General features: G+C 71.2%; 47 protein-coding genes, 1 rRNA gene and 2 riboswitches (1 of these 50 only partly in view). Of the genes, 22 read left to right on the top strand and 26 right to left on the bottom strand.

The window, feature by feature from the left end; translation table 11 throughout:
- The 4 genes from dnaK to ACTOQ2_RS35980 form a co-directional block, all read right to left on the bottom strand.
- Positions 1-1465, bottom strand: partial view of a molecular chaperone DnaK gene (gene dnaK / locus ACTOQ2_RS35995; protein ID WP_440105272.1) — the 5' portion only. Its footprint begins 452 nt before the window's first position; 1465 of the gene's 1917 nt are visible here — the first part of the coding sequence; the start codon lies at positions 1463-1465; its stop codon lies beyond the left edge, outside the window.
- A 296-nt stretch (positions 1466-1761) separates the two neighbouring features.
- Positions 1762-2244, bottom strand: coding sequence for a general stress protein (locus ACTOQ2_RS35990; RefSeq protein WP_440071448.1), 483 nt, complete (start codon positions 2242-2244; stop codon positions 1762-1764).
- A gap of 150 nt (positions 2245-2394) precedes the next feature.
- Positions 2395-3210, bottom strand: coding sequence for a response regulator (locus ACTOQ2_RS35985; RefSeq protein WP_440105271.1), 816 nt, complete (start codon positions 3208-3210; stop codon positions 2395-2397).
- A complete protein-coding gene (locus tag ACTOQ2_RS35980; protein WP_440105270.1) occupies positions 3207-4307 on the bottom strand; it encodes a histidine kinase in 1101 nt (366 codons plus the stop codon). The genes ACTOQ2_RS35985 and ACTOQ2_RS35980 overlap by 4 nt, the downstream gene beginning before the upstream one ends.
- 156 nt (positions 4308-4463) lie before the next feature.
- Between ACTOQ2_RS35980 and ACTOQ2_RS35975 the strand changes: the two genes are divergently transcribed.
- Together ACTOQ2_RS35975 and ACTOQ2_RS35970 are read left to right on the top strand one after the other, a co-directional pair.
- Positions 4464-5150, top strand: coding sequence for an ABC transporter ATP-binding protein (locus ACTOQ2_RS35975; RefSeq protein ID WP_440105269.1), 687 nt, complete (start codon positions 4464-4466; stop codon positions 5148-5150).
- Positions 5147-5881: an ABC transporter permease gene (locus tag ACTOQ2_RS35970; protein WP_440105268.1), complete on the top strand. Its 735-nt coding sequence runs from the start codon at positions 5147-5149 to the stop codon at positions 5879-5881. The genes ACTOQ2_RS35975 and ACTOQ2_RS35970 overlap by 4 nt, the downstream gene beginning before the upstream one ends.
- Before the next feature lie 140 nt (positions 5882-6021).
- On the opposite strand, the gene menD is transcribed toward ACTOQ2_RS35970, so the two are convergent.
- Both menD and menB read right to left on the bottom strand, forming a co-directional pair.
- Positions 6022-7680, bottom strand: coding sequence for a 2-succinyl-5-enolpyruvyl-6-hydroxy-3-cyclohexene-1-carboxylic-acid synthase (gene menD / locus ACTOQ2_RS35965; protein WP_440105267.1), 1659 nt, complete (start codon positions 7678-7680; stop codon positions 6022-6024).
- A 206-nt stretch (positions 7681-7886) separates the two neighbouring features.
- The gene (menB, locus tag ACTOQ2_RS35960) at positions 7887-8738 is read right to left on the bottom strand and encodes a 1,4-dihydroxy-2-naphthoyl-CoA synthase (RefSeq protein WP_440105311.1); all 852 of its coding nucleotides are present in this window, start codon (positions 8736-8738) and stop codon (positions 7887-7889) included.
- A gap of 151 nt (positions 8739-8889) precedes the next feature.
- Here menB and ACTOQ2_RS35955 point away from each other — a divergent pair, with 151 nt between their 5' ends.
- The 3 genes from ACTOQ2_RS35955 to ACTOQ2_RS35945 all read left to right on the top strand — a co-directional run bounded on the left by ACTOQ2_RS35955 (position 8890) and on the right by ACTOQ2_RS35945 (position 12074).
- Entirely contained in the window at positions 8890-10050 is a 1161-nt protein-coding gene (locus ACTOQ2_RS35955) for an AMP-binding protein (protein ID WP_440105266.1), read from the top strand.
- Between the two features lie 50 nt (positions 10051-10100).
- The gene (locus ACTOQ2_RS35950) at positions 10101-10475 is read left to right on the top strand and encodes a hypothetical protein (RefSeq protein WP_440105265.1); all 375 of its coding nucleotides are present in this window, start codon (positions 10101-10103) and stop codon (positions 10473-10475) included.
- Positions 10476-10670: 195 nt separating this feature from the next.
- On the top strand, positions 10671-12074 hold the full coding sequence (locus ACTOQ2_RS35945) for an RNA polymerase sigma factor (RefSeq protein ID WP_440105264.1): 1404 nt from the start codon (positions 10671-10673) through the stop codon (positions 12072-12074).
- 204 nt (positions 12075-12278) lie between these two features.
- On the opposite strand, the gene ACTOQ2_RS35940 is transcribed toward ACTOQ2_RS35945, so the two are convergent.
- Positions 12279-12488: an MbtH family protein gene (locus ACTOQ2_RS35940; protein WP_440071439.1), complete on the bottom strand. Its 210-nt coding sequence runs from the start codon at positions 12486-12488 to the stop codon at positions 12279-12281.
- Positions 12489-13034: 546 nt separating this feature from the next.
- On the bottom strand, positions 13035-13436 hold the full coding sequence (locus ACTOQ2_RS35935) for a hypothetical protein (protein ID WP_362695838.1): 402 nt from the start codon (positions 13434-13436) through the stop codon (positions 13035-13037).
- Positions 13437-13701: 265 nt separating this feature from the next.
- Between ACTOQ2_RS35935 and ACTOQ2_RS35930 the strand changes: the two genes are divergently transcribed.
- Positions 13702-14289, top strand: coding sequence for a TetR/AcrR family transcriptional regulator C-terminal domain-containing protein (locus tag ACTOQ2_RS35930; RefSeq protein WP_440105263.1), 588 nt, complete (start codon positions 13702-13704; stop codon positions 14287-14289).
- A 425-nt stretch (positions 14290-14714) separates the two neighbouring features.
- Positions 14715-14906 carry a DUF5999 family protein gene (locus ACTOQ2_RS35925; RefSeq protein WP_329094021.1) on the top strand — a complete coding sequence of 64 codons (192 nt, stop codon included), beginning with the start codon at positions 14715-14717 and terminating at the stop codon, positions 14904-14906.
- Positions 14907-14912: 6 nt separating this feature from the next.
- Here ACTOQ2_RS35925 and ACTOQ2_RS35920 read toward each other — a convergent pair whose 3' ends face one another.
- Entirely contained in the window at positions 14913-15545 is a 633-nt protein-coding gene (locus tag ACTOQ2_RS35920) for an alpha/beta hydrolase family protein (protein WP_440105309.1), read from the bottom strand.
- 133 nt (positions 15546-15678) lie between these two features.
- Here ACTOQ2_RS35920 and ACTOQ2_RS35915 point away from each other — a divergent pair, with 133 nt between their 5' ends.
- Entirely contained in the window at positions 15679-16029 is a 351-nt protein-coding gene (locus ACTOQ2_RS35915; RefSeq protein ID WP_440105262.1) for a hypothetical protein, read from the top strand.
- A gap of 174 nt (positions 16030-16203) precedes the next feature.
- Here the strand turns inward: ACTOQ2_RS35915 and ACTOQ2_RS35910 are convergent, their stop codons facing one another.
- From ACTOQ2_RS35910 to ACTOQ2_RS35875, 8 genes are all read right to left on the bottom strand, one after another.
- Positions 16204-16986 carry a tetratricopeptide repeat protein gene (locus ACTOQ2_RS35910; protein ID WP_440105261.1) on the bottom strand — a complete coding sequence of 261 codons (783 nt, stop codon included), beginning with the start codon at positions 16984-16986 and terminating at the stop codon, positions 16204-16206.
- Positions 16987-17112: 126 nt separating this feature from the next.
- Entirely contained in the window at positions 17113-19977 is a 2865-nt protein-coding gene (gene gcvP, locus ACTOQ2_RS35905) for an aminomethyl-transferring glycine dehydrogenase (protein ID WP_440105260.1), read from the bottom strand.
- A gap of 182 nt (positions 19978-20159) precedes the next feature.
- Positions 20160-20252, bottom strand: a riboswitch (glycine riboswitch).
- 15 nt (positions 20253-20267) lie between these two features.
- The gene (locus ACTOQ2_RS35900) at positions 20268-20888 is read right to left on the bottom strand and encodes a MerR family transcriptional regulator (protein ID WP_440087401.1); all 621 of its coding nucleotides are present in this window, start codon (positions 20886-20888) and stop codon (positions 20268-20270) included.
- A gap of 144 nt (positions 20889-21032) precedes the next feature.
- Entirely contained in the window at positions 21033-21503 is a 471-nt protein-coding gene (locus ACTOQ2_RS35895; protein WP_326639501.1) for a bifunctional nuclease family protein, read from the bottom strand.
- 79 nt (positions 21504-21582) lie between these two features.
- The gene (gene ftsR / locus ACTOQ2_RS35890; RefSeq protein ID WP_440071433.1) at positions 21583-22233 is read right to left on the bottom strand and encodes a transcriptional regulator FtsR; all 651 of its coding nucleotides are present in this window, start codon (positions 22231-22233) and stop codon (positions 21583-21585) included.
- A gap of 26 nt (positions 22234-22259) precedes the next feature.
- A complete protein-coding gene (locus tag ACTOQ2_RS35885) occupies positions 22260-22772 on the bottom strand; it encodes an FHA domain-containing protein (RefSeq protein ID WP_329079681.1) in 513 nt (170 codons plus the stop codon).
- Between the two features lie 290 nt (positions 22773-23062).
- Positions 23063-25564 (bottom strand): sugar phosphate nucleotidyltransferase, encoded by a 2502-nt coding sequence (locus ACTOQ2_RS35880; RefSeq protein ID WP_440105259.1) that lies wholly within the window; start codon positions 25562-25564, stop codon positions 23063-23065.
- Between the two features lie 3 nt (positions 25565-25567).
- Positions 25568-26164 (bottom strand): CDP-alcohol phosphatidyltransferase family protein, encoded by a 597-nt coding sequence (locus ACTOQ2_RS35875; RefSeq protein WP_440071431.1) that lies wholly within the window; start codon positions 26162-26164, stop codon positions 25568-25570.
- A gap of 94 nt (positions 26165-26258) precedes the next feature.
- A riboswitch (TPP riboswitch) is annotated at positions 26259-26371 on the top strand.
- Here ACTOQ2_RS35875 and thiC point away from each other — a divergent pair.
- The 4 genes from thiC to ACTOQ2_RS35855 all read left to right on the top strand — a co-directional run bounded on the left by thiC (position 26364) and on the right by ACTOQ2_RS35855 (position 30532).
- Positions 26364-28097 carry a phosphomethylpyrimidine synthase ThiC gene (gene thiC / locus ACTOQ2_RS35870; RefSeq protein WP_440105258.1) on the top strand — a complete coding sequence of 578 codons (1734 nt, stop codon included), beginning with the start codon at positions 26364-26366 and terminating at the stop codon, positions 28095-28097. Its footprint overlaps the riboswitch before it by 8 nt.
- Positions 28098-28158: 61 nt before the next feature.
- Positions 28159-28767, top strand: a complete 609-nt coding sequence (locus tag ACTOQ2_RS35865; RefSeq protein ID WP_440105257.1) for a class I SAM-dependent methyltransferase — start codon at positions 28159-28161, stop codon at positions 28765-28767.
- Positions 28768-28852: 85 nt separating this feature from the next.
- On the top strand, positions 28853-30034 hold the full coding sequence (locus ACTOQ2_RS35860; protein ID WP_440105256.1) for an acyl-CoA dehydrogenase family protein: 1182 nt from the start codon (positions 28853-28855) through the stop codon (positions 30032-30034).
- Between the two features lie 81 nt (positions 30035-30115).
- Positions 30116-30532 (top strand): SRPBCC family protein, encoded by a 417-nt coding sequence (locus ACTOQ2_RS35855; RefSeq protein WP_440105255.1) that lies wholly within the window; start codon positions 30116-30118, stop codon positions 30530-30532.
- Positions 30533-30692: 160 nt separating this feature from the next.
- Here ACTOQ2_RS35855 and ACTOQ2_RS35850 read toward each other — a convergent pair whose 3' ends face one another.
- Both ACTOQ2_RS35850 and ACTOQ2_RS35845 read right to left on the bottom strand, forming a co-directional pair.
- A complete protein-coding gene (locus ACTOQ2_RS35850; RefSeq protein WP_440105254.1) occupies positions 30693-31607 on the bottom strand; it encodes an alpha/beta hydrolase in 915 nt (304 codons plus the stop codon).
- A 24-nt stretch (positions 31608-31631) separates the two neighbouring features.
- The gene (locus ACTOQ2_RS35845; RefSeq protein WP_440105253.1) at positions 31632-32318 is read right to left on the bottom strand and encodes a gamma-glutamyl-gamma-aminobutyrate hydrolase family protein; all 687 of its coding nucleotides are present in this window, start codon (positions 32316-32318) and stop codon (positions 31632-31634) included.
- Positions 32319-32808: 490 nt separating this feature from the next.
- Here ACTOQ2_RS35845 and ACTOQ2_RS35840 point away from each other — a divergent pair, with 490 nt between their 5' ends.
- Positions 32809-33924: a globin domain-containing protein gene (locus ACTOQ2_RS35840; protein WP_440087410.1), complete on the top strand. Its 1116-nt coding sequence runs from the start codon at positions 32809-32811 to the stop codon at positions 33922-33924.
- Positions 33925-34271: 347 nt separating this feature from the next.
- Entirely contained in the window at positions 34272-34601 is a 330-nt protein-coding gene (locus tag ACTOQ2_RS35835; RefSeq protein WP_350977370.1) for a hypothetical protein, read from the top strand.
- A 100-nt stretch (positions 34602-34701) separates the two neighbouring features.
- On the opposite strand, the gene thyX is transcribed toward ACTOQ2_RS35835, so the two are convergent.
- The 3 genes from thyX to ACTOQ2_RS35820 all read right to left on the bottom strand — a co-directional run bounded on the left by thyX (position 34702) and on the right by ACTOQ2_RS35820 (position 40083).
- A complete protein-coding gene (gene thyX / locus ACTOQ2_RS35830) occupies positions 34702-36303 on the bottom strand; it encodes an FAD-dependent thymidylate synthase (RefSeq protein ID WP_440105252.1) in 1602 nt (533 codons plus the stop codon).
- 114 nt (positions 36304-36417) lie between these two features.
- Positions 36418-37818 carry an amidohydrolase gene (locus ACTOQ2_RS35825; protein ID WP_440105251.1) on the bottom strand — a complete coding sequence of 467 codons (1401 nt, stop codon included), beginning with the start codon at positions 37816-37818 and terminating at the stop codon, positions 36418-36420.
- Between the two features lie 123 nt (positions 37819-37941).
- The gene (locus ACTOQ2_RS35820; protein WP_440105250.1) at positions 37942-40083 is read right to left on the bottom strand and encodes an anthranilate synthase component I; all 2142 of its coding nucleotides are present in this window, start codon (positions 40081-40083) and stop codon (positions 37942-37944) included.
- Positions 40084-40446: 363 nt separating this feature from the next.
- On the opposite strand from ACTOQ2_RS35820, the gene ACTOQ2_RS35815 reads away from it, so the two are divergent.
- Both ACTOQ2_RS35815 and ACTOQ2_RS35810 read left to right on the top strand, forming a co-directional pair.
- The gene (locus ACTOQ2_RS35815; RefSeq protein ID WP_440105249.1) at positions 40447-42105 is read left to right on the top strand and encodes a CocE/NonD family hydrolase; all 1659 of its coding nucleotides are present in this window, start codon (positions 40447-40449) and stop codon (positions 42103-42105) included.
- Between the two features lie 138 nt (positions 42106-42243).
- Positions 42244-43455: a helix-turn-helix transcriptional regulator gene (locus ACTOQ2_RS35810; RefSeq protein ID WP_440105248.1), complete on the top strand. Its 1212-nt coding sequence runs from the start codon at positions 42244-42246 to the stop codon at positions 43453-43455.
- A gap of 99 nt (positions 43456-43554) precedes the next feature.
- On the opposite strand, the gene ACTOQ2_RS35805 is transcribed toward ACTOQ2_RS35810, so the two are convergent.
- Positions 43555-44469: an SDR family oxidoreductase gene (locus ACTOQ2_RS35805; RefSeq protein WP_440105247.1), complete on the bottom strand. Its 915-nt coding sequence runs from the start codon at positions 44467-44469 to the stop codon at positions 43555-43557.
- Positions 44470-44815: 346 nt separating this feature from the next.
- Between ACTOQ2_RS35805 and ACTOQ2_RS35800 the strand changes: the two genes are divergently transcribed.
- From ACTOQ2_RS35800 to mctP, 5 genes are all read left to right on the top strand, one after another.
- Positions 44816-46006, top strand: a complete 1191-nt coding sequence (locus tag ACTOQ2_RS35800) for a cytochrome P450 (protein WP_440105246.1) — start codon at positions 44816-44818, stop codon at positions 46004-46006.
- 155 nt (positions 46007-46161) lie between these two features.
- Positions 46162-46983 carry an MBL fold metallo-hydrolase gene (locus tag ACTOQ2_RS35795; RefSeq protein ID WP_440105245.1) on the top strand — a complete coding sequence of 274 codons (822 nt, stop codon included), beginning with the start codon at positions 46162-46164 and terminating at the stop codon, positions 46981-46983.
- Between the two features lie 101 nt (positions 46984-47084).
- Positions 47085-47639, top strand: a complete 555-nt coding sequence (locus ACTOQ2_RS35790) for a VOC family protein (protein ID WP_440105244.1) — start codon at positions 47085-47087, stop codon at positions 47637-47639.
- A 417-nt stretch (positions 47640-48056) separates the two neighbouring features.
- Positions 48057-48269, top strand: coding sequence for a DUF3311 domain-containing protein (locus ACTOQ2_RS35785; RefSeq protein ID WP_440071415.1), 213 nt, complete (start codon positions 48057-48059; stop codon positions 48267-48269).
- Between the two features lie 4 nt (positions 48270-48273).
- Positions 48274-49869, top strand: a complete 1596-nt coding sequence (gene mctP / locus ACTOQ2_RS35780; protein WP_440105243.1) for a monocarboxylate uptake permease MctP — start codon at positions 48274-48276, stop codon at positions 49867-49869.
- A gap of 137 nt (positions 49870-50006) precedes the next feature.
- Here the strand turns inward: mctP and ACTOQ2_RS35775 are convergent, their stop codons facing one another.
- A complete protein-coding gene (locus ACTOQ2_RS35775) occupies positions 50007-53333 on the bottom strand; it encodes a PQQ-dependent sugar dehydrogenase (RefSeq protein ID WP_440105242.1) in 3327 nt (1108 codons plus the stop codon).
- A 167-nt stretch (positions 53334-53500) separates the two neighbouring features.
- A complete protein-coding gene (locus ACTOQ2_RS35770; protein ID WP_440105241.1) occupies positions 53501-54694 on the bottom strand; it encodes a sugar phosphate isomerase/epimerase family protein in 1194 nt (397 codons plus the stop codon).
- A gap of 893 nt (positions 54695-55587) precedes the next feature.
- On the opposite strand from ACTOQ2_RS35770, the gene ACTOQ2_RS35765 reads away from it, so the two are divergent.
- Positions 55588-56757: a serine hydrolase domain-containing protein gene (locus tag ACTOQ2_RS35765; protein WP_440105240.1), complete on the top strand. Its 1170-nt coding sequence runs from the start codon at positions 55588-55590 to the stop codon at positions 56755-56757.
- A 298-nt stretch (positions 56758-57055) separates the two neighbouring features.
- Here the strand turns inward: ACTOQ2_RS35765 and rrf are convergent.
- Positions 57056-57172: ribosomal RNA gene (gene rrf / locus ACTOQ2_RS35760) — 5S ribosomal RNA — on the bottom strand.
- Positions 57173-57195 lie beyond the last annotated feature (23 nt).

Genomic DNA, 57195 nt, shown 5'->3' with positions numbered 1-57195 from the left:
CGCCGGTGTCCTTGTCCTTGGCCGAGACGTTCAGGATCCCGTTGGCGTCGACGTCGAAGGTCACGTCGACCTGCGGCACGCCGCGCGGGGCGGGCCGGATGTTCTCCAGCCGGAACCGGCCCAGGGGGCGGTTGTCGGCGGCGCGCTCGCGCTCGCCCTGCAGCACGACGACGTCCACGGCGCTCTGGTTGTCCTCGGCGGTGCTGAACGTCTCGGAACGGCGGGCCGGGATGGTCGTGTTCCGCTCGATGACCTTCGTCATCACCCCGCCGAGCGTCTCGATGCCGAGGGAGAGCGGTGTCACGTCGAGCAGTACGACGTCCCTCAGCTCGCCCTTGATGACGGCTGCCTGGACCGCGGCGCCCAGCGCCACGACCTCGTCCGGGTTGACCGTCATGTTCGGTTCCTTGCCGCCCGTCATCCGGCGTACCAGGTTCTGCACGGCGGGCATCCTGGTCGAGCCGCCCACCAGGATCACCTCGTCGATGTCGTCGGCGGTGAGCTTGGCGTCGGCCATGGCCTGCTGGACGGGCCCCTTGCACCGTTCGAGCAGGTCGGCGGTGATCTCCTCGAAGGTCGAGCGCCTGAGCGTGGTGTTCAGGTGCTTGGGGCCCGAGGCGTCCGCGGTGATGAAGGGCAGGCTGATCTGCGTCTGGGTGACCGCCGACAGCTCGACCTTGGCCTTCTCCGCGGCCTCGAACAGCCGCTGCAGGGCCTGCGGGTCCTGGCGCAGGTCGATGCCGTTGTCCCGCTGGAACTCGTCGGCGAGGTGGTCGACGACGCGCCGGTCGAAGTCGTCGCCGCCCAGGTGGGAGTCGCCCGCGGTCGCCCGTACCTCCACGACGCCGTCCCCGATGGCGAGGACGCTGACGTCGAAGGTGCCGCCGCCCAGGTCGAAGACGAGCACGGTCTCGCTCTCCTGGCGGTCGAGGCCGTAGGCGAGGGCCGCCGCGGTCGGCTCGTTGATGATCCGCAGGACCTCCAGGCCGGCGATCTTCCCCGCGTCCTTGGTGGCCTGGCGCTGGGAGTCGTTGAAGTACGCGGGCACGGTGATGACCGCCTCGGTGACCTTCTCCCCCAGGAACTTCGAGGCGTCGTCCACGAGCTTGCGCAGGACGGCCGCGGCGATCTCCTCGGGCGCGTAGAGCCTCTCGTTGATCTTGAAGCGGACGGCTCCGTCGGGCCCGGGGACGACGTCGAACGACACGGCGGTCAGCTCGCTGGCGACCTCGTCGTGACGGCGGCCGATGAAGCGCTTGGCCGAGTAGATCGTCCCCTTGGGGTTGAGGATCGCCTGGCGGCGGGCCAGTTGCCCGACCAGGCGCTCACCGTTGTCGGTGAACGCCACGACCGAGGGCGTCGTCCGCGCCCCCTCGGCGTTGGGGATCACCGTGGGCTTGTCGCCCTCCATCGTGGCGATCACCGAGTTGGTGGTGCCCAGATCGATTCCGACTGCTTTAGGCATGCTGCCCTCCTGTGCGCTGTGGCCCCCGGCGCTCGCCGGACGGCACCACCGCCTCGCCCGCGACATCCCGGCGTCCCCGGGCCCGGTGGTTGCGCGCCTCGATCGGACCCGCCGAAGACCCGGCCCGATGAAGATCGGGGCCCGGTGAAAACCAGGACCCGGTGAATCCGGCCGGCCGGGCGGCCCGGCGGCGGGCACGGGACGGCGGCGCGGGCGATGCCGTCCGCGCCGTCCGCGCCGTCCGCGCCCCGTTCGTGCGGGCCCGGCCCGGGAAGCGCCGGGAAGCGCCGGTCCGGTCAGATCTGCTGGTGCATCTGCTGGGACGTGCCCACGTCGAGCAGCCTGCGCGCCTCGGCGGCGTGCGGGGCCGCGACCAGCACCTCGTAGCGGTCGGCGACGATCGCGCTCGACGAGAGGAAGTCGCGCTTGCCCCCGGTGAGCGCGTGGCCGACCAGTCCGAAGATCGCTCCGGCGATGGCGCCCCAGATCAGGCCCCACAGGACCAGGATGAAGGGGAACCGCCCGGGAGTGAAGATCGCGAAGAACAGGCCGATCAGCAGTCCGAACCAGGCTCCGGTCGCCGCGCCCATCCCCGCGGCGCGAAGATAGGTCAGCCGCCCGAGCACCTGCTCGACGAGCCGGAGACCGACTCCGACGATCATCGTGTGCTCGACCGGGAACTTCTGGTCCGACAGCCGGTCCACGGCACGTTGTGCCTCGGCGTAGTCGCCGAAACCCGCCACCGTCTCGTGGCCGGTCAAACTGACGTCAGGTCGCATGGCACTTCCCTTCGACGGGCACCCGCGAGGTGAATCCGTACGCGATCCACCCTGACCCCGTGACGGCGTCCCCACATCCCCAGACCTGACAGTCATCACCCGACGGTCATCGCCGTCCCCGTCGTCCCCGGCGCCGGTGTCCGGTCCCGGTCAGCCGGGGCCCAGGCCGTGCCGGAAGGCGTAGGTCACCGCCTGGGCCCGGTCGCGCAGTCCCGCCTTGGCGAAGAGGTTGTTGATGTGCGTCTTGACCGTCGCCTCGGAGATGAACAGCTCCTCTGCGATCTCCGTGTTCGAGCGGCCCGCCGCTATCAGCCCCAGCACCTCGCTCTCCCGGCGGGTCAGCCCGTCCGGCAGGCCCGGCGCGCGGCGGCTCCCGGCCACCGCCTCGGCCAGCCGCCGCTGGACGGCGGGGTCGAACTGGGCCTCGCCCTCGACCACGGTGGCGATGGCCGAGGCCAGGGACTCGGCGTCGGTGTCCTTGGTCAGGTAGCCCCGCGCCCCCGCGCCCAGCGCGGCGAAGATCGACTCGTCGTCGGAGTACGTCGTCAGGACCACCACGTGGACGTCCGGGTGGGCCGCCCTGATCCTGCGGGTCGCCTCCACCCCGTCCATGCGGGGCATCCGCAGGTCCATCAGGACCACGTCGGGCCCGAGCGAGCCGGCCAGCTCGACCGCCTCCCGCCCGTCGGCCGCGGCCCCCACGACCTCGACGCCGGGCAGCAGTCCCAGCAGCAGCACCAGACCCTCGCGTACCACCGTCTGGTCGTCGGCCACCAGCACCCGCACGACCACCTCGACCACCTCGTCCCTCGGACCCGCCCGCCCGTCCCCGCGCCGCTCCCGCGCCGGGACGGCCTCGCGGTCGCGCGGCACCGGCGCGTCGGGGCGTACCGTACCGGCACCGGCGTGAACCGTCCACGGCGCGGCACCCGCCCCCGTGGCGGCGCCGCGCCGTGGGCGGCTCACGCCGGGACCCGCAGCAGGACCTCGAAGCCCTCCGCGCCCGGCCGCGCGGCCAGCGAACCGCCGATCAGCTCGGCCCGCTCGCGCATCCCCACCAGCCCGTACCCCCCTTCCCGCGACGCCGGCGGGCCCGGCGGGCCGCCCGTGTCGCGCACCTCCAGCTCGCACCACGCGCCGGCGCGGCGCAGCGCCACCGACACCGCGGCGCCCGGCGCGTGCTTGCGCGCGTTCGTCAGCGCCTCCTGCGCGGTCCTGGCCACCGCCAGCCTGGCCCCCGCCTCCAGCGAGCCGAGGTCCCCGGTGACCGAGACCGCGCAGGGCGCCCCCGTCACCGACCGGAACTCCACGGCCAGCCGCTCCAGCCGCTCGGCCAGCGGAAGCTCCTGCCCGCGCAGCGCGTCGAGCGCCCGGCGGGTCTCCTCCAGTCCGGCGCGCGCCAGCCGCACGGCGCGGTTGACCCGGTCGAGGGCCGCCGCGGGGTCCCCGCCCTGCTCCAGCAGCAGCCGCGCGCCCTCCAGGTGGACGATCTGCGCCGACTGCGAGTGCGCCAGGATGTCGTGGACCTCCCTGGCCAGCCGCGCCCGCTCGGCCAGCACGGCCTCGCCCGCCCGCGCCTCGGCGAGCACCGTGGCGTGCTCCCTGGTCGTCTTCACGTACCGAATCAGGAAGACGAGAATGACGCCGTAGGTGAGGCCCAGGACGTTGCCCATCAACTCCCAGCCCTGCAGCCCGATCAGGAAGGACACGGCCGCCGTTCCGGCGATGTCGGCCGCGACCAGGAGCACCGCCGGCCAGAAGCGGGTCTTGAACGGCGCGGCGTAGAGGACGAAGTACGCGAAACCCAGACCGCTGTAGCGACTGATCGCGTGCAGGGCGAGCCCGCCGGCCAGGGTGGCCGCGAGCAGCCAGGCGCTGCGCCGCGCGTCCTGGCTCAGCAGAGCCCACCCGCAGCAGCCGGAGGTGGCGGCACAGACGAGGAGCACCGTGAGCAGGCCCGGCCAGCCCGTCTCGACCGCGGCGGCCACCGGCCAGTAGAGCAGGTATCCCGCCAGCACGACGGCGAGGAAACAGCGCACCGAGGGGCGGCGGAAAAACGTCACGACGCCACGTTATCCACGGCCCCGGCGGCGGACCATGGGCCCCGGGGTGGAGATCGTCTCCACCCCCGGCCGCCGCGCCCTCCCCCCGGGTGGACGTCGCGGGTTCCACCCCCGGGACCGTGCGTCCCCACCCGCCCCGGGGCCATCGTCGAGGGCATGTCAGCAATCAGCGTCACCCACCTCGGCAAGTCGTTCGGCGGGGTACGAGCCGTCGACGACCTGTCGTTCACGGTGGAACGGGGAACACTCACGGCCTTCATCGGCCCCAACGGGGCGGGCAAGACCACCACCCTGCGCATGATCCTCGGCCTGGTCACGCCCACCGAGGGCACCGCGACCATCGGCGGCGGACCTTACCGCGACCTGGAGCGTCCCGTCGCCACGGTCGGCGCGGTACTGGAGGCCGCGGCCTTCCACCCGGGGCTGAGCGCCCGCACGCACCTGGAGGCGCTCCGCCTCGCCGCGGGACTGGACGCGGAGCGCGTGGAGCACGTGCTGGAACAGGTCGACCTCACCGCCTCGGCCGGCCGCAGGGTGGGGGGCTTCTCCCTGGGCATGCGCCAGCGCCTCGCCCTGGCCTCCGCCCTGCTGGGGGACCCGGAGATCCTCATCCTCGACGAGCCCGCCAACGGCCTGGACCCGACGGGCATGCGCTGGCTGCGGGGCTTCCTGCGGGCCTACGCCCACCAGGGGTGCACGGTCCTGGTCTCCACGCACGTGCTCGCCGAGATCCAGCAGATCGCCGACCACGTGATCGTCGTACGGGCGGGGCGCCTCGCCTGGCAGGGCCCGCTCACCCCGGAGACCGACCTGGAGGAGCTCTACATGGAGGTGACCGCGTGAACGGCCTGATCCGCGCCGAACTGCTCAAGGCGCGCGCGAGCCGCACCACCTGGATCCTGGCCGCCCTGGCACCCCCGCTGTGCGTGGCCTGGGCGGGACTGATGGTCTTCTTCATGGGGCAGGGCAGCGGGACGCCGCTCGACGCGCAGATCGAGAACGTCTACAGCATGACCCAGCAGGCCTACGTCTTCACCCTGCTGCTCGGCGTTCTCGGCATGGCCGGGGAGAACCGCCACCAGACGATCACCTGGCAGTTCCTGGTCAGCCCCGGGCGGGACCGGGTGGTGACGGCGAAACTGGCCGCGTACGCGATCATCGGCCTGGTGATCGCCACGGTCTCGGCGCTGGTCACGCTGGCCGCGGGCCTGGTCATGCTCGGCCTGGCCGGTTACCCCTCCTGGACCCCCCAGGTGCCCGCGGTCCTGCTCGGCTCGGCGCTCGCGGTCGTCCTGTACGGCTTGCTCGGGGTGGGCCTGGGAGCCCTGATCGGCAACCAGGTGGCGGCGGTGACGGTGGCGCTGCTCTGGTTCATGTACGCCGACTACGCGCTCGTCAGCCTCCTGCCCGATCTGGGCAGGTGGCTGCCGACCGGGGCGGCCCGCGCCCTGAGCGGCATGCCCCTGGGCGGCGAACTGCTGCCCGTCTGGGCCGGCGGGCTGCTGTTCGCGGGCTACGTCGCGGTGACCGTGCTCGCCGCCCGCGCGCTGACGCTCCGCCGCGACGTCACGTGACCTCGCCGTACGACGGCACGGACCCCGGCGCGGACGGCGACACAGACGGCGACACAGACGGCGACACGGCGTGCCGTCACGGCCGGCCGTACCGGGTGATCCCGGGGGCACGCGTCACGGCGTGTCCCCGGGAACGCGCGTCACGCCATGGCGTCGCGGACGGCGGCGTGGGCCGCGTCGCGCATCACGGCGTGCAGCCTCGCGTTGGACTCCCGGTCACTGCGCACCTCGACCATGCGCAGCCCCTCGCCGCGCAGCGCCTTGACCAGCTGGCCCGGCTCGTCCACGAAGGTGTACGGCGTGCCGGTGGCGGCGGCCACGTAGCCCAGGTCCACCCCGTGCGAGGTGCCGAAGACCCGCTCGAAGGGGTCGCGCAGCGCGGCCTGGGGCAGCAGCGAGAAGATCCCGCCGCCGTCGTTGTTCACCACGACCAGGCAGAGGTCGGGGCGCGGCTCGCGGGATCCGAGGAGCAGCCCGTTCTGGTCGTGCAGGAAGGTCAGGTCGCCCATCAGGGCGTAGGAGGGGCCGTTGTGGGCGAGGGCGGCGCCCATCGCCGACGACACCACGCCGTCGATCCCGGCCGCCCCCCGGTTGGCCATGATCCGCAGGCCCCGCCGGGGACGCATCGCCTGGTCGAGGTCGCGGATCGGCATGGAGGAACCGGAAAACAGCAGCGCCCCGTTGGGCAGCGCCTCCGCCAGGTCGCGGGCCAGGCGCGGCTCGCTGAGCCCCGACCCGTCCAGCACCTCGTCGATCGCGGCCCTGGCCGCCGTCTCGGCGCGGCGCCAGGAGTGCAGCCACGTGTCGTCGCCCGCTGCGACCGGGATCTCCACCACCTGGGCCACCTGGGTGGCCGAGCGGGTCGGGTCGGGCCAGCGGGTCATGTCGGCCGCGACCACGATGTGCTCGCCCGCGTGCCTCAGCCAGTTGAGCAGCGGCCGGGACAGGCCCGGGCGGCCCAGGGTGACCACGACGTCGGGGCGGTGCCGGTCGGCGAACTCCGGGGTGCCCAGGAGGAAGTGGTAGGCCGACATCGCGTGGTCGCCGTAGCGGGCGCCGCCGTTGGGCTCCGACAGGATCGGCCACCCGGCCATGCCCGCCGCCGCCACGTACCTGCGGGTGTTGGTCGCGCCGTCGCCGACGACCAGCACGCCCCGCCGGGTCGGCGGCAGGTGCAGCGCCACCGGCGGGGAGCCCACCCTGGCGCGCACCCACGGACCCGCGGCGTCGCCCTCCAGGGACTCGGACCAGGACGGGTCGCCGTCCGGGATCAGCGGCTCGCGGAAGGCCACGTTGAGGTGGACGGGCCCCGGGTCGTACGGGCCCATCGCGCGCTGGTAGGCGCGGCAGGCCGTCGACCGCCAGTAGGCGACCTGGCCGGGACGGTCCTCGGGCACGCCGATCTCGCTGAACCAGCGGACGGCCGTGCCGTACAGCTTGATCTGGTCGACGGTCTGGCTGGCACCGGTGTCGCGCAGCTCGGGCGGGCGGTCGGCGGTGAGCACCAGCAGCGGCACCCCCGACTCGTGCGCCTCGATGACGGCCGGGTGGAAGTTGGCCGCCGCGGTGCCGGAGGTGCAGATCAGGACGACCGGACGATCGCTGCGGCGGGCCAGGCCCACCGCCAGGTGGGAGGCCGAGCGCTCGTCCACCCGCACGTGCAGCCGGAGGCGGCTGTCGGCGTGCACGGCCAGGGCGAGCGGCGCCGAACGCGAACCCGGTGCGAGCACCACGTCCGTCAGACCGCAGCGGGCCAGCTCGTCGACCAGCACCGTCGCGAGCGCGGTCGCGGGATTCACCGCACCGCCTCCTTATCTCCGTACATCTCCGCACCCGGGGGTGAGTCCGTCCTGAGGCGCGCGAAAGCGCCCTCGCCTGCGCGGGGCGGCGCGCCCGGGGACCGAGTCCGTTCGGATCCCCGCTGCCCCCGGGAGCGGCGGGGCACTGTGCCCTCGCCTGTGCCCTCGCCGCCCGCGGCCGCGCCGGAACCTGTCGTCGGCCGCCCCTAGGGACGGCGCGGGAACCTGCCGAAGTCGGGGGAGCGCTTCTCCTTGAACGCGTTGCGCCCCTCCTGCGCCTCCTCGCTCATGTAGTAGAGCAGGGTGGCGTCACCGGCGAACTGCTGCATCCCCGCGGCGCCGTCGGTGACCGCGTTCAGCGCGCCCTTGAGCATGCGCAGGGCCAGCGGCGACTTGTCCAGCATCTCCCTGGCCCACTTGACCGTCTCGGTCTCGAGCTCGGCGAGCGGCACGACCGCGTTGACCAGACCCCAGTCGAGGGCCTTCTGCGCGTCGTACTGGCGGCAGAGGTACCAGATCTCGCGGGCCCGCTTCAGGCCGACGGTCTCGGCCAGCAGCCAGGAGCCGTAGCCGCCGTCGAAGGAGCCGACCTTGGGGCCGGTCTGGCCGAAGACCGCGTTGTCGGCTGCGATGGACAGGTCGCAGCACACGTGCAGCACGTGGCCGCCACCGATGGCGTAACCGGCGATCATGGCGATGACCGGCTTGGGACAGCGGCGGATCTGGACCTGCAGGTCGAGCACGTTGAGCCGGCCGACGTGCGGGGTGGACTTGTCGACGTAGCCGTCGTCGCCGCGGATCTTCTGGTCGCCCCCGGAGCAGAAGGCCCTGTCGCCCGCGCCGGTGAAGATGATCACACCGACCTCGGAGTCCTCCTGGGCGACGTTGAAGGCGTCCTTGAGCTCGAAGAGCGTCGTCGGGCGGAACGCGTTGTGCCGCTCCGGACGGTTGATCGTGATCTTGGCGATGCCCTCGCCGGTCTCGTAGACGATGTCCTCGTACTGCCCGGACCTCTTCCAGTCGACAGCGCCTTCGCGCTCGGAGGCCGTCTCCGCCACCACCTGCTCGTCCACGCCCGGCTCGACCCGCTCCGTGCTCACGATGGCTTCACCCTCTCCGCTTTACCGGGACCACCCCGGCTGTTGTCCGGCATTCGGCACTAACCTTACGACCGTGATGACCATTCCTGTGCAAGAGGAGTGGCTTTCCGTGCAACGGGAATTGCACGCCGTGGTGTCGGCGCCGGGCCCGGAGCTGTTCCGGGCCGTCGGCGCGGCACTGGACGGCCACGGTCCCGCCGTACTGCCCCTCTCCCCCGCCCTGCCCGCCCCCGCGCTGCGGGCGACGCTCGACGCGCTGCGTCCGACCCACGTCGACGGGGTCCGCCGCGAGGGCGGCGTCGGCGTGCCCGCCGAGGTCGCGGTGGTCATCGCCACCAGCGGCTCGACCGGCGCCCCCAAGGGCGCGCAGCTGTCCGCCGAGGCCCTGCTCGCCTCCGCGTCGGCCTCGCTGCGGCGTCTGGAGGCCGGGGCGGGCGAGCGCTGGCTGTGCTGCCTGCCCCCCTCCCACGTGTCCGGCCTGCAGGTCCTGGTGAGGTCGCTGCTGGGCGGGACCGAGCCGATCGTGCACGACGGGTTCTCCCCCGAGGCCGTCCTCTCCAGCGGCGCGGACCACGTCTCGCTGGTGCCGACCCAGCTGCGCCGGCTGCTCCAGGTGAGTTCGGCGCGTCTCCAGCGTCTGTCGGCGTTCAGGACGATCCTGCTCGGCGGCGCCGCCGCTCCCCCCGGCCTGCTCGCCGAGGCCCGCGCGGCCGGGGCCAGGGTGATCACCACGTACGGCATGAGCGAGACCTGCGGCGGGTGCGTCTACGACGGCGAGCCCCTCGACGGGGTGGGGGTCGACATCGGCGACGACGGCCGGATCCGCCTGGGCGGGCCCGTGCTGTTCTCCGGCTACCGGCTGCGCCCCGACCTCACCGAGGCCGCCCGCGACGGCGAGTGGTTCCTCACCTCGGACCTGGGCGTCCTGGAGGGCGGGCGGCTGCGCGTGCTGGGGCGGGCCGACGACGTCATCAACACCGGGGGCGAGAAGGTCGTCGCCGCGGCGGTGGCCGCCGTGGTGGCCGAGCATCCCGCGATCGTCGACGCCGTGGTGGTAGGCCGTCCCGACCCCGAGTGGGGCGAGCGGGTGGTGGCCGTCGTCGTCTCGCCCTCCCCGCCGTCCCTGGCCGAGGTGCGCGCCTTCGCCAAGGAGCGGCTGCCCGCCTACGCGGCCCCCGCCGACCTGATCGTTGTGACCGAAATACCACTTTTGGCCAATGGCAAGCCGGATCTCGAAACTCTCCGTTATGGTCGTGATCGGGAACCGTGAAGGTGCCGTGACACGTCCAACAGGTAGCCGAAGCAGGAAGGACAAGCCCGATGAACGTCACCCGCAAGACATGGGTCTCGGCTGGAATCGTGAGCCTGGTCCTCGCCGGCGGCATTTCCGTGACGGCGGCCGCCGCGTCGGGCGGGATCGGGAAGGCGGAGAAACCGTCGGCCGAGCCGGTGCCGGTCGCCCCGAACGAGCCGGGAACGCCCTCCCCGGAGCCGTCCCCGACCACGCCCGTCCCTCCCGCTGAGGACTTCGTGGTGTCCAGGGAGGTCAATCCCGACCCCCGGAAGGTCGTCGAGTACTGGAGCGAGAACCGCCTCGAGGAGGCGGAGCCCTTCCCGATGCCCATGGTCGACGGCCCCGTACTCGAAGGCTCCGCGGACCCGGCTCAAGAGGGCCCCGTGGAAGTGATCGAATAGGCCCTCTCGGGCGCCCACGTGCGGGTGGATCGCCGGGAAGGCGGTCCGCCCCTCATATTTTCCGGGCCGGGTCGGGAACAGAAAGTTCTTGCCTGGGGTTATTGGTACTGGTGCGCCGAGCGGCCCCCAGACCGCCCCACCCCAAGACCAGCAGACCGTAAATTCAGACGACTCCGTGATGGAGGAGGTGTCCTCATGCCCCCAACCGCCGTGGCGACCTCATCTGAGGCCCCGACGACCCTCGACCAGCTCCTTGACCGAGGGCGAGTCCAGGGCCACCTTTCACTCGCGGAGCTGCGCCACGCCTTCGCCGAGGCGGGCATCAGCCCGACCGAGGGCAGGTCGATCCTGCGCGAGCTCACCGAGGCGGGCGTCAGCCTGGCGGCCGAGAACGAGCCCGCGCTGTCCGCGTCCGGCGCCAAGAGCACCCGCAAGACCCCCGTCCGCAAGGCCAAGGCCGCGCCCGCGAGGAAGGGCGCGGCGAAGACCGAGACCACGGCCGGCGCCCCGGACACCGCCACGACCGGTGCGGAGCCCGCGGGCGACCTCAAGACCGCCAAGCCCGCCAGGAAGACCGGGGCCGCGAAGGACGCCAAGGACGCCGCGGCGGAGCTCGACGACGAGTGGAACCCGCCGGAGGAGACCGAGGTGGAGGTCGAGCCGACCCTCGACCTCGACGACCAGTCCTCCGTCATGGGCGACTCGGTGCACACCTACCTGAAGTCGATCGGCCGTCGCACCCTGCTCACCGCCGCGCAGGAGGTCGAGCTGGCCAAGCGCATCGAGGCCGGGCTGTACGCCGAGTCCAAGCTGGAGGCCGACCCGGGCCTGTCCGCGGCCGCGCGCGACGACCTGGAGTGGATCGCCGAGGACGGCCGCCGGGCCAAGGACCACATGCTGGAGGCCAACCTCCGCCTGGTCGTCTCCGTGGCGAAGAAGTACACCGACCGGGGCATGGCCCTGCTCGACGTGGTCCAGGAGGGCAACCTGGGCCTGATCCGCGCGGTGGAGAAGTTCGACTACACCAAGGGCTACAAGTTCTCCACCTACGCCATGTGGTGGATCCGCCAGGCCATCCAGCGCGGCTTCGCCGACTCGGCCCGCACCATCAGGCTTCCGGTGCACGTGCTGGAGATGCTCTCCAAGCTGTCGCGCGTCGAGCGTGACATGCACCAGCGTCTGGGCCGCGAGCCCACGCCGGAGGAGCTGGGCGTCGAGCTCGACAAGACCCCCGACCAGATCGAGGAGCTGCTGCGCACCAGCCGCCAGCCGATCAGCCTCAACGCCACCATCGGCGAGGACGGCGAGACCACCATCGGCGACCTCATCGAGGACGTCGACTCGCCCGAGGCGTCGGAGGTCGTCGACCGCCAGCTGCTGGGCGAGCAGCTGCGCGGCGTGCTCGGCAACCTCTCCCCCAGGGAGGCCAAGATCATGGCCCTGCGCTTCGGCCTCGTCGACGGCAAGCCGCACACCCTCGACGAGATCGGCAAGTATCTCGGCCTGACGCGCGAGCGCATCCGCCAGCTGGAGAAGGAGTCGCTCTCCAAGCTCCGCCACCCCAGCAACACCCGCCCGCTGCTCGACTGGGCCAGCTGACCGGCGGCGGGCCGTTCCGAAGTCCCGAAGGGCGCCACCGCGAGACCTCCCGGTCCGCGGTGGCGCCCTTCGGCGTGTTCCGGCCCCCGCGGGGAGTGCCCCCCGGAGGGACCGGCGGGAGCGCGAGGCGCCCCTCCCCGAGGGGCGCGGTACGGGAACCGGGGCGACGGTCCCCGTACCGGCCCTCGAAGATCTCGAAGGAGGTCAGCCGCCCATCTCGGCGACGAGGCTTCTGGGGCGCATGTCGGTCCAGGAGCCTTCGACGTAGGCCAGGCAGCCGGCGCGGGAGTCCTCACCGTGGACGATCTCCCACCCCGGGGGGACGTCGGCGAACGCGGGCCACAGCGAGTGCTGCCCCTCGGCGTTCACCAGCACCAGGAAGGACGCGTTCTCGTCGTCGAAGGGGTTGGTCATCGGATACCTCCAGCATGGGTGTGCCGGGTGGCGAACCCGGCCGTGTGGACTCGCCCGGCACCGGGATTCCCGGCCGGCGCCGCCCGCCGGCGCGCCCAGGGGTCGGCGACCGTCGTCCCCCGCCGGATGCGAGGAGCCGTCCGGATGCGAGGAGCCGTCCGGGCGCGAGGAGCCGTCCGGGCGCGAGAAAAAGGCAGACGAAAATGACATAACTGCGTGCACCTCAGCGAAGTGCCTGGTCACGGCGTTGACGGAGTGGCCGGAGAGGCCACCGAGGCGGAGTATCTTATTAGGGAAGCCTAACCTAAAATCTGCCACATTGGGAGGCCGGGCCGCGACGACCGGTCATCAGGGCCGAATCACCGCCGCCTCCCCCGGCCCGTTCCGGAACGGCGAAACCGCCCGTCACGGGAACGCGTGACGAGCGGCGAGAGGCCGTTCGAACCGGGTCCGCGGGTGGGGACCGGTGGGCGGATCAGATCCGCGCCCGGGCACCCGCGGCCGAAAGCCCCGGCGAGGACCAGGGACGAGGTCCGGGAACGGAGATCAGCGGGCCGAGGCGGCGACCGGGCGCGGGACCCTGGGAATGCCGGTCAGCCGGTTCTGCTCGCGAAGGGTGCGCAGGCGGTTGACCTCGGCGGTCCACTCGGCGCCCTTCGGGGTGGCCCTGCCCTTGCGGCGGCGGATCCGGTCGTCGTACGACCTGATCCCGAACGTCGCGCGCTGGTTGGCCTCGGCCGCGCGCAGGGCCTCGGTGAGCGCCCTGTCGAAGGCCAGCCCGGCGGCTCGCAGCTCCTGCACGGGGGCCGCGGCGGCCTGAGCCCGGCGCACCTCGGCCTCGGCCTCGCGCGCCTTCTCCAGAAGCTCGGGGAAGCTCTTCCCGACCTCCTGGTCAGCGTGGTGACGAACCTCCGCCTCCCGGCTCACGCGCGGTCGGAAAAACGCCATCTTCTTCCCTCTCTCGCCGGTCGCCGGTCTCCTCCGGCAGATCACCGCTCGTAGCCTACGCGGTCCGCCCCCACCCCACATACTCAGGGACCGGGCCTCCCGCGAAGCGGTTCGCGCCGCCGGCCACCTCACCGTGCGGCACCGTCGGCCGTCTCACGGTGCGGCTCCATCGGCCGCCTCGCCGCAGGGCGGGGCCGGGGAACCTTCGTCCTGCCCGGCGCGCCGTCCTTTACGCAGTAAGGTGAGGGGTGGCAGGATGCCACCCATGCCTGCCAAGCGACCTCCCGTCCCGCTCTCCAGGGAGCGCATCATCGACGCCGCCCTCCACATCGCCGACGGCCAGGGGCTCCGGCGCCTGACGATGCGGCGGCTGGGCGACGCGCTCCAGGTGGAGGCGATGGCCATCTACCACCACCTGCCGCGCGGCAAGGACGCCCTGATGGACGCGCTGGCCGAGCACGTCACCACCGTCCACGCCGAGCCCGGCGGGAGCTGGCAGGACAGCGCGAGGGCCTGGTGCCGGGCGAGCCGGGCCGCGCTGAGGGAGCATCCCGGGGTGCTGGCCCTGGCCCTGACCAAGCCGCCGAGGGGCAGGGCGGCGATCGCCATCAGGGAGCAGATCGACCAGCTGACCGACGCGGGACTGGCCGACGCAGCGGGCGCGGTACGGGCCCTTCGGGCCTACGTCTTCGGCGCGGTGGCGGTGGAGGTGCAGCAGTCGGGCTGGGCCGAGCCCTCGGGCGACGAGGACGAGCCCTGGCGTCCCCCGTCCAGGGGAGGCGGCAGCCCGGGGGCGGACGCCGACTTCGAGCACGGGCTGGACGCGCTCCTGGCCGGCCTGGGCGCGCGGTGAGCGCATCGGACCCGGTAAGGGACGGTCAGGGGTGTGAAAACCCGCGTCGGCGCACGTCAGCAACTTGTAACCGATCGTTTACCTGCCTGGCGGCGTGTCGCACTTGGTCGAATGTCCTTATATGAGGCATGCTGTGTTATAGGTCACATCCCCTGATAAAGCCCTGACGGACTGACCCCTTACCAGTTCTCAAACAGTCCTAACGGGCTATGTCGCCAAGGTGCGATCGATCGCACACTTGATCTGCTTGATGTGCGGCTCCCGTTCTGTTAGGGACCGCATGGCCATATATCAACATTCAGATGCTCGTCCCCGTCATACGTGGGAACGGAGACCCATCGGTGACGGTGCCGCCGGATGTCCGATGCCCACCCGTGCCCGGTGTGACCCGGGCGAGCCGACACGAGAGATCCGGAGGCACGCCGATGTGCCCGCACGAGCCGTCCTGTCCGTCCGCCGACGCGCTGGACCGCGAAGCCGCCCGCACCATGGCGGCCCACCCCGAGCAGGGCTGGAGCCTGCTCTGCAACGGTGTGGTGCTGTTCGACGACACCGGCGAGCTCCTCCCGGACGGTGCCGTCATCGAGCCGCATCGGCCACTGGCCGGCGTGGTCTGAGGCCCGTCACACCCGACCGGTCACGCTGAGCGGGTCCACCGAGCCCGGCCGCATCCTCGCGTCGAGCCACCCGGCGACCACCTCGCCCACCCCGGCGGGATTCCTCCCGAGGTCGTGACCCTCTCCCGGCAGCACCACCAGGCGCGCGACGTCCGCCGCCTCGGGCACGCCGAACGGGTCACGGTCTCCGTTCACCACCAGCACGTCCACACCCGCCGCGCGCAGCTCCCCGGCACGTGACCGCTCCGGCTTCCCCGGCGGGTGCAGCGGGAACGCCAGCGCGACGACCGCGCGGGCCCCGACCCTCCCGGCCGTACGGCACGCGACCCTGGCCCCGTTGCTCCGCCCGCCCTGCACCAGCGGCAGCCCCGGATAGCGCCCGCGCAGCCCGGCCACCAGCGTCTCCCACGCCTCGTCCTGCTTGACCGCCGACCCCGGCGCGCGGGCTCCGCGCATCCGGAACGGCTGGAGCACCCGCGCGACCGTCCCGCCGATCGCCGTCGCGGCGTCCCGCACGGCCAGCAGGTCGGGGGCGTCCACTCCCCCGGCCGAGCCGTGGGTGAGCACCAGCAGGAAACGCGGGGCGGCCACCTCGTCGATCTCCACCAGCGCCGGGCCGTGCGGGGTCGCGATCTCCACGGGCGGGACCGCGCGCGCCGGGAACCCCGATCCCGGCGCGGACGCGCCGTCGGGAGGGGTGGACTCGGAGGTGGACACGGATCTCCTCCTATTGACTGATGCCTGGCGGCCGGTGTGAAGGAACAATCGAAGCGTGCAGGACTATCAAGATATCCGCCAGGACATGCGTGCCACCGTCGAGGCCCGGCGCGACCTCGGCCCCGAGTACGAGGCCGCCCTCATCGAGTCGTTCGTGTCACGCCTGGACGCGACCATCGCCCACCGGGTGCGCGCCGAGATGCACGCCTCCGGGGCGCCGAAGGCCAAGTCGCGCAAGAACTCGAACAGCTCGATCCCGCTCGCCCTCGGTTCGATGGGCATCGGGATCCCGCTGACCGCCATCGCGGCGCAGACCTCCGGCACCGCCGGGCTGCTGCTGGCCTGGGGCGGAATCGTGGCGATCAACTTCGCCCACGCCCTGAGCCGCTGGCGGGAGCGCGACTGACACCCGCCAGAAGTCCCACCCGGCCTCTCCGGCTCCCCGGTCCCGCCTCGGACGGCCCGGAATCCGCGAGGCCAGGCCGCAGGGAAGGCCGGTGCCCGTGCGAGGTCTCCCACGGGCACGACGAGCATCGCGCCTTCACCCGGGAGGCCGGCAGGCGCGCCGCGCGCCCCGGGTTCAGAGGTCCCGGTCGAGGCGGAGGCGGACCTCACCGGCGAGATCCTCGTCGGCGCTGTCCAGGCCGTAGCGCCACACGCGCTCGGCGTCCTCGTCGCGGCCCCTGAGCGGGAGCGTGCGGGCCAGGAGCTCGATGGCCAGCGCGCCGGTCTCGACGTCGCCGCCCTCCTCGATCGCGGCGGAGAACTCCGCGCACGCCAGCTCCAGGTGAGCGATGCCGAGCATCACCCGCAGCCTCGGCACCTCGGCCGCGTCGGGCACCGAGAGCGCCTCCAGGAGCACCTGGGCGGCCTCCCCCGGCTCGCCCTCCTCCAGGAGTGCCTCCGCCAGCCGCTGGGCGGCACGAGGAGCGATCTCCGGGTCGGCGGTGGCCAGCGCGTCACGCAACGACCGCTCGGCCTCCTCCGCGCCCGTGGCGAGCCTGGCGAGGGCCATGTGCGCCAGCGGGACGTAGGCGGGATGGCCGACGCCCAGCGCGGCCTGCCAGGCAGCGCGGGCCTGGTCGGCCAGGTCCTCCCGCTCGAAGCTCCCCGCGAGCAGGCAGGCGGCCTGGGCGGCGAACTCCGGATGCCCGGTCGCCAGCGCGGTGCGCGCGGCCGCGCGGGAACCCGCCACGTCCCCGCTCTCCTCCAGCACCACCGCGAGACCCACCGCCGCCTGGGCCCGGTCGGGCTCGTCGGGATCGGCGACCAGCTCGGCGAAGATCGCGGCGGCGCCGTCGAGGTCGCCCGCCTCGGCCAGTCTTCGCGCGGTGTCCAAGGGACGGGTGTCCACCTCAGGCATGCAGGATCCTTCCGGATACGGAGACGCCCCGAGCCTAACGACTCGGGGCGCCCTCCGTCCTGTCGCATTCCCCGCGAATATCGAGGGTCGCGCGGGCCTCCGATCCCGGCCGCTCCCCGGCGGTGATCAGTCCTCGTACGCCTCCAGGGGAGGGCAGGAGCAGACCAGGTTGCGGTCACCGTAGGCCTGGTCGATGCGGCGGACCGGCGACCAGTACTTGCCCTCGCGCACCGACGGCAGCGGGTAGGCCGCCTCGGTGCGGCTGTAGGGGTGGCCCCACTCGTCGGCGACGAGGCTGTCGGCCGTGTGCGGGGCGTTGCGCAGCGGGTTGTCGGTCTTGTCGTACGCCCCGGAGGCGACCTTCGCGATCTCCTCGCGAATCGCGATCATCGCCTCGCAGAACCGGTCGAGCTCGGCCAGGTCCTCGCTCTCGGTCGGCTCGATCATCAGCGTGCCGGCCACCGGGAAGGACATGGTCGGGGCGTGGAAGCCGTAGTCGATGAGGCGCTTGGCCACGTCGTCGACCGTCACCCCGGTCTCCTTGGTGATCTGGCGCAGGTCCACGATGCACTCGTGGGCGACCAGGCCGCCGCGGCCGGTGTAGAGGACCGGGTAGTGGGGGCTGAGCCTGCGGGCCAGGTAGTTGGCCGACAGGATGGCCTGCTCGGTGGCCGCCTTCAGCCCGTCGGCGCCCATCATCCGGATGTAGGCCCAGGAGATGGGCAGGATGCCCGCGGAGCCGTACGGGGCCGCCGAGACCGGGCCGACCGCTGTGCCTTCGCCGCCCTCGCGCAGCGGGTGGCCGGGCAGGTAGTCGGCCAGGTGGGCGCGGACCGCGACCGGGCCGACGCCGGGACCGCCGCCGCCGTGCGGGATGCAGAAGGTCTTGTGCAGGTTCAGGTGGGAGACGTCCGCCCCGAATTCGCCGGGCCTGGCCAGGCCGACCAGCGCGTTGAGGTTGGCGCCGTCGACGTAGACCTGCCCTCCCGCCTCGTGCACCAGCTCGCAGATCCGCACGATCGTCTCCTCGTACACGCCGTGCGTGGACGGGTAGGTCACCATGATCGCGGCGAGCTGCTCGCGGTGCTTGTCGATCTTCGCGACGAGGTCGTCGACGTCCACGTTGCCCTGGTCGTCACAGGCGACCACGGCCACGCGCATGCCCGCCATCACCGCGCTCGCGGCGTTGGTGCCGTGCGCGGAGGAGGGGATCAGGCAGACGTCGCGGCCCGACTCGCCGCGGGCGGTGTGGTAGGCGCGGATCGCCAGGAGCCCGGCGAACTCGCCCTGGGAGCCGGCGTTCGGCTGGAGCGACACGGCGTCGTAGCCGGTGACCTCGGCCAGCCAGCGCTCCAACTGCCCGATCAGCTCGATGTAACCCGCGGCCTGGTCCTCGGGCGCGTAGGGGTGCAGCCCGGCGAACTCCGGCCAGGTGATCGGCTCCATCTCGGTGGTCGCGTTGAGCTTCATGGTGCAGGAGCCCAGCGGGATCATCGACCGGTCGAGCGCGATGTCCTTGTCCTGGAGCCTGCGCAGGTAGCGCAGCATGGCCGTCTCGGAGCGGTGGCTGTGGAAGACCGGGTGGGTCAGGTAGTCGCTGACCCGGGCCAGCGCGGCGGGCAGCGCGTCGTGCGCGGCGGCGTCGAGGTCGGCGAGCACGGCGCCGCTGATCCCGAAGGCGGCCAGGACCTGCTCCAGGTGGAGGAGCTCGGTCCTCTCGTCGCAGGTGACGCCCACGTGGTCGGCGTCGACCAGGCGCAGGTTCACCCCGTTGTCGCGGGCCGCGGCGACGACCGCCTCGGCGCGGCCGGGCACCTTGGCGAGCACGGTGTCGAAGAAGGTGTCGTGCACGACCTCGACGCCGCCCTGGCGCAGGCCCTCGGCGAGCACGACGGCGTGCCGGTGGGTGCGGCGGCCGATCCTGCGCAGGCCCTCGGGGCCGTGGTAGACGGCGTACATGCCGGCGATCACGGCGAGCAGCACCTGCGCGGTGCAGATGTTGCTGGTGGCCTTCTCGCGGCGGATGTGCTGCTCTCGGGTCTGGAGCGCGAGCCGGTACGCGGGGCGCCGGTCGGCGTCCTGGGAGACGCCCACCAGGCGGCCGGGCAGCTGGCGCTGGAGGCCGTCGCGGACCGCCATGTAGGCGGCGTGCGGGCCGCCGAAGCCGAGGGGGACGCCGAAGCGCTGCGAGGAGCCGACCGCGATGTCGGCGCCGAGCTCGCCGGGCGCGGCCAGCAGGGTGAGGGCCAGCAGGTCGGCGGCGGCGACCACCTGGGCGCCGCGCGCGTGGGCGGCGTCGGCGATGGCGCGGAAGTCGCGAATCCTGCCGCTGGCGCCGGGATACTGCACGAGCACCCCGAAGCACTCGGGGAGTTCGGCGGTGAAGTCGCTCTCGACCAGCTCGATGCCGAGCGGCTCGGCGCGGGTGCGCAGCACCGCCTTGGTCTGCGGCAGCGCGTCGGCGTCCACCACGAACACCTTCGAGGGGCTGCGGCCCGCGCGGCGGGCCAGGGTCATCGCCTCGGCGGCGGCGGTGGCCTCGTCCAGCAGGGAGGCCCCGGCGACGTCGAGGGCGGTCAGGTCGGAGACGACGGTCTGGAAGTTGATCAGAGCTTCCAGGCGGCCCTGGGAGATCTCCGGCTGGTAGGGCGTGTACGCGGTGTACCAGCCCGGGTTCTCCAGGAGGTTGCGGCGGATGACGCCCGGGGTGATCGTGTCGTGGTACCCCAGGCCGATCATCGAGGTGAGCACGGTGTTGCGCCCGGCGAGGACCCGCAGCTCGGCGAGAGCCTCGGACTCCCCGGCCGCCGGGGGCAGGCTCAGCCGCTCCGAGGAACGGATCGCCTCGGGCACGGCCACCGCGACCAGGTCGGCGACGGAGGCGAATCCGACCGCCTCCAGCATGCGGGTCTGGCCGGCGTCGTCCGGCCCTATGTGACGGGTCGCGAACGCGGGAGAGCCGAGTTCGCTGAGCGATGACAGGTCGGTCATTGGTGAAGCCTCCCGGGACGGGGTGGAGACCGGCGCTGGGCGCGGGCGTATGCCTGGTCTCCCCCTCTGTCATCACGACCGTCGTGCGGGGTCGTGACCTGAGAGCTTCACCTGCCCGTTGCCGGGAGGCTTGCACCGTCGGTGAGTCGCGCCTGGCGAGCGCGCCTGCTTTCCAGAGTTGCCTCGTCCGTGCGGTACCGGGTGCCTGAGAGATTCCGGGGAGGTTGCTCCTTCGGCGCCCCGATCTTGGTCGGGGTCTCTCCCGCACAGGGTCAGTGGCAGGTCCGAGTTTACCCGGTTCGTCGTGCTCTGCGACGACGGGCCAGCTCATCGGCCTGATGATCTCCTAAAGGGCCCTCGCTCGACTCCGCGCGTTCGCCGGGCAGATCCGCGAGGGAGCCCTCCACCTCCTGCCACACCCGTCCCAGTGCTATGCCGAAGACTCCCTGACCGCCCTGGAGGAGGTCGATGACCTCGTCGGGCGAGGTGCACTCGTAGACGCTCACCCCGTCGCTCATCAGGGTGATCCCGGCCAGGTCGTTGACGCCCCTGTCGCGCAGGTGCTGCACGGCGATGCGGATCTGCTGGAGGGAGACACCGGTGTCGAGGAGCCGCTTGACGACCTTGAGGACCAGGATGTCGCGAAAGCCGTACAGCCGCTGGGAGCCGGAGCCGTGGGCGGCTCGCACGGTGGGCTCGACCAGGCCGGTGCGCGCCCAGTAGTCGAGTTGCCGGTAGGTGATGCCGGCCGCGGAACAGGCCGTGGGGCCCCGGTAGCCGATGTCGGCGGGCACCTTCACCGGTTGCCCGTCGAACAGCAGACCCTCTTCACCCGCGCGCTGACGTGCCGACTGGCGCCGTTCCGGGTCATCCTGATCGGCGTTTCTACCCTCGCCGCTGCTGACCGCCACGCGGACCTCCGGCTTTCTCTCATCCCACGGCCTGATCTGGGGGTTTACGCACGACCGCGGGTTTCACTTGCACCGTAGGACTGGGGCCAAGTCCAGTCAACGACCCCACCCGGCGCGTCGTGAAGCGTAAATGCACCGAAATTCCTACCCCGCGCGGCCGAAGTCCTCGGGCGTGATCGTGTCAAGGAACTCCCTGAACTTCTCCACCTCGTCCTCCTGGTCGTCCGGGATGATCACTCCTGCCTCCCGGACCACGTCCTCACTCGCGAAGATACGTGCGCCGGTGCGAAGTGCCAAGGCGATCGAGTCCGAGGGACGCGCGCTCACCTCGACCCCGTTGGAGAACACGAGATCCGCGAAGAAGATGCCGTCGCGCAGGGCGACGATGTTGACCGTGCTCAGCCGGACGCCGAGCCCTTCGAGCACGTCACGGAACAGGTCATGCGTGAGCGGCCGGGGTGGTGGTTCCTCGGCCTGGGCCATGGCGATCGCCGTGGCCTCCGTCATGCCGATCCAGATAGGTAGGTAACGCTCCCCATGCGTCTCTTTCAGCAAGACGATCGGCTGGTTGGAGGGCATCTCAACTCGAACGCCCACGACCTCCATCTGCAACACGGGCTGCTCCGTCTTCGCTGGATTCCGACCGGTTTGTTCAACGTAACACTCGTGGGGGTACGAGTGCCTGGTCAGGTTCTCACCGGCCCAGGGCCCCACGAACGCCGGAACGCAGCAGAGAGGCGTGCAATTCCAGCAGCAGGCCGGAGATCTCCCTGGCCGTCTCGTCGGCCTGGTCGATGGCCCCGGGGGCGCGGCGGCGCAGGAGCGGGGCGACGGCCTGCTCCACCAGGCCGGCCTCGCGCTCCGCGGCGGCCTTGACGGCCCGCAGGTGGCGGGCCCGCAGGCCGAAGGCGGCCAGGGCTCCGACGCTGCGGGCCACGGCCAGCGCCTCGGCGTCGTAGTAGCGGGCCACGGCGGCCAGCAGGCCGTAGTCCTCCAGCTCGGCGAGGGTCTCCTCGTCGAGCTCGGCGGCGGCGAGCAGCTCCTCGCGGGTGAGCCGGATCTCGGGGGGCGCGTCGTCGGGGACCGCGCGCGGCCTGGCGGCCGGGCGCTCCTCGCGGTCGGCCGCCTCCAGATGATCCTTGATGACGCGCAGCGGCAGGTAGCGGTCACGCTGCTCGCTGAGGATGTAACGGAGCCGCTCGACGTCGGCGTAGGTGAACTTGCGGTATCCGGAGGGACTGCGCTCCGGCTCGATCAGCCCCTCGCCCTCCAGGAAACGAATCTTGGAGATGCTGACATCGGGGAACTCGCCCTGCAGGAGAGCGAGCACCTCCCCGATGCTCATGTGCGCACGAGCGGCCTGCGAGCTCATCATCCTCCAGCGGCGCCGCGGGTGAGGAAGACGAGGCGGAACTTGCCGATCTGCACCTCGTCCCCGCCGTACAGCGGGACCTCCTCGATGCGCTCGCGGTTCACGTACGTGCCGTTCAGGCTGCCGACGTCACGGACGGTGAAGACCCCGCCGCCGCGCCGGTAGAACTCCACGTGGCGGCGCGAGACCGTGATGTCGTCGAGGAAGATGTCGCTCTCGGGGTGACGGCCCACGGTGGTCAGGTCGCTGTCGAGCAGGAACCGGCTGCCGGCGTTGGGGCCGCGCATCGCGACCAGCAGCGCGGTGCCCGGGGGCAACTGCTCGACGGCCTGCCGTTCGGCGAGAAGCGTCTCACCTGTCTCCGCCTCGTATGCCTCGATCCCGGAGAGGGAGATCGTCGATGTGCTGTCTCCGGGGGTCTCGGCTTTGGTAAGCGGCGACCCGCATCGTGAACAGAAACGGGCATCCTCAGGATTGGCATGACCGCACTGCGTGCAGTAGACGCTCGGCATCGATCGGCTCGGCCTCCTACCGCGAAGACGCGGCAACGGTGCTCAGTGATGCGCGCCTCGCTTCTTCGCTTCTCAAGTGTTTTCTCGGACTGCGAATGCCGCAACATACAGTGATGAGGCGCGAAGGTCAAGGTTGACGCTGAACCGCGGGTACGGTCGGTGACAAAGTTACAGTGGGGCACTGTCCCCGGTCCATGGCGCCGCGCTGTGTTTGTGGCAACCGCTCGGCCCGCGGCCCCCGTCCGGGCGCCCTCCCGCGCCTTCGGCGCGCCCGCCGGGGCCTGGTCCCGTCAGCCGCCCGCGGCCTCCTCGACCACCCGCGCCCAGTGCTCGATCAGGGTCTGCGCGGAGTCGACGTCGAACCCCTCGGCCCACAGGTGGGTGACCGCCTCCGTCGGGTCGGGCAGCACCAGGGTCCAGCTGCCGTCCTCGGCGACGACCCGCACCCCGTCAGTGGTGTCGATGCGGTAGTGCTCGGCGGCCTCGATGACCGAGCGCATCACCGCGCCCTTGGCGGCCCACGGGGTCGGCACGGTCCGGCGCAGCAGCTTGGCCTCGGGGATCCTGGCGTCGATCTGGCTGAGCGAGAGCCGGGTCCTGGCGACCAGGCCCAGCAGGCGCAGGAACACCGCCAGGCCGTCCACCGTGGGGCCGAACTCGGGCACGATGAAACCGCCGCGCCCGTCGGCCGCGAAGATCATCTCTGGCCCCCTGGCCGCGGCGGTGAGCGCGTCGATCGCGGTGGAGGTCCACTCGGCCTGGACGCCGTGGAACCTGCAGACCTGCTCGGCCACCCGGGTGGTGGTGACCGGCAGCGCCACCCTGCCGCCGCGCCGCTCGGCGGCGACCAGGTCGAGCACCACCAGCAGGGCGCGCTCCTCGCTGATCAGCTGGCCCTTCTCGTCCACCAGCGCGACCCGCTCCCCCACCGGGTCGAAACGCACCCCGAAGGCCGCCCTGGAGGAGCTGACGAGCTCCGCCAGGCGCTGCAGGTCGCGGCGGCGCTCGGCGAGGGTCTCGGTGGGCGAGGCGTCGTCCAGCCGGTTGTTGACGGTCAGCACGTCCACCCCGACGCGGCCCAGCAGGCTGGGCAGCACCAGCGAGGAGGTGCCTCCGGCGCAGTCGACCACGACCTTCATGTCGGCGTCGCGCACCCCGCTGATGTCGACCAGGCGCAGCAGCTCGTGCGTGTAGTCCTCCACCGCCCGGGCGGGGAAGCTCAGCTCGGCGATCTCCCCGGGGAAGGCGCGGCGGAACTCCTGCCGGGAGAAGACCCGGTCCAGCTTGCGCTGGGCCGCCGGGGACAGGTCCGCGCCGTGCTCGTCCATGAAGACGATGTCGACGCTCTGCGGGTCGCCGGGGGTGGTGCGCAGCGCGATGCCGCCGACGGCGTTCTCCCTGGCGGTGTGGAAGCGGGCCACCGGGAGTGGGGACGCCTCCAGGTCGAGCACGTTGATCGCGCTGGCGTTCAGGGCGCTGATCACGGCCCGCTTCAGCGCCCGCGCGGCGCGGGAGGAGTCGCGGGAGGTGATGACCGAGGCGCCCTTCTTCAGGGTGGTGGCGTAGGCGCTGGCCAGCCGTACGCACAGCTCGGGGGTGATCTCGACGTTGACCAGCCCCGAGACCCCCCGGGGGCCGAACAGGTTGCGCTGGGCGCGCGGCTCCCAGATGACGCTGTTGTTGATCACCGCCCCGGCCTCGATGGTCTTGAACGGGTAGATCTTGACGCCGGAGGAGATGTACGCCTCGGCCTCGATGATGCACTCGTCGCCGACGACGGCGCCCTCCTCGACCCTGGCGCCGGTCATCAGGTCGGTGTTCTTGCCGATCACGCAGCCGCGCAGGTGGGCGCTGGGCCCGACGTAGACGTTGTCGTGGACGACCGCGCGGTGCAGGAAGGCCCCCTCCCTGACCACCGCGTTGCTGCCCAGCACGGTGTACTCGCGCAGCTCGGCGCCCGCCTCGATCTTGGCGTAGTCGCCGACGTAGAGGGGGCCCTTGAGGACTGCGTCGGCGTCGACCGAGGCCCCCTCGGCGACCCAGACGCCCGGCGAGACCTCGAAGGCGTCGATGTCGACCTTGACCCGGCCGGACAGGACGTCGGCCTGGGCCTTGAGGTAGCTCTCGTGGGTGCCGACGTCCTCCCAGTAGCCGTCGGCCACGTAGCCGTACAGCGGGGCGCCGCGCTCCAGCAGCCTGGGGAACACGTCGCCCGACCAGTCGACGGACTCCCCTGCCGCGATCTCGTCGAGGACCTCGGGCTCCATCACGTAGATGCCGGTGTTGGCGGTGTCGGAGAAGACCTGGCCCCAGGTCGGCTTCTCCAGGAAGCGCTCCACCCTGCCCTGGTCGTCGACGATGACGATGCCGAACTCCAGCGGGTTGGGGACGCGCTTGAGCCCGATCGTGACCATCGCGCCGTTCTCGCGGTGGAAGCGGATCATGTCGGTCAGGTCGATGTCGGTCAGCGCGTCGCCGGAGATGACCAGGAAGCGGTCGTCGCGGAGCCGGTCGGCGGCGTTCTTCACGCTGCCCGCGGTGCCGAGCGGCGTGTCCTCGGTGGCGTAGTACAGGCTCATGCCGAGCTCGTCGCCGTCGCCGAAGTAGTTGCGGACCAGGGCGGCCAGGAACTGCACGGTGACCACCGTCTCGGTGAAGCCGTGCCGTTTCAGCAGGCGAAGCACATGCTCCATGATCGGCCGGTTGATCACGGGTAGAAGAGGTTTGGGCTGGTTCGCGGTCATCGGCCGGAGCCGTGTCCCCTCCCCGCCCGCCATGACGACGGCCTTCACAGATCACCTCTTAAGGCGTTTGGCCTCGCTTGTCAGCTGACGCACCTGTACCCAATACAGCACCCCGGACCACCAGTACAGGCCGGTGCCCCAGATGGCCAGGGACCAGCCGACGATCCCCGCCACCTCGCCGTACCAGGAGGGATGGTGGGCCAGGAAGAGCAGTGGGAAGGCGTAGAGCAGGTTGGCCGTGGCGGCCTTGCCGAGGAAGTGCACGGGCAGCGCGGGACCGTACCCGAGGCGGCGCAGGATGATCGGGATGCCCAGCAGCATCACGTCGCGCAGCGGGATGGCCAGCGCCAGCCACCAGGGGATGATCTCGCGCATGGCGAGGCCGAACAGGGTGGCCAGGATGTAGAGCCGGTCGGCCAGCGGGTCGAGCAGGCGGCCGAGCCTGCTGGTCTGGTTCCAGGCACGGGCGATCTTGCCGTCGAGCCAGTCGGAGAACCCCGCCAGCATCAGCAGGGCGACGGCCCAGCCGTCGGCCTTCGGGCCCAGCACCAGCCACAGGAAAACCGGTACCCCCAGAAGCCTGGCCAGGCTCAACGCGTTGGGAACCGTCCAGATTCGGTCCTCGGCCCCCGATGCTTCCGGATTCACCGGCTGATCTCCCTCCCCGTACCTGATGGTGACACTACTGCGTCGGATGCGGCCGGGTGGATGGTGGGCGCGGGGGATACGCGTTATCGTTCCGTTCGACCAACGCGGGAGCCCGGAGAACCGGGCTGAGAGGACGGCCGAGACAGCCGCCGACCGCCAGAACCTGCTCCGGGTAATGCCGGCGAAGGGAGTTTGCGCGATGATCGACGCGCGTATTTCCAGCTCCAAGATCTACCAGGGCGACCTGCGCGTCCCCATGCGCGAGGTGCGCCTGACCGACGGGACCGCGGTCACGCTGTACGACACCTCGGGCCCCTACACGGACCCGTCCGTGACCACCGACGTCACCCGCGGCCTGCCACGCCCGCGCGAGGAGTGGATCCTGGAGCGGGGCGACACGGTCCGGTACGGCGGCCGGCCCGGCGCCCCCGGCGACGACGGCTACCGCGACCGCGACGCCTGGGCCCGCGACCTGCGCTCCCTCGACGCGGTCTTCACCGGCGGCGGCGACCGGCCGCTGCGCGCGGCGGGGGCGCCGGTCACCCAGCTCGCCTACGCCCGCCGCGGCCTGGTCACCAGGGAGATGGAGTTCGTCGCGGTCCGCGAGGGCGTGACGCCGGAGTTCGTCCGCGCCGAGGTGGCCGCGGGGCGGGCGATCATCCCGGCCAACGTCAACCACCCCGAGAGCGAGCCGATGATCATCGGCCGCAACTTCCTCGTGAAGATCAACGCCAACATCGGCAACTCGGCCGTCACCTCCACCATCGAGGAGGAGGTGGACAAGATGACGTGGGCGATCCGGTGGGGCGCCGACACGGTGATGGACCTGTCCACCGGGCGCAACATCCACACCACCCGCGAGTGGATCATCCGCAACTCCCCGGTGCCGATCGGGACCGTCCCGCTCTACCAGGCGCTGGAGAAGGCGGGCGGCGACGCGGCCCGCCTGTCGTGGGAGATCTACCGCGACACCCTGATCGAGCAGTGCGAGCAGGGCGTGGACTACTTCACCGTTCACGCGGGGGTGCGCCTGGCCCATGTGCCGCTGACCGCGCGGCGCAGGACCGGGATCGTCTCCCGGGGCGGCTCGATCATGGCGGCCTGGTGCCTGGCGCACCACCGCGAGAGCTTCCTCTACGAGCACTTCGCCGACATCTGCGAGATCCTGGCCCGCTACGACGTGGCGTTCTCGCTGGGCGACGGCCTGCGCCCCGGATCGATCTCCGACGCCAACGACGAGGCCCAGTTCGCCGAGCTCAGGACGCTGGGCGAGCTCACGAGGATCGCGCACGCGCACGACGTCCAGGTGATGGTCGAGGGGCCCGGCCACGTCCCCATGCACAAGATCAAGGAGAACGTCGACCTGCAGCGCGAGCTCTGCGCCGACGCCCCGTTCTACACCCTCGGCCCGCTGACGACCGACATCGCGCCCGGCTACGACCACATCACCTCGGCCATCGGCGCGGCGATGATCGGCTGGTACGGCACGGCGATGCTCTGCTACGTCACGCCCAAGGAGCACCTGGGCCTGCCGGACAGGGACGACGTGAAGACCGGCGTGATCACCTACAAGATCGCGGCGCACGCGGCCGACCTCGCCAAGGGCCACCCGGGCGCGCAGGCATGGGACGACGCGCTGTCCGACGCCCGGTTCGAGTTCCGCTGGGAGGACCAGTTCGCCCTCTCCCTGGACCCCGAGACCGCCAGGTCCTTCCACGACGAGACGCTGCCCGCCGCCCCGGCCAAGACCGCGCACTTCTGCTCGATGTGCGGTCCGAAGTTCTGCTCGATGAGGATCAGCCATGACGTGCGCAGGTTCGCCGAGGAGCGAGGCCTGACCGGCGCCGAGGCCCTGGAGGCCGGGATGCGGGAGAAGTCGGAGGAGTTCTCCCGCGAGGGCGGCCGGGTCTACCTGCCCGTGGAGGGTCTCTGAGCCGCCAAGATCGACCAGGGGGCGTACTGCCCGCGCTTCCGTACCCTCTACCCTTCAAACCATGACCAATGACACCACGCTCTTCCTGGGGCAGTGGATCCGCTCGCCGGGCACCGTCGGAGCGGTGGCGCCGAGCTCGCGGCGGCTCGCCGAGACGGTGGCCTCGCCGGTCCCGCACCGGGGCGACCCGGTGATCGTCGAGCTCGGCCCCGGCACGGGCGCGTTCACGGCGGAGATCCAGCGCCGGCTGGGCGGCCGGGGGCACCACATCGCCGTCGAGATCAACCCGAAGCTGGCCGAGTTCCTCGCCGCCAGGAACCCGGGCGTGGACGTCGTGGTCGACGACGCGGTACGGCTGCCCCAGCTGCTCCAGGAGCGCGGCCTGCCCCAGGCCGACGCGATCGTGAGCGGGCTCCCCTGGGCCGCCTTCTCCGAGGAGACCCAGGCCCGCCTGCTGGGCGCGGTCACCGGGATCATGGGCCCGCACACGGCCTTCACCACCTTCGCCTACAGCTTCGCCAAGCGCCTTCCTCCGGCGCGGCGCTTCAGGAGGCGCCTGGTCGACACATTCGAGGAGGTCGTCACGGGCCGGACGGTGTGGGGCAACGTGCCGCCGGCCTTCGTCTACCACGCGCGCAGGCCGCGGCTGGATCCCGCCCGGGAGGCCTGATCCCGCGGGCCGGGGGCCGGGACGCCACGAAGATACCGAACTACGTTCTACGATTGCGCCCGCAGCCAGAATGGAGTTGATCATCGTGGACTTCACCCTCCCCGAGAGTGCCCTCGCCGTGCAACGCGGCATCGGCGACATCTGCGCCCGCTACGACCTGGACTACTGGCAGCGGTGCGAGAGCGAGAAACGCTGGCCCGAGGAGGTCTGGCAGGACCTGGCCAAGGGCGGCTGGCTCGGCCTGGCCGTGCCCGAGGAGTACGGCGGCGGCGGCCAGGGCCTGCTGGAGCTGGCCGTGGCCACCGAGACCCTGTCGGCCTCAGGCTCGGCCGGCGGCTCGGCGTTCACCTACGTGCTCACCCCCGGGTTCGGCGCGATGACCCTGTCCAGGCACGGCAGCCGGTGGCAGCGCGACGAGCTGCTGCCCAAGCTGGCCACCGGCGAGCTGGAGACCTGCTTCGCGCTGACCGAGCCCGACGCCGGGTCCAACGCCCTGGGCATCTCCACCTTCGCCCGCCGCGACGGCGCGGAGTTCGTCGTCAACGGCCAGAAGATCTGGATCACCGGCGTGCAGCGCGCCACCTGGATGCTCCTGGTCACCCGGACCATCCCGGCCGCCGAGGCCAAACCCCGCTCCAACGGCCTGACCGTCCTGCTGGTGAACGTCCCCGAGGCGGTCGCCGCCGGGCAGCTGTCCTTCCGGCCGATCCCGAAGCTGGGCGCCAACACCACACCGTCCAACATGGTCTTCCTCGACGACCTCCGGGTCCCGGAGAGGAACGTGGTCGGCGAGGTCGACCAGGGCGCGCTGGTGCTGTGGGACATCCTCAACCCCGAGCGCGTCCTGCTGGCCGCCTCCGCGCTCGGCGGCGCCGAGGTGGCGCTGCGGGTGGCCGTGCAGTACGCCAAGGAGCGCGAGGTCTTCGGCCGCCCGATCGGCGCCAACCAGGCCATCGCCTTCCCCCTCGCCCAGGTCAAGGCGAAGATCGAACTGGCCAGGCTGATGCTCTACAAGGCCGCCTGGCTGTTCGACAGGCAGCTGCCCTGCGGCACCGAGGCCAACATCGCCAAGCTGACCGCCTCGCAGGCCGCGTGGGAGGCGGCGGACCACGCCTTCCAGACGCACGGCGGCATGGCCTACTCGCTGGAGTACCCGGTGGCCCGCCTGCTGGCCGACGCCCGCATCGGCAAGGTCGCCCCCGTCACCGAGGAGCTCCTGCTCAACTACCTGGCCACTCAGGTGCTCGGGCTGCCCAGGAGCTTCTGACCCGATCACCCGTTGGCCCTGATTACCCGGCGGCGCGCGCGGGCATCACCCTCGGCGACAGGCCAGCACGAGGAGTAGCCGATGTCCGCGTACGCCAGCACGGTGATCAACGCCTCCGCCGACGAGGTGTGGGAGTACCTGAGGGATTTCGGCAACCTGGCGGAGTGGCTGCCGGGGATCACCGGCTGCGAGATCGAGGACGGCGAGCGCTCCCGGCCGGGCGCGGTGCGCAGACTGGAGGGCCCCGGCGGAGTCTTCAGGGAGCGGCTGCTCACCCTCGACGACGCCTCGCGCTCGGCGACGTACGAGATCCTGGAGAGCCCGCTGCCGGTCCGTGACTACCGGGCGCTCTACCGGGTCGCCCCCGTCACCGACAGCGGGAGGGCGTTCGTCGAGTGGTCGGCCACCTTCGAGACCGGCGACGCGGCGAAGGTGCGGAGGTTCGTCGTCGGCCAGGTCTTCGAGCCCGGCCTGGCCGCCCTGCACGGGCGCTTCTGACCGGGCGCTTCTGACGGCGCCACCGCCTCGGGGCGGCCGCTGCCGTACGGGTCCGGGCGGCGTCTCCGGCGGATGTCCGGCACGGACCCCGCCCCGCGGGAGACACCCCGCGCGAAGGCTCCGCTCGCCGGACGGATATCGGCCGGCCGGAAAGAGCCGGCTACCGGAAGGCCTCCGCGAGACGGGCCGCGGCGTACTCGCGTGCCTCGGTCGCCTGGTCGAAGAAGCCCGGCAGGCCGAAGAAACCGTGGATGGCCCCCTCGTATCTCCTGACCTCGACCGGCACCCCGGCCGCGGCGAGCTGGGCGGCGTACTGTTCGCCCTCGTCGCAGAGGGGGTCGCACTCGGCGACGATCACCGTCGCCGGAGCCAGGCCGGACTTGTCGGCCAGCCGGGCCGGAGCCAGCCGGGGGTCGGCCGGGTCACCGCCGTACTGCGCGACGAACCAGGCCATCTCGTCGGCGCCGAGCCCGAAGCCGGTGGCGTAGGAACGGTAGCTCCCGGTGTCCATGGCGACGTCGGCCACCGGGTAGACGAGCAGCTGATGGGCCAGTTCGAGCCCGGCGTCCCTGGCCTGCCAGGCGGCCACGGCCGCGAGGTTGCCCCCGGCGCTGTCACCGCATACCGCGACGCGCCCCGGGTCGATCCCGTAGGCGCCGGGACGGGCGAAGACGTCCTGCACGACGCTCCACGCGTCGTCGGCCGCCGCGGGAAAGGGGTGGTGGGGCGCGAGCCGGTAGTCGACCGAGACCACGACCGCCCCGTTGCGCACCGCGAGGTCGCGGCCGAGGGCGTCGTTGCGCTCGACGCTCCCGAAGACCCAGCCCCCGCCGTGGAAGTAGACGATCACGGGGAGGGGACCGTCGCCCTCCTCGGGCCGGTAGACCCGGACCGGTACGCCCTCGACGACCTCGTCCCTGACCGTCGGGAGGGGAATGATCGGACCACGCTGCTCGGCGAAGGCGTCCAGGGTCCGCAACTCGGCGATCATGTCGGGGGTGAGCGTGGAGAGAGGGGCACCGAGGTCCGTCTGGAAGAGTTTCAGGTAGGCCTCGGCCTGCGGGTGCAACGGCATGATCGGCACTTTACCCGCCGGACGTCACCGCCGGGCCGCCTCGACCAGGGCCTCGATGAGCCGGTTGTCCCCGGCGCGTCCGGGATTCCACTGCACCCCGACGCAGAACCGGTGCCCCTGCAGCTCGACGCCCTCGACGATCTGGTCGTCGGCCCAGGCCACGGCGAGCAGTCCGGTGCCCAGCCGCTTGACGGCCTGGTGATGGGGCGCGGTCACCTCGGCCGTGTCGCCCACCGTCTTGCCGAGCTTGCTGGAGACGCTGATCTGGATGCGGTGCGCCTGGGCGGCGGCGTGGCGGTCGTGGTCGACCACCTCGGGGAGCCAGGGGATCAGGGTCCCGCCCTGGGCGACGTTCAGGACGTGCATGCCCCGCCCCGAGGCGAGCAGCGGCAGGTCGGCCTTGACGGCGGCGCGGGCCAGCGCCAGCTCGAAGCGGTCGCGGTGCGGCTGGGGGTCCCTGACGCGCTCCTCGCGGGCGGCCCCGTAGAGGGAGGGATCGAGCTCACCCCCTCCGGCGAGGATCACGCCCGACAGGCCGCCGACGTAGTCGTCGATCCCGCCGAGGTTGAGCGGGGGCAGCAGCACCGGGGCGCCGCCCGCCTTCTCGACGGCCCGCGCGTAGGAGGGCGGCGACAGGACGGCCTCCCTGACCCAGTCGCCCCAGCGGGCGGCCTCGAGGTAGGTGGTGATACCGATCAAGGGTCGGGGCATGCGTTTCTCCAGGGGGCGTGCGCGAGGTGGCGCCACCTGTTTCGGACAGCACCGATCCCATCTCCAACAGCTCCCCTATCATGGCGCACTCCATTTCGGTCATGTCACACATTCGAGGTATCAGTGTCGTCTCGCCGGGAGTCCCCAACTCTCACCTCGGGGACGGTTCACACCCCCGGCGAGCTGGAACTCAGCCATGACCACAGGGCTTACCACCAGTAAACTCTCAATTCAAATTGAACGTGATTATTATTCGCTTACGCCGATCGCCGGGAATTAGTTGGTCACGCAAAATAACTTTTCAATTACGGATAGTTAGATTTCCCACCATATTGCTGAGAAACGGTTGTGACGTCTACATGGTGATGGAAGACTCAAATTCGAGTGGCCAGGTGAGCCGGGGCTCCCGGTCGCTCGTCACCCGGAGCCGTCAGGGAGGTGGATCTGCATGATCGGACTTTGATCCGATCAATTAGGGTGGGTTCGTTAAATGTCGTTGAATCCGCATCTCGTCAAGGAAAGTTTCGCCCTCGTCGAACCCGTCGCGGACAAGGCCGCGGCGTACTTCTACGGGCGCCTGTTCGCCGAGAGCCCGCACCTGCGGGCGATGTTCCCCCCGGCGATGGACGTCCAGCGCGACCGCCTGTTCAGCGCGCTGACCAGGATCGTCTGGAGCCTGGACAGCCCCGGCAGCCTGGCGTCGTTCCTCGGCCAGCTCGGTCGCGACCACCGCAAGTACGGGGTCCTCGCCGAGCACTACACCGCGGTCGGCAACGCGCTCCTCGCCACGATCAGGCGCTTCGCCGCCGAGATCTGGAACAACGAGATAGAGGCGGCGTGGGTGGCCGCGTACACGGCCGCCGCCAATCTCATGATCGAATCAGCCGAGTCGGACGCGGGCGTGTCGCCCGCCTGGTGGCTGGCCGAGGTGATCGACCACGAGCTCCGCACGCCGGACATCGCGGTGATCACCCTGCGGCTCGACCAGGAGCTGCCCTACACGCCCGGCCAGTACGTCAACGTGCAGACCGCACGCTGGCCGCGCGTCTGGCGCACGTTCTCCATCGCGAACGCGCCCAGGGACGACAACACCGTCCGCCTGCACGTCCGCGCGATCACCGGCGGCTGGGTCTCCACCACGCTGGTTCAGCACACCCGGATCGGCGACACCCTGATGCTGGGCCCTCCGATGGGCACCATGGTGCCCGCCGACTCGGGGCGCGACATCCTGTGCGTGGCGGGCGGCACCGGCCTGGCCCCCATCAAGGCGATCCTGGAGCACGTGATCGGCTCCGGACGCCGCCCCAACGTCCACCTGCTCTACGGGGCCCGCACCGCCGCCGAACTCTACGACCTGACCGACCTGGTACGGATGGAGTCCGCCTTCCCGTGGCTGCGGGTACTGCCCGTGGTCTCCGGCGAACCGGGGTACGACGGCATGCGGGGTCAGGTGGCCGAGGTGATGGAGCGGTTCCACTCGTGGGCCGGCCACGAGGCCTACGTCTGCGGCCCGACCGCCATGGTCAACGAGACGGTCCGCAGGCTCCAGCGGGGCGGAATGCCGCTGCCGCACATCCACCGGGACATCGTGCAGGGTGAGCTCTGAACGACAATCGGGACTAACGCCCCGAACTGATCACGCAAATTTCATAGAGCACGGCGAGACACGGCGTGGCATGGCAGCATGAGGCCCAATCCGAAAGGAGATGGTCATGCACGACGGCCCCCCTCCCAGCCCGTGCCCACCTCTCGACCGCCACCCGCGCGGACCCGTCCGCCACCATCGTCATCCGTCCGGCTCTCCGGCCGGAGCCGTCCGCCCGCACGCGCCCGTCCCCGGTCCCCTCCACCGGCGGCGGCCCCGCCGAGGTCAGGACGACACCCGTCCCCTGCCCCCGGCCGGTCCGGGCCGCCCGGCCGTGCCCTCCCCCCACGACACGGTGCGCTGAGCCGATGGCCAGACCCGTCACGCTCGTGACCTTCATGCTTCCCGCCACGCTCCGGCACTGGGCGGGCGAGACCACCGAGATCCGCGTCTTCGCCATCGCCGACCACGACGACGGCCACCCCACGCTGGGCTCCGCCCTCGACATGCTTCGCCGCACCCACCCGTCTCTGGAGCAGCGGCTCCGCGACGACTACGGGTGCATCCGGCGCCACATCAGCATGTTCGTCTGCGGCGAGAACGCCCGGCACCTCGGCGGCCTCGACTGCGCTCTGCCCCCGGGCGCCGAGATCTTCGTCCTGCCCGCCCTCTCCCGCCGCCAGGAGACCACGAGCTGACCGCCCCCGAGAAACACCGGGCCGAGCGGCGCCGGGCAGGAGACGGGGACCGAGGGGGCGGCGGGCGGGAAGCTCTCCGGCCCGCGCGCCCGGCGGCTCCTCAGGGCGCGACCCTGCCGGCGGCCACGAAGGCCGCGTGAGTGAGGGGCATCAGCTCCGCCCAGGCCGCCTCCATCTTCTCCGCCACCATCTCGATCTCGCGCTGCGGGAACGAGGGCACCCTGGCCTGCTCGTTCTTGGTGCGCAGGGAGAGGAAGTGCATGAGCGAGCGGGCGTTGCAGGTGGCGTACATCGAGGAGAAGAGACCGACGGGCAGCACCGCCCTGGCCACCTCCCTGGCGATCCCGGCCTCCAGCATCTCCTGGTAGGCGGCGTAGGACTGCCGGTACGACGACTCCATCGCCTCAGTGACGATCTTGTGCTGCTCGGCACTGCCCTCGGCGAAGACGTACTTGCCCGGCCGGCCCTCCTGGACCAGCTTCCGCTCCGCCCCCGGAACGTAGAAATTAGGCTGAAGCTCCCGGTAACGCCCACTTTCCTCGTTGTATGAGTTGTGAACGACGATCCCGTTGGCCAGGAAATTGTGCCAGGGACCTTCAACGGAAAGGTCGTAGGTCATTTCCTCGCCACCGTCCTCGATCGAAGTGATCACATCCGGTGTGGCCACGGAGATCTTTCCCCCGCGCCTGGCCAGCGCCTGCTCCGCGTTGCTCTTCTTGCGGTGACAGGGCAGGCAGGCGGGCGCGAGATTGCTCTCGTCGAGTGCCTTCAGCAGGTCGGCGGCGACAGGAACGACATGATCGAGCGCCAGGTCCTCTCTCGCGAACTCACCGGAACAGATATGACACGTGTCGGTCTCCCCGATGAGCCGCAATCGCTGCATGGAGGTCCAGACGCCGATTCCGGTACGCAGGCTCGGAGGGATCAACGCCTGGGAGGGGCGGGAAACGGCGGTCCCGGCCATCAGCGCGTCCCCGACCCCCAGCTCCCCGGCTTTCCGCCATCCGTCGGGAGTGAGCACCGCGTGGTCCACCGAGCACCTGAGCTCCCGCCCGCTCGCGGTGGTCAAGCGAATGAGCTCTTTGACTCCGGACTCCATGACGTCCAGGATCCTGGCTCGTGACGCCTGCAAGGTCGTCTCGTCATAGCAGCGGACGTGATTACGGCGGACTGAATCGAGCTTTCGCAACCGCTTGGAGGGATGCTCCGCCCTGAAGGCGGCCACCGCCTGCTCAGCGGCTTCGCGCGTGTCGTACAACCCCAGGTAGTGCAGCCGATTCATGTGCTTGACCTGGGCGTTCCACTTTCCCGCTCTTTTGTTCCATGACACTCCTCCACCGGCGCGGGGCAGGGTGTCCTCGACGCCGTGGTGCCAGAGCCGATACAGCTCCTCGATCGTCCGCCGGCGAAGGTGCCCCTTCTCGCTCACCAGCGTGATCTCGGAATCACCGGCGAGGCACCACCCGACCCTGTGGCGGTGGAATTCGCGGAAGACGAAGATCGGCGCGGACACGAGGAACGTCATCGAGTTGTGCTCGAAGGGGCTGCCGTGCCGGTCGCGCATCAGGAAGTTGATCAGCCCCCTGGAGCGCTCGGGGTCCTTGCCGATCTCCTCCAGGGACTGCTCCCCCGCGGTCGACACCCGCGCGGCCCAGAGCACGTCGGTGTCGGAGGCACTGTGCTTGACCAACTCCACGGTCACGTCGTCAAGAAAACGTGCCTCTGCCCCATCGCCCGTCAACTGGCTCCCCCTCGTCGCACCAACAGTCGCCTCATCGTATTCCAGGGGCTCAGCCGTCCCGGAGATGGGCACCCGTCACAATCGGTATATCCGGCGGGCGTTTCCCGAGCCGATCATCTGCGCCACCCGGGCGGCGTCCGCGGCGCTCCACTCGCCGTCGGCCAGGCGCGCGGCGAGTGCCCCGGCCAGGCCGCGCCGGTAGTGCAGGGCCCCGAGGTGGCAGGTCTCGGCCACGCCGCGGCCGCCGGAACCGAACAGCTGCTTGTGGAACGGCACGAGTTCCAGCAGTTCCGCCATGACCGCGGCCGACCCCGTGGCGCTGCGGGTCAGGGCCGCTCCCACGTCGACGTAGACGTGCGGGAGGGTACCCGCCAGATAGGCCGCCTGGCGATGGAACGGGTGGCAGTGCAGCAGGACGACGGGGACGCCCATCGGCTGCGTCGCCGTGATGAAGCCGGCCAGCGGCGCCGGACCCGCGCCGTACGGACCGGAGCCGGGACCCCAGCCCGAACCGGCTAGACCTCCGGAGGGGCCGAGACCTCCGGCGCCCCCGGCGGCGCCGAAGCCGCCGTGACCGCCGCCCCGGTAGCTCTCGTGGCCGCCGTACGCGCCGCGACCGCCGGAGGTGGCACGGCCGGCGCGCCCCGGGTGGACGCCGTGGCGCGTACCGCCGGCATGGCGGGCGAGGCCGGTGTGGAACTGCAGCGGCCGCCCGCACTCCCTGGCCACGTCGATCGCCGTCCAGAGCAGGTGGCGCAGGAGCACCTGGTCGGTGAGCCCCTCCCCCGGGCAGGCCAGCCGCCGGGTGGCCGCCGCGATCACCGCTCCCCGGCTCGGCCTGGCCGGCTCGAGGGGCCGGCCGGAGCGGTGGGCGGTGACCGACTTCAGCGCGACGGCGCGGACGGCCCGCTCGGCGAGTTCCTGGGCGAGGGCGGAGATGTAGGAGGCGCCCGAGACGGCGGTGCCGGCGACCTCCTCCTCGGCCCGCTCGATGTGGACGACCCGCGCGGTGTCCGCGCCGCCCGCGTGCCCCATCCCGGCCGATGGCAGCACCTCGGCACCGCCGGGGCCCTTCTCGAAGCCGCCGAAGCCCTCCCCGCCGGAGTCGTCGGAATCGCCGGGGTCGCCGGACCCGTCGAGCAGGAAGGTGGAGATCCCCGCGGCGCCCAGCAGCCGCCGGTTCACCTCCGCCGCGCCGAGTTCCGCCCTGCGGGCCAGGTAGACGGCGGGCGGCACGTGCGGGGCGAGGCCGAGAACGGGGGCGCACCAGCGGCGGACCGCGGCGCCCGCGGGGGTGTCGAAGTGGGTGGTGCCCGGCGGCGCGGGGGTTTCCGCGTCGGTGAGCAGTGTCTCGAACCGGGCCCGGGTCAGCTCGTCGCGGCGCACGCCGCGGCAGTTGTGGTCGACCAGCGGCGCCAGCAGCGCCTCCCGTACGGCGTCGGGCAACTCGACGGGCAGCACGCCGTCCGACCTCATGCCCGCTCCTCCCCCGCCGCCGGGCGTACCGGCCGGTCCTGGCCCGTTACGCCCAGCGGTCTCCACGACGGGGAGAACTCTAGGGTCACCCGGCGTGACCGCCGGGCGCGAAGTACGGGTTCTTTACCCGTTCTTGCGGCAGAGGCGAAGAACGTTGGCGATGATCTTCGCTCCCGAGCCCCCCTCGGCGGTGAGGATCGACTCGGGGTGGAACTGCACCGCGAAACGGCGTCGCTCCACGTCCTCGATGGCCATCACCGCGCCGTCCGGGGTGAGCGCGGTGGCGGTGAACCCGGCGACGCCCGGCCGCTTGGCGTGGAGCGAGTGGTAGCGCGCGGCGGTGAACTCCTCGGGGAGCCCGTCGAGCAGGGCGCTGGGGCCCAGCCGCCGCACCTGGCCGCGCTTGCCGTGCTCGGGATAGGACAGCAGTTCGAGGGTGCCGCCCGCCTGCTCCACCATGCCCTGCAGGCCGAGACAGACGCCGAACACCGGCAGGTCGCGCTCGTAGAGGGCGCCGACCAGGGCGGGCAGCCCGAAGTCGGACGGCCAGCCGGGGCCGGGCGACAGGACCACCAGGGAGGGCGCGATCTCATCGATCATCGTGACGGGGAAGCCGTGCCTGAGCGTGACGACCTCGGCGCCCTGCTGGCGGAAGTAGTCGGCGAGCGTGTTGACGAAGGAGTCCTCGTGGTCGACGAGCAGCACCTTCATCCCCTCTCCCGGCGGCGTGGCGGCCACCTCGGCCTCGGCCCGCTCCTGCGAGGCCGCGCCGACCGCGGCCAGGGCGCCCAGCAGGGCGCTGGCCTTGAGCTCGGTCTCCCGCTCCTCGGCCTCGGGGTCGGAGTCGAACAGCAGCGTGGCCCCGGCCCTGACGGTGGCGACCCCGCCGCGGATCTGCGCGGTGCGCAGGGTCAGGCCGGTGTTCATCGAGCCGTCGAAGCCGATGTAGCCGACCGCCCCGCCGTACCAGCGCCGCGTGGTGGCCTCGTGGTCCTCGATGAACTGCATCGCCCAGGTCTTGGGGGCACCGGTGACGGTGACGGCCCACATGTGGGTGAGGAAGGCGTCGAGGGCGTCGAACCCCGGACGCAGCCGGCCCTCGATGTGGTCGACGGTGTGGATGAGCCGGGAGTACATCTCGATCTGGCGGCGGCCGATCACCTGGACCGTCCCCGGCACGCAGATGCGGGACTTGTCGTTGCGGTCCACGTCGGTGCACATGGTCAGCTCCGACTCCTCCTTGACGCTGGACAGGAGGGTCCGGATCGCGTCGGCGTCCTCGATGGGGTTGCCGCCGCGGGCGATGGTGCCGGAGATGGGACAGGTCTCGACGCGGTCGCCGCTGACCCGGACGTACATCTCCGGGGAGGCGCCGACCAGGTGCTCGCCCTCGCCGAGGTTGAACAGGAACTCGTACGGCGCCGGATTGACCTTGCGCAGCCCCCGGTAGAAGGCGGCCGGGTCGGTGCAGGGCGCGTGGAATACCTGGCCGGGAACGACCTCGAACAGGTCGCCGCGGACGAACTTCTCCTTGGCCGCCGCCACCACCTTGGCGTAGGAGCCCCTCTCGGGGTCGGCCGGGAGCTCGGACGGCGGCAGGGTCAGCGGCACGACCTCCCCCTCGCGGGCGAGCCCGTGGGTGGAGACGCCGTCCACGGTGAACTCGTAGCGGAACTCCTTGCTGGTCTCCCTCTTGCGGTCGATCACCATCACCCGGTCGGGCAGGTGCAGCACGAGGTCGCGCTGGTCCGCGGCCCGCGTCAGGACCTGCCTGATCGGCTCGAACTGGAAGGCCAGGTCGTAGCCGAAGGAGCCGTACAGGCCCAGGTGCTCGTTCTCGCCCTTGAACGCGGCGATGACCTCGCGGATCGCGGTGAAGACCGTGGGACGGCGGCTGCGCATCTCCTCGGGGAGGATGTCCTCCGACTCCGCCACGTAGACCTCGACGAGGTCGGCCGTCGGCTCCTCGACGGGCTTGCCCGCCGCCAGCAGGCAGGACACGACGGCGGGCAGGACCACCCTGCCCCGGGCGTTCAGCGCGCGGGCGGAGATCCTGCGCCCCCTGGCGACGATCTCCAGGCAGGGGTCGACGTAGGCGAGGTGCCATCGGCTGTAGCGGCCGGGATACTCCATCCCGGAGGAGAGCACTCCGCCACGGCGCTCGCCGAGCGTCGTGACGACGTCCTCAAGCACCGTCTCGGGCACGTCGGACGCGGTGACCTCGACCCCTATGCCGCCTGCGGTGGTATATCGGCTCGTCTCCACTGCGGTATCGCCCCTTTTGATGTCCCTGATGCCCAGAGGGAGCGGACGCAGAAAAGGCCGCCTCCCTGGGCGGCCGCCTGTCTGCTCGCGAATGCGAAACCTGCGCCGCCTAGAAGCGGCGCCACCACTGAAGGGTAATCGGGTCTCGCATGTGGCCAGAGTACCGGCGGTGACCGCGATCATGCAACGTGACACCACGCCGGCCCCGTACCGACGGGGAATCCGCGAAGATCTCCAGGGGGCAGGCGCCGGTACGGAGCCGGCGGGACCGGAGGATGACGAGCCTCACACCGGCGAGCCCTGGCCATCGCGAGCCTTGTTCTGTTACCAGTGGGTAATCACGGGGCTGCGCGAGGAGAGCACATGGGGACGATCACTTGGCCGCGGATGGCCGTCCACCGGGTCACGGTCGAGCGCGACCTGCCGGTACCGATGCCCGACGGGGTCACCCTGCTGGCCGACCGCTACGCGCCGGCCGGCGCCGTGCGCCCGCCCACGATCCTGATCCGCTCCCCGTACGGAAGGCGCGGCGTGTTCGGGCGGACCTTCGGGCGCGGGTTCGCCAAGCACGGGTTCCAGGTCGTGATACAGAGCTGCCGGGGCGGCTTCGGCTCGGGCGGCCTGCTCGACCCGCTCGGCGACGAGCACGACGACGGGCTGGCCACGCTGGCCTGGCTGCGCGCCCAGGACTGGTACGGCGGGAGCCTGGCCATGCACGGCCCCTCCTACCTGGGGTACGCGCAGTGGGCGATCGCCCCGTTCGCCGGGCCTGACCTCAAGGCCATGTCCACCTCGGTGACCGCCTCCCAGTTCCGGGACGCCGCCTACGTGGGCGGGGCGTTCGCGCTGGAGTCGTCGCTGATGTGGACCACGCTGACCGCCTCCATGGAGCGGCCGTTCGGCGGGGCGAGCGCCCTGTTCGTCCCGCGCAGAACGCGTCGCGCGGCCCTGTCGGGGCGCCCGCTCGGGGAGCTGGACACGCTGTCGGCGGGCAGGGGCATGCCGTTCTTCCAGGATCTGCTGACCCACCACGCCGATCCCGCCGCCTACTGGGGCAGGCGCGACTTCTCCGCCTCCGTGGGCGAGGTGGAGGCCGCGGTCACCATGGTCGGCGGCTGGTACGACGTCTTCCTGCCCTGGCAGATCAAGGACTACGCGGCGATGCGGGCCGCGGGGCGGCGCCCGTACCTGACGATCGGCCCCTGGTACCACGCGGACGTGCGGCACGGCCGGGTGGCCAACGCCGAGGCCCTCGCCTGGTTCCGCGCGCACCTGCTCGGCGACCCGTCGGGGCTGCGCGAGCAGCCGGTCAGGCTGTACGTGACGGGCGCGGACGAGTGGCGCGACTACTCCGACTGGCCGGTGCCCGGCGGGCGGGAGCAGCGCTGGCACCTGCGTCCCGGCTTCGCCCTCTCCCCCGACGCCCCTGACGCCCCTGACGCCGTCGAAGGCCCTGGCGGCACCGGCGGCCCGCACGGCGCCGAGCCCGACCGCTTCCGCTACGACCCCGCGCACCCGACGCCCGCGCTGGGCGGCCCGGTCCTGCTGGGCAACTCGGAACCGCGCGACAACCGCAGGCTGGAGGCCCGGCGCGACGTGCTCGTCTACACCGGCCCAGAGCTGCGGCGGGACACGGAGATGATCGGCCCGGTCTTCGCCGACCTGTACGTGCGCACGGGCACCGGGCACGCCGACGTGGTGGTCCGGGTCTGCGACGTGCACCCGGACGGCGCCTCCTACAACGTGTGCGAGGGCGTGCGCCGCCTGGTCCCCGGCGACCCGCCCGCCGGGGACGACGGGATCCGCCGGGTCCGGGTGGATCTGTGGCCGATCGGGCACCGTTTCCGGCGCGGCCACCGGATCCGCGTGCACGTCGCCGGAGGCGCGTACCCCCGGATCGCCCGCAACCTCGGCACCGGTGAGCCGCTGGGCACGGGCAGCGCGATGGTCACGACCGACCACGAGATCTTCCACGACCCGTCCCACCCGTCCGCGGTCGTGCTGCCCCTCGTCCCCTCCTGACCGGACCGGGTCTCCCGCCCTGGCGGCCCCGTTCCGCCCTCGCCCGGCCGCCTCCGGCCGTCCCGGGCGGCCTCACCCCGGTCCCGCCCGTGCCCCGCCCGGCCGCGGGCACGGGTGCGCCGGGACTAGGGTCGGAGGGTGCGCGCGGCCAGGTTGATGTCGTTGGTCCTGCTGCTCCAGGCCCGGGGCGGGATGACCGCGGCGGAGCTCTCCAGGGAGCTGGAGGTCTCCGAGCGGACCGTCCACCGCGACGTGCTGGCCCTGTCGGAGGCCGGCGTGCCGGTGTACGCCGATCGCGGGCGAGGCGGGGGCTACCGGCTGCTGGACGGGTACCGCACCCGCCTCACCGGACTGGACCGCGCCGAGGCGGAGGCGCTTTTCCTGTCGGGCGTGCCGGAGGCGCTGCGGGAGATGGGACTGGGCGAGGTGGCGGCCACGGCGCGGCTGAAGGCCTCCGCCGCGCTCTCCCCCGGCCTCCGCGACGCCCCCGCGACCGCGGCTCAGCGCTTCCACCTGGACGCCCCCGGCTGGTTCGCGAGCGAGCGACCCCCACCGGCGGCGCTGGCGCCCCTGGCCAGGGCGGTGTGGGGTGACCACCCGGTCACCGCCCTCTACCGGCGTGCCACGCGCACCCGGCCGGGTGAACAGACCAACCAGCCCGGACAACCCGGACAATCCGGCGAAATCCGGGAAACCGGGCGGACCGAAGGAACCGGACAGGCTGAACGCGGCCGTCGGACCGAGCGTGACGGACGTGCCGGGGAGAGCGAGCAGGCCGGGGCCGCCCGGCGGCGCCTGGAGCCGTACGGGCTCGTGCTGAAGGCGGGAGTCTGGTACCTGGCGACCCGGTTCGCCATCTACCGGGTCGACCGCTTCGACGAGGTCGAGATCCACTCCGGCCTGCGCTTCGAGCGGGACGAGACCTTCGACCTGGCCGCGTTCTGGGGCGAGAGGGCCGCGGGGTTCGCCGGGTCCCTGCTCACCGCGCACGTCACCGTACGGCTCAGCCCCGCCGGGCGCCGCGCGCTCCCCGCCGTCGCCGACCCCGCCGCTCTCGGCTCCGCCCTGGCCTCCGCCGGCGAGCCCGACGGGCAGGGGTGGGTCACGTTCCGCCTGCCGGTCGAGTCACCGGAGGTCGCCTACAGCCAGATCCTTCGCTTCGGCCCGGAGGCCGAGGTCGTCGACCCGCCCGGCCTCCGGGCCCGCCTCGCCGAAGCGGCCTCCCGCCTGCGTGACCTGTACGCCTCCCCCCGCTCCCCCGCCGACCCCGCCGGCCCTCTTGGCACCTCCGACACCGGCGACACCTCCGACCCCGACGACACCGGCGACACCGGCGCGCCAGGCCGCTGATCCCGGCCGGGGGCCCGGCCGAGGGCCCAGCCGGGATCTCAGCCGGTTTTCCCTGCCGGTGGCCCCGGCCCGGGGTCGCGGTGCCGGTACCGGTGGTGGTCAGCGGTAGCCGGTGGCGTCGGCGGGTTTGCCCTTGCTCTCGACCTCCTCGATGTAGCGCCAGGCGTCGGGCCTGCTGCCGTCGACGTCGGTGAAGCCGTACACCTGGGCGAGCTGCCCGCTGGACACCGACTGGCCCGACCAGCGCATCCGGTCCTCGTCGGCGGCGAGGGCGACGACCGCGCGGCCGGTGTAGGCGGGCGTCTCGGAGATCACGAAGTGCGGCTGCTTGGCGGTGGCGTCCCGCCAGTTCTCCTCGGTGACGCCGAAGAGCTCCAGCATGCTCTCCGACCTGAGCCAGCCGGGGGTCAGTGAGATCGCCGCGCAGCCGTGCGGGCGCAGCTCGTGGGCCTGGCTGAACGCGAGGCGGTTCACCGAGATCTTGGCCAGGTCGTAGAAGGCCGAGAGCCGGTAGTTGACGGTGTTGTACTCAAGGGTGCCGTCGGTCACCTCGATCACCATGCCCCCGGGATTCTCGATCAGCAGGGGCAGGGCGTGGTGACTGGTGATCAGGTGGGTGTCCACCGCCAGCCGGAGGATGCGCAGGCCGTCGTCGAGGGAGTGCTTCCAGACGGGGACGTGCCACTCGGTGAGCGGGTCGGCGCCCCAGACGTCGTTGACGAGGATGTCGAGCCTGCCCTGCTCGTTCCTGATCCGTTCCACCAGGGCGCGCACCCGCTCCGGGTCCAGGTGGTCGACCTGGACCGCGATGCCGTGACCGCCCCCGCGGGTCACCAGTTCGGCCGTCTCCTCGATGGTCTCCGGCCGGTCCATCTCCGAGCGCCGCTCCCGCGTGCTCCTCCCGGTGCAGTAGACCGTGGCGCCGGCCGCGCCCAGCTCCACCGCGATTCCCCGGCCGGTCCCCCTCGTCGCCCCCGCGACCAGGGCGACCTTTCCTTCCAGCGTTCTTGTCATGAGGCCAGCGTGACGCGAAAACAGGACATCTACTGTCATGTTTTCGCGTCACACCGGCCGAGGGACACGGACCGGGCCGGAAGGCCGCGGCGCGGCGCGGCGCGGAACGGCCGGCGGGAAGGACGAGAAGAGCACCGCGGTGTCCGGCGACCCCGCCGGGAAACCGGCGGCGGGGTCCCGGTTCCAGGTCGGGGACCTCACGGCGCACGGCGCCGCCGGAGCAAGTAGTTGCTGGTCAGTGACACAACACGGACCTCGGACGGCCCTCGGGGTCCTTTGTGCGCAATCGATGGGTTGCTAGCGTTTTTTCGGAGTGGCCAGAACGGCGAGTCATCCAGGGGGTCCCATGAGCGAGTCTCCGACGCCACCGCTGCACATGCGGCGAGCCGAGTTCGATCCCGATCCGGAGCTGGAGGCGATGCGGGACGGGGAGGGAGTCAGGCTCGTCAGGACGCCGCCCGGCATCGACGCCTGGCTGGTGACCCGCCACGAGGACGTGCGCGCGGTGCTGAGCGACACGGAGCGGTTCAGCAACGCCCGGACGGCCACGTTCCAGCTGCCCGGCGACCGGAGCAGCGAGGATGAGCTCGCCGTGCTCCGCGCGGGCAACCTGCTCGCCTTCGATCCCCCCGAGCACACCCGGCTGCGCCGGATACTGACGCCGGAGTTCACGCTCCGCCGGATACGCCGGCTGGAACCGCGGATCACCCGCATCGTCGAAGACCATCTGGACGCGATGGAGAGCGCGGGCTCCCCCGCCGACCTGGTGTCGTCGTTCGCGCTGCCGATCCCCTCCCTGGTGATCTGCGAGCTGCTGGGCGTGCCGTACACCGACCGGGCGGGCTTCCAGCGCAGGACCGGCCTGTTGCTCGACGTGTCGGCGCCCCTCGAGGAGCGCAGGGCGGCGCAGCGGGAATCGCGCGCCTACATGGCCGAGCTGGTCGCCCGCGCCCAGGCCGATCCCGGGGAGGAGCTGCTCGGCACGCTGGTGCGCGAGCACGACGACCTGACGACGGACGAGCTCATCGGCATCGGCGGCCTACTGCTGGTGGCCGGTCACGAGACCACCGCCAACATGCTCGGGCTGGGCACGTTGGCCCTGCTGCGCCACCCCGACCAGCTGGAACTGCTCAGGAAGGAACCCGAGCTCGTCGACGCCGCGGTGGAGGAGCTGCTGCGCTGGCTCAGCATCGTCCACTCCAGCACCTTCAGGACGACCACCACGGAGGTCGAGATCGCCGGCCGCAGGATCGGGCCCGGCGAGCTGGTGATGTGCGCGCTGCTCGCCGCCAACCGCGATCCCGCGTTCCTGTCCGATCCGGGGGTGCTGGACATCACCCGGGGGGCGCCCGGCCACCTGGCCTTCGGCCACGGCGTGCATCACTGCCTGGGTGCGCCGCTGGCGCGGATGGAGATGCACATCGCCTTCCCCGCGCTGCTCAGGCGCTTTCCCGAGCTGCGCGCGATCGAACCCGACGCGCACTTCCGCTCCTTCAGCTTCGTGTACGGCCTGTCGTCCCTGAAGGTCGCCTGGTGACGCCACGGTAGGACCGTACGCCGGCCCGCCGGACGGGGGTCCGGCCACCGGCGGAGAACGCCGGCAGGCGTGACGGTCCCGGGACGGCCGGATGCGCGGCCTGCCGGGTTCGAGCACGACGACCATTCCACCGATCCGACACGGGGGACCGCGGCATGTCCGACCAGGAGGCGGCGAGTGTGCTGTTCATCGGGAACGCCACGACGCTCATCCGCTACAACGGGTTCACCATCCTCACCGACCCCAACTTCCTGCACCGCGGCCAGCACGCCTATCTGGGCTACGGGTTGTTCACCAGGCGACTGACCGAACCGGCGCTGAACGTTGACCGGCTCCCGCCCCTCGACGCCGTTCTCCTCTCGCACATGCACGGCGACCACTGGGACCGGGTGGCCCGCAAGGGGCTGGACCACAGCACACCGATCGTCACCACGCCGCACGCGGCGCGGAAGCTGAAGCGGCAGGGCTTCGGCGGGGCGGTCGGCGTGGCCACCTGGCATGACCACGAGCTCCGGAACCCGGCCGGCTCGGTGAAGATCACCTCGTTGCCCGCGCGCCACGGCCCCGGCCTGGTGGATCTCCTCCTGCCGCCCGTCATGGGAAGCATGCTGGAGTTCTCCGGCACGGACGGCCGCGTGCGCCTGCGCCTGCACATCAGCGGCGACACGCTCATGGCGAGGGAACTGGACGCCATACCGCGGCGTTTCCCCGACGTCGACGTGGGCGTCGTCCACCTGGGCGGCACGAAGCTGCTGGGCCTCCTGCTGGTGACGATGGACGGCCGGCAGGGGGCCGAGTGGGTGCGTCTGATCAAGCCGCGCCACGTGCTGCCGGTGCACTACGACGACTACGGCGCCTTCAGCTCACCGCTCTCCGACTTCCGCGACCACGTCGAGCGGAGCGGTCACGGAGACCGGGTCGTCTACCTGGCCAGGGGCGAGAGCCATCGGCTGCCCGAAGTGTCCGAGCGGCCGTGAGCGGTACGGGCAGGTCGCGCCGCCGCCTCCCCGGCGGCCGCCCGCCCGGCCTTCCCATCTCCTGTGATAAGCAGTTCATTACCCGAGGGAGCGAGGAGAACATGGCGGACAACACCGAGTTCGAGCTGCGCGGGATCAACCACCTCGCACTGGTGTGCTCGGACATGAAGCAGACGGTCGACTTCTACTCCGGCGTTCTGGGCATGCCCCTGATCAAGACGATCGAGCTGCCGATGGGCTGGGGGCAGCACTTCTTCTTCGACTGTGGCGGCGGCAACGCGCTGGCGTTCTTCTGGTTCCCCGACGCGCCCGAGGGCGTTCCCGGCGTCTCGGCGCCCAAGAACCTGCCCGACCGGGGTGAGCTGCTCTCCGCGGTCGGCTCGATGAACCACATCGCCCTCGACATCGCCCCGGACCGGATCGAGGAGTACCGCGACAAGCTCATCGCCAAGGGCGTGGACGTCGGGGTGATCCTCAACCACGACGACAGCGAGTTCGGCATAGCGCCCGCCATGGGAGAGGGCGTGTTCGTCCGGTCGATCTATTTCAAGGACCCCGACGGCATCCTGGTGGAGTTCGCCGCCTGGACCAGGGACCTCGGCCTGCCGGAGGACGTACGGCACGAGCCGAGGACCGCCGCCGACAGGACCGTCTGAGCCCGCGCTCCGGCGGACCGCGTGAGGCCCTGCCGGCGCCGGCAGCGCCGCGCGAGACCGCGACCGGCGGCTCGGGACGCTGTGTGACATGTCTCGCGCCGGGCAACACGTCGTGCGCTGTGTGACACGCCTTCACCCGTCACGCCTTTACGAGGACTTGCTCGATCATGTCAAGGAAGCCGCGCCGGGAATTCGGTGACCGGTGGTATTCCGTCGGCGAAGTGGGCCCACCCGGGAGGAATGACCCCCGCGACCTCGCCGACGGCCTCGCCGAAGGAGCCGGGCTACCGTTCGTCGCGCCGCCGGTGCCGCTCGGCGCTCGGTGACCTGAATGAAACGGCCGTGTAATTACGCTGCCGGTCAGCCGAAGGGGACGGTCCTGCCCGGACACCCTTTCTCCAGCTCAAGGAGACCGCGTTGACCACTCCAAACGGGAACCGGAGCGATCACAGCCCATGGAACTGGCTGCTCATCGTGCCGATCATCCTACCTTTGCTCCCGTTTCTCTTCAATTCCGATGAGCCACGGCTTTTCGGCTTTCCGATGTTCTACTGGCTCCAGCTCGCCTTCATCGCGGTCGGTGTCACATGCACCACGATCGTGTACCAGATGACGAAGCGGCGGCGGTGACCCGATGGAAGCTCACCTGACAGAAATCATCATCTTCTCCGCACTGTTCCTGCTGGTCAGCGGCATGGGATTCGTGGCCGCGCGCTGGCGCCGCCCGGAGAACCTGGCAAGCCTCGACGAGTGGGGGCTCGGCGGCCGCAACTTCGGTCCTTGGGTCACCTGGTTCCTGGTCGGCGGCGACCTCTACACCGCCTACACCTTCGTGGCGGTGCCCGCCCTGCTCTGGGGCGCGGGCGCGATGGGCTTCTTCGCGGTCCCGTACACGATCGTGGTCTATCCGATCGTCTTCCTGGTACTGCTCCGCCTCTGGTCCATCTCGCACGTGCACGGCTTCGTGACCCCGGCCGACTTCGTCCGGGCCCGCTTCGGCTCCCCCACGCTCGCGCTGCTGGTCGCGATCACCGGCATCGTCGCGACGATGCCCTACATCGCCCTCCAGCTCGTCGGCATCGAGGCCGTGCTGAAGTCGATGGGCATCACCGGCCACCTGCCGATCATCATCGCGTTCGCGATCCTGGCCGCGTACACCTACCAGTCGGGCCTGCGCGCCCCCGCGCTGATCGCGTTCGTCAAGGACACGCTGATCTACATCGTGATCCTGGTCGCGATCTTCGCGATCCCCGCCCAGATCGAGGGCGGCTGGTCGGGGATCTTCGACGCCGCCCAGGAGAAGTTCGCCGCCAGTCCCGCGCCCGGCGACGGCATCCTGCTCAACGCCAACAACCAGCTGCAGTACGTCACGCTGGCCCTGGGGTCGGCGCTCGCGCTCTTCCTGTACCCGCACAGCATCACCGGCATCCTCGCCTCCAAGAACCGCGACGTGATCAAGCGGAACATGTCGGCGCTGCCCGCCTACAGCCTGCTGCTCGGCCTGATCGCGCTGCTCGGCTTCATGGCCATCGCGGCCGGCATCCAGCCCATCGGCAAGGACAACAACACGATCGTGCCGCAGCTGTTCGACAAGATGTTCCCCGACTGGTTCGCCGGCGTCGCGTACGCCGCGATCGGCATCGGCGCGCTGGTCCCGGCGGCCATCATGTCCATCGCCGCGGCGAACCTGTTCACCCGCAACATCTACAAGGAGTACCTGAAGCCGGACGCGAGCGACGCCGACGAGGCCCGTGTCTCGAAGATCACCTCGCTGCTCGTCAAGGTCGGCGCGGTGCTGTGCATCCTGTTCCTGGACACCGGCTTCTCCATCGACCTGCAGCTCATCGGCGGCGTCATCATCCTGCAGACGCTCCCGTCGGTGGCGCTCGGCCTCTACACCCGCTGGTTCCACCGCAGCGGCCTGATCGCCGGATGGGTCGCCGGCATGGGGGCCGGGATGCTCCTGCTCTACAACATCGGCAACCCGGCCACCGGCAAGCTGCACTTCGCCGGGTCGGCGTTCCCGCTGGAGAAGCTGGGCCTGGACACCAAGATGACGATCTACGCGGGCATCCTCGCGCTCGCGGTCAACCTGGCCGTCGCCGCGCTCGGCACGGTCATCGCGCGCGCCATGAAGTCCTCCGACGGCGTCGACGCCACCCAGCCCGACCACTACTTCGCCGACGAGGGCGACCCCAGGATCAAGGATCTCGACCTCGCCCCCCACTGACCCACCGGACGCGCCGCCCGTTCCTGGCGGCCAGAACCTCAGCAAGGACCGGGACCCCGGAGGATCACCCACCGGGGTCCGGAACCGAGCGCGGGGGGAGAGCCTGCCCGGCTCTCCCCCCGCGCCGCTTTGTCGCGTTATCCGCCGGCCGGGGCGCGCAACTGCGCGATCAGCGCCTTCCCGTCCCGGACGAGCACGTCACGCGCCGCGGTGTCGGGCACCCAGAGCTTGAGGCGGGCGAGCGTCACGAAGACCTCCAGCGAGGCGATCGCGAGCTGCTTCCTTCCCGCCTCCGCGTGCTTCCTGGCCTGGTCGAGCTGGACGCCGAGCAGGACGCCCCGCACCGAGCCCTCCGCCTTGAAGCGGTCGAGGAGATTCCGCACGTCGGCGAAGGAGGTCGTGACCTCGAACGCGACGGTCTGCTTCGTGACGTGACCCGCCTCGTCCTTCGCGGTGACGGTCAGCGTGTGCGCGCCGAGCGCCAGCTTGGACAGGGCGAGCGGCTTGCCGGAGACCACCTGCAGGTCGCCGACGGCCGCCGTCACGCTCGCCACCCCCGACGTCGCGTCGGCCGCCGAGAAGACGGGCGTGACGAACGCGGAGTCGCCGTACTTGCCGGGCTCCACCCCGCTCACGGTCAGGACCGGGACGGTCTTGTCGATCTTCGCCGTGACGGTGCCGACCTGCGAGACGTTGCCCGCGTTGTCGGTCGCCCGGTAGCGCACGGTGGCCGTGCCGTCGGCGGTCAGGGTGACCGGGTTGTTGGCGTTCAGCCACGTCGTGCCGCCGTTGAGCGAGTACTGGCGGCTCGCCACCGTGCCGTTGTCGGTCGCGGTGACCGTCAGCGTGACGTTGCCGGTGTACCAGCCGTTCTCCCCGCCCGGCTCGGCCGGGGCGAGCGTGGCCGACACGGTCGGAGGCGTCTCGTCGGAGACCCCGCCGCCCTGGAAGGTGAACCCGTCGACCTCCACGCCGCCGGTCGAGGTGACGTAGAGCTTCCCGCTGCCCGTCGGGGCGCCGGTGAGCGAGGTGTCCACGCTCTGCCAGCCCGATCCGGCGGGCACGGTGACGGTGGCGAACGGCTCCGCGGTCGCCGAGTCCCAGCGCAGGGACAGCGTTCCCGCACCGGAGGCGCGGGTCCTCACGCCGGTGACGCCGGCGAAGTTCACCGGGTCGTACGCGATCCAGTCCCCGGCGTCGAACGACGTGATCTTCGCCAGGCCGGACGCGCTCTCGTCCTCCACCCTGGTGACGCCGCTGCTCGCGTCCGCGTGCTCGGCCTGCAGTTCCTTGGGGTTGAGGATGAGCGTGGCGTCGCCGAGCGCTCCGGGGATGTCACCGGCGCCGTTGTCCCGGTAGCTCACGACGACGACGCCGAAGATGTTCTCGGTCTCGCCGTGCTCGGGGGCGTCGGCGGGTGTCGGCCAGGCTCCCGAGCATCCGGAACCGAGGGTCTCCGGATGCGCGTGCGCGTCGTGGCCGAGGCCGAAGGTCCACTGCACCCGGCCGCACACCGGGGTGTCGCCGTCCTCCTTGTCGGAGACCTTGATCTGGAACGGCACCGCGTCGCCCCAGTTGAAGAAGGAGCCGTTGCCCGGCGTCTGGATGGTCACCTCGGGCGCGGTGTTGCCCACGGTGATCTCGGTCGAGGTGAGCCCGAACCTGCCCTGCGCGTCGGTCACGCGGAGCCTGGCGGCGTACTGCCCGAGCGCGGGGTAGGTGTGCGAGGCCGTCACGCCGGTGGCGTCGAAGGTCCCGTCGCCGTCGAAGTCCCACTCGTGGCGCAGCGCGCCCGGCTCGGCGTCGGTGGACGTCTCCGCGCTGAACGCGACGGTCAGCGGCGCGGCGCTGCTCGACGTCGGCTTGGCGACGATCCTCGCCTGCGGCGTCTTGTTCCCCTCGGCGTAGTCGATGCGGTAGAGGCCCGCGTCGGGGTTCGCGCGGAAGAAGCCGTCGCCGTAGTCGAGCACGTACAGCGACCCGTCGGGACCGAACTCGATGTCCATCGGGCTGTCGGTGATCGGCATCGCCGCCGTGGTCAGCGCGCTGTTGGGCAGGAAGTGTTCGAGCTTGGTCACCGGCCCGTCCGACCCCGTCACGGTGAACGCCGCGAGGTAGTCCTGGGAGAACTCGCCGAAGAAGAACTTCTTGTCCCAGTACGCCGGGAACTTCGTCGTCGACGGGTTCGCCGCGTCGTAGTGGTAGACGGGGCCGCCCATCGGCCCCTGGCCGCCCGCCGGCTCGAAGTCGGTGAGCCCGGCCCACTCCGCGGGCTGGTGGGTGTTGTTGTCGCCGTAGTAGAGGTCCGCCGGGGTCGCGGCCGGCAGCTTGTCGACGCCGGTGTTCCAGCGGGAGGTGTTCGTCGGCCCTCCCGCGCAGTCGAACCACTCGCGCGGCGTCGAGGTCGCGAAGTTCCAGTCGTTGTAGTTGAAGTTGTTCCCGGTGCAGTAGGGCCAGCCGCTGTTCATCGGCTTGTCGATGGGGGTGACGTTCCACTCGACGTAGCCCAGGGGCCCGCGGGCGGGGTCGGCCGCCCCGGCGTCGGGGCCGTAGTCGCCCCAGGAGACCGTACCGGTCACGTCGTCGACGTCCATCCGGAAGGCGTTCCGCACGCCCGTCACGAAGATCTCAGGACGCGTCTTGGCCGTTCCCGGCGGGAACAGGTTGCCGGCCGGGACGGTGTAGGTGCCGTCCTCCTTCACCGTGATCCGCAGGATCTTGCCGCGCAGGTCGTTGCTGTTGCCCGCGCCGCGCCGCGCGTCGAGCCCGGGGTTCATCCCGGGGGCGTCGTTGTTGGGCGCCATGCCGTTGGCCCCGGGCGTGCCCGCGGGGGTGTTGTCACCGGTGACGAGGTAGAGGTTGCCCGCGGCGTCCCAGTCCACGTCGCCCGCGACGTGGCAGCACTGCCCGCGCTGCGCCTCGACCTTGATGATGACCTGCTCGGTGGACAGGTCCAGCGCGTCACCGGTCCACTTGAACCGCGACAACTGGTTGTAGCCCTTCCACTGATTCCAGTACGACTCGTCCGCGCCCGCGGGCAGCGAGTTGGGCGCCGACCCGGTGGGAGTCGTCTCCGGGTACGGCGCCGTCATCGTCTTGGGCGCGTAGTAGACGTAGACCCACTTGTTCTCGGCGAACTCCGGGTCGATCGCGATCGTCTGGAGACCGTCCTCGGAGTTCGCGTAGACGGGGATCGTGTTGATGACCTTGGTGACGCCGGTGCTGCCGTCGGTCAGGCGGATGTCGCCGTTGCGGGCGGTGTGCAGGACCCGCTTGTCGGGCAGGACCGCCAGGTCGATCGGCTCGCCGACGTTCTTGGTCAGCGTGATCTTCTCGTAGTTCGACCAGTCCGTGGGCGCGGCCAGGACGCCGGCATGGGCCTGTACGGGGGCGGTGCCGGGCACCGCCAGGGGGAACAGCAGGGCGGCCAGTGCTCCACCGAGCATGGCGCGGGTACGCTTCAACTTCCTGAGCCTCTTCTTCAGGGGGGTGTCAGGACAGGGCGGGCCGCCACGCGTGCCGCGGCAACGGCTTCGATCACGTGGCGGTCCGCCGAACCCGTCTCCGGGTTCTTTTCCGAGGTGCTCTTCGAGGGGCTTCTGAGGAGTTCGCCCGGTCGTCCGCCGGGCTCTCAGCGGCGGCGGCGCAGGGCGGCCAGGTTCTTGTAGCTGAGCTCGGAGTACTGGAGCGAGCGGCCCGGCTCCTCGGCCCCTCCGGGCGCGTTGTCCTGCTCGTACATCGGGTTGTGGCGCCGCTCGATGTCCAGCTTGGAGAAGAAGGCGCGGTAGTCGATGTCACCGGTGCCGAACGGCACCATGTCGTAGCCGTTGCCGGTCGCCGTGTTGGCCTTCCCGTCCTTGGCGTGGAACAGCGGGAAGCGCTTCTCGTTCTGTCGTACGAGTTTCAGCGGGTCGAAGATGTCGGCCCGGGTGGAGCCGTCGCGCGCGACGTACGAGCGGTGCTTGTACTGCGCCACGTGCGCCCAGAAGATGTCCATCTCGAGATAGACGTGCCTGCGGCTGGTGATCCGCAGGAAGTACTCCAGCTTCCTGATGCCCGACGAGCGGGTGGGCCGGCCGAGTTCGTCGAGCGGGCCCTCGTCGAGGAGGAAGCCGTACGCCGCGTCGTGGTTGTGCGTGTACAGCTTGAGCCCGGCGGCCGAGGCGATCGAGCCGAGACCGTTCCACTTCTGGGCGGCGAGGTCCCAGTCCGCCTTGTAGGCGCTGTTGGTCGGGTCGCCGCCGGTGCCCACGTGCTCCATGCCGAGGATGTTGGCGATCTCCAGGGTCCGCTTGAAGCGGTCGAGGTCGGCCTCGGTGAGCGGCCACGAGCCGGGGATGAAGCCGTGGTTGCCCTGGGCCTTGAGCCCGTTGTCGTCGAGCCACCGGCGCAGCAGCTTGGCACCCTCGACGGTCTCCAGGTCGGCCCCGCCCTCGGCGTTCGCGTGCTGGCGGTAGCCGGCGAACTCCACCTGCTTGTAGCCGATCCGCGAGAGCTCCTCGAACACGCGCCGGAAGCCGGCCGGCAGGCTCGTGTTCGCCGCCGGGTCGCGGGAGATCACGTCACGAACCGTGTAGAGGATGATGCCCCGCTTGGCCTCGGGCACCAGGGCGTTCCGGTCGCCGTGACCGTGGGCGTGACCGTGTCCGCGCTCCTGGTCGCCACCGGGGGAGGCGTACGCGGCCGACGCGAGCGGGCCCACCGCCGAGACGGCGGCCACCGCGGTGACTCCCGTCGTGGCCGCGAGGAACTGGCGGCGGTTCAGTCCGAGCCTGCGGCGCAGCGCGCCCGCGACCTCGTCGATCTCTTCTTCGTGTGCACTCATGGTTTCCTACCTCCGTCTGGGTGGATGGAGCCCCGTGATCCCCGATGCCTCAGCCGAGTGACCGCCGACTCCTTTCCGCCGCAGGTCGGGGCCCCGCCCGGCGGATCACCTCTCCGAGGAGATCCGCCCGCGAACGCCGCCGGCCGACTCACTGCGCTCTCTTGATGTTGTGCGGAGAACTTGGCGTGGAAGTTACGCGCCTTCTGACGTTTTTGGAAGAAGTTTTGTCATGATCAATTTAACTTTCTACGATCGACGACCGAAGTCACCCCGGTGCGCGACCCCGTCCACCGGACCCCGAGAGACCGCCGAATGGTGGATCTTCCCTGATGGATCGGGGTGGCCGCCTCCCAGGGCGCCGCAATAGACTTGGTTTGTAACGATATGAGCAGATAACACTCTCGGACGGCCCGCCTCGACGCCCGTACTCGGCCGGACCTGCGGGCTCGCCGATCAACGAGTGGGCCGCCTCGCCACGAACGGTCACGGGGCCTGTTCAGCGGATACTTTGGTTGAGAAGGCGAAAAGTTTCGCTCATAATCGGCAGAACCGTTGGTTCACCCATCGGGCGACACGTCGAGCGGCATCGAGCAGGACCTCGGGTGACACACCAGGTGGCGTACCAGAAGACATCAAGTGACACACCAGGTGGCACCTCGGGTAGCACGGACCGCCGGGCGTCTCGCCGACGGGCGAGACCGGAACCGGCCGGCACCGGACCTTCATCCGAAGACCTGGCCCCACCAGGCGGGCTTTCCCATTCGCCGCGCCGCTTGTAGCGTCTTGACGTCCTTCCCGCCCGGAGGCGGAGGTTTCCGCGCTCGAGGTTCCCGCGCTCGAGGAGAAGTGATGGTCCCGGCGAGGAACACGAGGAACGAGAAGGGAAACGCCGGATGCGCGCGGCCGGACTCGGAGCCATCTCACTGGTGATCGCGCTGACCTCCTGCGCCCCGGCGCCCGGCGCCGCCCCACCGGCCTCTCCCTCGGCGACGAGCCCCGCGCCCGTGTCCCCTTCGCCCTCCTCCGAGCGGCCGGATCCCCCCACGAAACCGGGCCCGGCCGGCTCGGCCTCCGCCCTCCAGGCGATCGCGGAGGACCTGGTGGCGGCGGCAGGTTCCCCGGGGGCCGTCGTGCACGTCCGTGACGACGGAAAGGTCCAGGAGGCCGCCGCGGGGTTCGCCGACCCGGCGACGCGCACCCCGATGCGGGTCGACCACCGCTTCCGGATCGCGAGCATCACCAAGACGTTCACCGCGGCGATCACGCTCCAGCTGGTACGCGAGCGGCGGCTGGCCCTCCGCGACACGCTCGGCGAGCTGCTTCCCGGGGTCCTTCCCGGTGCCGGCCGGGTGACCGTGGAGCAACTGCTCAACCACACCAGCGGGATACCGGACTATCTCACCGACTCCCGCTTCATGGACGCCATCGTCGACGGCGGCATGTACACACGCGACTGGCCGCCGCGGGAACTGCTCGGCTACGGCGGCAAACCGGGCAGAAGCGGGGTGAACCGCTACTCCAACGGCAACTTCATCCTTCTCGGCCTCATCATCGAGAAGGTCACCGGTCAGAGTTACGCCGAGGTGCTCCGCGAGCGCGTCACCGAGCCCCTGAAACTGCGCGACACCGAACTGCCGCGGGATCTACGGCCACCCGGGCTCGCCACGGGCAGGCAGGGCGACGGTCCCGGGGCGACGGTCGTGAACTCCTCGATCTTCTGGTCCGCGGGCGGGCTGGTGTCGACCGCGGGGGATGTGGGCGCCTTCTACGAGGCACTGTTCGGCGGGAAACAGGCCGTGTCCGGTGGTGAACCCGCCGAGGGATCGGCGCCGAGGCGATTACTCGAGGGGTCCGGGGCCGCGCTGAAGCGCGCGGACGGTCTGGGCGTCTTCGCCGACAGGCTGCCGTGCGGCACCCGGGTGTGGAACCACTCCGGGATGATCTACGGATACTCGGGGGTCGCCATGAGCAGCGAGGACGGCCGGCGCCAGGTGGTGGTGCAGCTCAACTCCCCGGCGGCCGGGCAGGCGATCGCGACGGCGGGAAGGCTCATGTGCCGATGAGCCGCCTGACGGCCGAACGCCCTCCAGGGACTTCTCCGGTCCGGGGAATGATGGGATCTCGGGAGTCTCCCGTTGGAGTTTCCTGTTAGGAAAGCTCCGGAAAGGGCCCTGAAGAGAGCCCCCCAGCAGACCCCAAAACGGGTCGCGGGCAGGCCCCGGAACGGTCCTGGAACGGGTGTCGGGCAGGTCCCGGAAAAGGTTCGGGAAGGGTCGCGGGCAGGGTCCCGGAACAGCCCCGGAAAAAAGGGCCGGGACATGACTGAGGGCCCCCACCAACGGTGGGGGCCTTCAAAAGATTGTCCGGCGGTGACCTACTCTCCCACACCGTCCCCGGTGCAGTACCATCGGCGCTGAAGAGCTTAACTTCCGGGTTCGGAATGTAACCGGGTGTTTCCCCTTCGCCATAACCGCCGTAACCCTATGAAACACACAAACACT

This window comes from Streptosporangium sp. H16, from assembly GCF_051918855.1.
Classification (GTDB): domain Bacteria; phylum Actinomycetota; class Actinomycetes; order Streptosporangiales; family Streptosporangiaceae; genus Streptosporangium.
The sequence above is the reverse complement of the archived record's forward strand: the minus strand, read 5'-3'. Positions and strand labels throughout refer to the sequence as shown.

What these genes read in the sequence shown, in the direction of transcription:
- ACTOQ2_RS35840 (WP_440087410.1), top strand. Translation starts at nt 32,809, where the DNA reads ATGTCGTTGAATCCGCATCTCGTCAAGGAAAGTTTCGCCCTCGTCGAA.
- ACTOQ2_RS35825 (WP_440105251.1), bottom strand. Translation starts at nt 37,818, where the DNA reads ATGAGGTCGGACGGCGTGCTGCCCGTCGAGTTGCCCGACGCCGTACGG.
- ACTOQ2_RS35790 (WP_440105244.1), top strand. Translation starts at nt 47,085, where the DNA reads ATGGCGGACAACACCGAGTTCGAGCTGCGCGGGATCAACCACCTCGCA.
- thiC (WP_440105258.1), top strand. Translation starts at nt 26,364, where the DNA reads ATGATCGACGCGCGTATTTCCAGCTCCAAGATCTACCAGGGCGACCTG.
- ACTOQ2_RS35835 (WP_350977370.1), top strand. Translation starts at nt 34,272, where the DNA reads ATGGCCAGACCCGTCACGCTCGTGACCTTCATGCTTCCCGCCACGCTC.
- mctP (WP_440105243.1), top strand. Translation starts at nt 48,274, where the DNA reads ATGGAAGCTCACCTGACAGAAATCATCATCTTCTCCGCACTGTTCCTG.
- ACTOQ2_RS35800 (WP_440105246.1), top strand. Translation starts at nt 44,816, where the DNA reads ATGAGCGAGTCTCCGACGCCACCGCTGCACATGCGGCGAGCCGAGTTC.
- ACTOQ2_RS35885 (WP_329079681.1), bottom strand. Translation starts at nt 22,772, where the DNA reads ATGCCGAGCGTCTACTGCACGCAGTGCGGTCATGCCAATCCTGAGGAT.
- ACTOQ2_RS35845 (WP_440105253.1), bottom strand. Translation starts at nt 32,318, where the DNA reads ATGCCCCGACCCTTGATCGGTATCACCACCTACCTCGAGGCCGCCCGC.
- ACTOQ2_RS35935 (WP_362695838.1), bottom strand. Translation starts at nt 13,436, where the DNA reads ATGGCGTTTTTCCGACCGCGCGTGAGCCGGGAGGCGGAGGTTCGTCAC.
- ACTOQ2_RS35815 (WP_440105249.1), top strand. Translation starts at nt 40,447, where the DNA reads ATGGGGACGATCACTTGGCCGCGGATGGCCGTCCACCGGGTCACGGTC.
- ACTOQ2_RS35850 (WP_440105254.1), bottom strand. Translation starts at nt 31,607, where the DNA reads ATGCCGTTGCACCCGCAGGCCGAGGCCTACCTGAAACTCTTCCAGACG.
- ACTOQ2_RS35910 (WP_440105261.1), bottom strand. Translation starts at nt 16,986, where the DNA reads ATGCCTGAGGTGGACACCCGTCCCTTGGACACCGCGCGAAGACTGGCC.
- ACTOQ2_RS35765 (WP_440105240.1), top strand. Translation starts at nt 55,588, where the DNA reads ATGCGCGCGGCCGGACTCGGAGCCATCTCACTGGTGATCGCGCTGACC.
- ACTOQ2_RS35865 (WP_440105257.1), top strand. Translation starts at nt 28,159, where the DNA reads ATGACCAATGACACCACGCTCTTCCTGGGGCAGTGGATCCGCTCGCCG.
- ACTOQ2_RS35925 (WP_329094021.1), top strand. Translation starts at nt 14,715, where the DNA reads ATGTGCCCGCACGAGCCGTCCTGTCCGTCCGCCGACGCGCTGGACCGC.
- gcvP (WP_440105260.1), bottom strand. Translation starts at nt 19,977, where the DNA reads ATGACCGACCTGTCATCGCTCAGCGAACTCGGCTCTCCCGCGTTCGCG.
- ACTOQ2_RS35930 (WP_440105263.1), top strand. Translation starts at nt 13,702, where the DNA reads ATGCCTGCCAAGCGACCTCCCGTCCCGCTCTCCAGGGAGCGCATCATC.
- ACTOQ2_RS35940 (WP_440071439.1), bottom strand. Translation starts at nt 12,488, where the DNA reads ATGACCAACCCCTTCGACGACGAGAACGCGTCCTTCCTGGTGCTGGTG.
- ACTOQ2_RS35950 (WP_440105265.1), top strand. Translation starts at nt 10,101, where the DNA reads ATGAACGTCACCCGCAAGACATGGGTCTCGGCTGGAATCGTGAGCCTG.
- ACTOQ2_RS35795 (WP_440105245.1), top strand. Translation starts at nt 46,162, where the DNA reads ATGTCCGACCAGGAGGCGGCGAGTGTGCTGTTCATCGGGAACGCCACG.
- ACTOQ2_RS35975 (WP_440105269.1), top strand. Translation starts at nt 4,464, where the DNA reads ATGTCAGCAATCAGCGTCACCCACCTCGGCAAGTCGTTCGGCGGGGTA.
- ACTOQ2_RS35945 (WP_440105264.1), top strand. Translation starts at nt 10,671, where the DNA reads ATGCCCCCAACCGCCGTGGCGACCTCATCTGAGGCCCCGACGACCCTC.
- ACTOQ2_RS35990 (WP_440071448.1), bottom strand. Translation starts at nt 2,244, where the DNA reads ATGCGACCTGACGTCAGTTTGACCGGCCACGAGACGGTGGCGGGTTTC.
- ACTOQ2_RS35855 (WP_440105255.1), top strand. Translation starts at nt 30,116, where the DNA reads ATGTCCGCGTACGCCAGCACGGTGATCAACGCCTCCGCCGACGAGGTG.
- ACTOQ2_RS35805 (WP_440105247.1), bottom strand. Translation starts at nt 44,469, where the DNA reads ATGACAAGAACGCTGGAAGGAAAGGTCGCCCTGGTCGCGGGGGCGACG.
- ACTOQ2_RS35770 (WP_440105241.1), bottom strand. Translation starts at nt 54,694, where the DNA reads ATGAGTGCACACGAAGAAGAGATCGACGAGGTCGCGGGCGCGCTGCGC.
- ftsR (WP_440071433.1), bottom strand. Translation starts at nt 22,233, where the DNA reads ATGAGCATCGGGGAGGTGCTCGCTCTCCTGCAGGGCGAGTTCCCCGAT.